Origin of the sequence: Micromonospora sp. NPDC050276 (assembly GCF_044459545.1) — a bacterium.
Lineage (GTDB): Bacteria > Actinomycetota > Actinomycetes > Mycobacteriales > Micromonosporaceae > Micromonospora.
Window position 1 is genome coordinate 115,344 of the sequence record NZ_JBITJA010000013.1, and the last position, 48,868, is coordinate 164,211.

Consider the following 48,868-nt stretch of genomic DNA (forward strand, 5'->3'; position numbering starts at 1 on the left):
GTCAGCTCGCGCCGATCTTGCAGTTTCGGTTGTCGACATGGGCGGAATTGCCCCTTGCGCCGGGACAGAAAGTGCAAGATCGGCGCGACCGGGGGCGCGGGGCGCGGGGTGGGGCGTGTTCTGCGGGGGGCGGGCCGGCGTGGCAGGGTGGTCGCAGGTCGCGTCGTGAAGCGGGGGACGGGATGAACCGACGACTGGCCGCGCTGGCCAACGCGCACGGTGTTTCCACCTGGTACGAGGATTGGCGGCACCGCCGCGTCGAGGTCGCCCCGGAGACCGTGGTGGGCGTGCTCGGGCTGCTCGGCGTGGACGCCACCAGCCCCACAGCCATCGCCGACGCGTTGGCCGCCGCCCGCGCGGTCGACCGGAACGCCCTGCCGGAGACGGTCGTGCTCACCCACGGCGGCACCCGGGCGTTGCCCGGCCCGGGAGTGGTGACCCTGGAGGACGGTGGCCGTCGCGCGGTCGACCGCGAGCTGCCGGCGGACCTGCCGCTGGGTTGGCACCGGCTGGCCTGCGCCGACCGGGAGGTGACCCTGGTGGTGGTGCCGCCCCGGTTGCCGGTGGCACCCCGCGCCTGGGGATGGATGCTCCAGCTCTACGCGCTCACCTCGGAGCGCTCGTGGGGCATGGGCGATCTCGGCGACCTCGCCGACTTCACCGGGTGGGCCGGTGCCACCGGTGCCGGGCTGGTGCTGCTCAACCCGCTGCACGCGGTCGGGCCGGCGCACCCGGTCGCCACCTCACCGTATTCGCCCGCCAGTCGACGCTTCGTCAACCCGCTCTACCTGCGGGTCAGCGACACCGCCGCGTACCGTGCGGCGGACCCGGCGACCCGTGCGGTGGTCGACGCGTTGCGCCCCGACCGGGGCCCGCTGATCGACTACGACGAGGTGTGGGCCGCCAAGCGACACGCCCTGGAGTTGCTGCACCCGTACGCCGAGCCGGTGGATCTCGCCGCGGACCCGGCGCTGGCCAGTTTCGCCACCTGGTGTGCGCTGGCCGAGCGACACGGCAACGACTGGCGTGCCTGGCCGGCGGAGCTGCACCACCCCGATGCCCCGGCGGTCGCCGAGCAGCGTCGGCACCTCGCCGACCGGGTCGCCTTCCACGCCTGGCTGCAACGCCTGTGCGACGAGCAGCTCGACGCCGTCACGGCGGCGGCCCGGTCGGCGGGGATGCCGGTCGGCGTCGTACACGACCTGGCCGTCGGCATCGACCCGGGCGGCGCGGACGGTTGGCAGCTCGCCGACGTGCTGGCCCAGGGTGTGCGGGTCGGCGCACCGCCGGACGACTTTAACCAGCTCGGCCAGGACTGGGGGCTCGCCGCGTGGCGCCCGGACCGGCTCGCTGCCACCGGGTACGCGGCCTACCGGGACATGCTGCGCCGGGCCCTGCGGCACGCGGGCGGCCTGCGGGTCGACCACGTCGCCGGCCTGTGGCGACTGTGGTGGGTGCCGCCGGGCGGCGGGGCGGCTCAGGGCACCTACGTGCGCTACGACGCCGAGGCGATGCTCGGCATCCTCGCCCTGGAGGCGCACCGGGCCGGCGCGGTGGTGATCGGTGAGGATCTCGGTACGGTCCAGCCGGCGGTGACCCGAGGATTGCGCGCGCGCAACATGCTCGGCTCGACCGTGCTGTGGTTCGCCCGCGACGACGACGGCGACTTCGTCCCACCGGCCCGGTGGCCGCGCAACGCGCTGGCCACCATCTCCACCCACGACCTGCCGACCGCGCCCGGTTTCCTGACCGGCGAGCAGGTGCGGGTACGCGACGAGTTGAAGCTGCTCAGCACCGATACGGCGGTGGAGCGGGCCCGCGCCGCCGCCGATCGGGAGCGGCTGCTCGGCATGCTGCGCGCCGAGAACCTGCTGCCCGAGCCGACACTGCAGCTACCGACCGTGACTGTCGCCTCCGGGGGTGCAGAGCAAAGGACGGATGCCGGTGCGACAGCGGCGCCCGACGACGGCGAGGTGGTGGTGGCGATGCACGCCGCGCTCGCGGCGAGCCCGACCCGGCTGCTCGGCGTGTCCCTCTACGACGTGCTGGGCGAGGTACGACAGCCCAACATGCCCGGCACCGTGGACGAGTACCCGAACTGGAGGCTGCCGCTGCCGGCCACCGTGGCGCAGATCTGCGAGGACCCCCGGGTGACCCGGATCGTCGATCTGCTCAGCGCCGCCCGCCCACGGCCGGCCGACCCGACACCACCCAGCCGGTGACGCCGCAGAGTCAGGTCAACCACTCGAAGCGGGGCGGCAGCCCGAGGTAGTCGGCGTACCGCTCCAGGGCCTGCTCCACCCGGGCGCGCGCGGTGGCGCGCAGCGGTGTCAGCGGCTGGATCGTCACGGTGACCGCCGACCGGCCGATCCGGCGTTTCCACACCCCCACCACGCGGCCGGCGCGCACCACGGTGGCCTGGAAGATCCCGTTGTTGCCGGGGACGACCGCAGCCTGGTGGGCGGGGTCGAGCATCAGCGCGCGGTCTCGGTAGCCGAGCAGATATTCGTCGAAGCCGGGCAGCGCCAAGATCTCGTCGACCGGGGTGCGCGGCGCGTCGGTCAGCGCGGCGTCGACGTACATCGACTCACCGTCGACCCGTACCGTGCTCAGCGCGTCGCCGGCCGCGGCCAGGCCGTGCCGTGCGTCGGTCAGCGTGAGGCCGCTCCAGCTGGCGAACTCCCGGTCGGTGACCGGGCCGTGCCCGCGGACGTAGCGGTGGGCCAGCACGGCGAGCGCCTCGGCCCGATCCAGGCGGCGTGACGCCGGTGCCCACTCGTCGAGCAGGGCGAAGGTCTGGTCGGTGCCGACGTTCGGTGCCACGCAGGTCACCCCGCGAACACTCGCGTACCACAGCAGGTGGTAGCCGCGCTGGCCGTCGGTGCCCAGCCCGGCCTCCCGCAGGGTGGCCAGGCACTGCGCCCGGGTGAGCCGGCCGCCGCCGGCCAGGGCGGCACCGAGGACGTCCACCGCCCGGTCGGCGTCGACGTCGGAGAGCCCGAGCTGCGCCCGGCGGGTGGCCGCACCGGCCAGCGAGCGGACACCGGTCAGCTCCAGCATCCAACGGGCGTCGGCCGGTGGGACGAGGTGCACGGTGCCTCGCATCGGCCAGGTGCGCAGCGCCTCGCGCCGTTCCAAGGCCTCCTGCACGTCGGCCACGCTTCGCCCGGGCAGTCGGGCACCCAGCGACCACATGCCGCTGGCCAGGTCCTGTGCCTGCATCGCACCGAACCACTCGACCACCTCGGCGACCGTGTCGGGCCGGCCCCCCGGGTGTGGGCGTAACAGCAGGCTGGTCATCCGCAGCGCCAGCACTTCGGCCGCGCTGAGGTCGGAAGGCATCGCCACGCTCCTTTCCGGTGGCCGGGCCGCCAGCCTAGGGCCGTCCACCGACAAGATCGCGGCGTTGGCAGGCTTAACGCCGGTCGACGTGGGAAAACGCCCGCCGAAAGTACGCGCGCCGCGCGTGCGGAAGGGAGTCTCATGACTGCCGCAAGCGAGCCGGCCCGGGGTGCCGGCGTATCGGCCGGGTCCCGGACGCATCGGGGGGACGCCCGCGCGAAGACGAGCGCGGCCGCCACCTTCGCACTGGTCTTCGGCGTCGCCGGCCTGCTCAGCGTCCTGACCGCCATCCTGGCCTGGATCGGGCTGGTGCTGGGCATCATCGGGATCATCCTCGGCATCGTCGGCCTGAAGATGGCCGCGCGGCCCGGGGTGACCGGTCGGGGCGTGGCCATCGGCGGCCTGGTGTTGAGCATCCTGGCGGTGCTGATCGGTCTGGGCCTCGCCGCGGGCATCACCACCTTCGTCAACAACGAGAGCGCGGTGGACCGCCTCCAGCAGCAGGTCGACGACCTGCGGGACAGGCTCGACTGACCACGGCCCGGTGGGTGGGGGGCCACGGCGTGCCGCTGGCCCCCCACCGCAGGGACTACTTGGACTCGACCCGTCCGATCGCGTCGACTCCCGATTGCTGACGTGGAACCGGCACGGCTGGTGCCGGGCAGGAAGTCCCTGCTTCCGCTACAGTCGAAGCGGATCGCCGTTCCACTAATATACGGAACGCTGATCCGCTTTGCCAACCGTCTGCGCGAAGGAGAGCCCGGTGTCGGCGACGAGCCAGTCCCCGCAGGTACCGGCCCGGGGCAAACGGGCCGACGCGCTGCGCAACCAGCAGACGCTCGTCGCTGCCGCCGCCTCGGTGTTCGTCACCTCCGGCGTCGAAGCGCCGATCCGGGAGATCGCGGCCCGGGCCGGGGTCGGCATCGGAACGATCTACCGGCACTTCCCGACCCGGGCGGATCTCGTCGTCGCCGTCTACCGCCACCAGGTGGAAGCCTGCGCCGAGGCCGGCCCGGACCTGCTGGCCAGCGCCCACTCCCCGTTCACCGCGCTCCGCCAGTGGGTCGACCTCTTCACCGACTTCCTCGTGACCAAGCACGGGTTGGCCAACGCGCTGCAATCGGACACCGGCGGCTTCGACGCGCTGCACACCTACTTCCTCGACCACCTCGTGCCGGTCTGCGCGCAGCTGCTCGACGCCTCGGTCGACTCCGGCGAGATCACACCCGGCACGGGCCCCTACGAACTGATGCGCGGCATCGGCAACCTCTGCATCGGCCGCGACAATGACCCGGACTACGACCCTCGCCGCCTCGTCGACCTGCTGCTACGCGGTCTCCAGCGGTCACGGTGACCGGCTCTCGGAGATCACAGTAGGGTTGGCGGCGTGCTCCGCCAGGTCACCGCGATCCGCTACGTCACCCCGCTGCGCGAGGGTGGGTCGCTGCCGGGCGTGGTGGAGGCCGACGACCTGGGCACGTACGTGGCGAAGTTCCGGGGCGCCGGGCAGGGCCCCAAGGCGCTCGTCGCCGAGGTGATCTGCGGTGAGCTGGCCCGCCGCCTGGAGCTGCGCGTACCGCCGCTGGTCGTGCTCGACATCGACCCGGTGATCGGGCGGGCGGAGCCCGACCAGGAGGTGCAGGAGCTGCTCCGCAACAGCGGCGGCGCCAACCTGGGGATGGACTTTCTGCCCGGGGCGCTGGGCTTCGACCCGGTCGCACACCCCGTCAACCCGACGCTGGCGTCGCGGGTGCTGTGGTTCGACGCGTACGTGGAGAACGTCGACCGGAGCTGGCGCAACCCCAACCTGCTCGTATGGCACCGGGAGCTGTGGCTCATCGACCACGGCGCCTCGCTGTACTTCCACCACAACTGGCCGCGTTCCGAGGCCGCCGTGCACCGGGCCTACCGGGCCGACGACCACGTGCTCGCCCCGTACGCCGACCGGCTCGCCGAGGCCGACGCCGAGCTGGCCCCACGGGTCACCCCGGACCTGCTCGCCGAGGTGCTGGCGCTGGTGCCGGCGCAGTGGCTGACCGCCGCCGACTTCGACTCGGCGGACGAGGCGCGTGCCGCGTACGTGGCGCACCTGTCCCGCCGGGTCGCCCGGCCGGCGGACTGGCTGCCGACAGGGAGCATGGCGTGAGGCATCCCTTCGAGTACGCGACGATCCGGCTGGTGCCCCGCATCGAGCGCGGCGAGCAGATCAACGTCGGGGTGTTGCTCTACTGCCAGCAGCGCGACTTCCTGGCCGCGCGGACCCACCTGGACGCCGACCGGGTCCGCGCGCTCGCGGCCGACATCGACCTGCCGGCGGTGGCCGCGGTGCTCGACTCCTGGGACCGGACCTGCTCGGGTGACGGGCCAGCGACCCGGATGCGGCTCGGTGAGCGGTTCCACTGGCTGGCCGCGCCGCGCAGCACGATGATCCAGACAGGGCCGGTGCACACCGGTCTCACCGCCGACCCGGCGGCCGAACTGGACCGGCTGATGGCGACCCTGGTCCACTGAGCCAAGGCGGGGGCGCGGGAGCCGTGCTGCTCCCCTGATCGCGCTACGCCAGCGCCGTTGCCGGCGGAGCGCGATCCCCCGTTCAGGTGCCCGGTGCGGGGCGGCGGCGTGATCCCGCCGGCACCGATGGCATCAGGATCGCCGTCCGCGCGCGGCCCCGGGCCGGAACGACCGGGAAGTTGCGGAAAACTTGAGCCGGCGGGCCGATACGTGAGCGGCCGGGCGCCGCCGTTAGAGCCTGTCCGCAGCGGGTAGTCGCGGGAGCTGATCCGAGACGAGAAGGGGACACTCTGATGGCTGCCCAGACCAAGGTAGCGGTGATCTACTACAGCGCCACCGGCACCACCTACCAGATGGCGCAGGCCGTGTGTGAGGCCGCCGGGGACGCCGGTGCCGACGTGCGCCTGCGCAAGGTGCGCGAGCTGGCGCCGGACGAGGCGATCCGCTCCAACTCGGGTTGGCAGGCGCACCACCTGGAGACCCAGGATGTGCCCGAGGCGATGCTCGACGACCTCTCCTGGGCCGACGTGGTGATCCTCGGCGCGCCCACCCGGTACGGCATGATCGCCGCCCAGCTGAAGCAGTTCATCGACACCACCGGCCCGCTCTGGTCCCAGGGCGCCCTAGCCAACAAGGTCTACTCCGCCTTCACCTCGACGGGCACCGCACACGGGGGGCAGGAGACCACGCTGACCTCGCTCTTCAGCGTCTTCTATCACTGGGGCGGTGTGGTGGTCACCCCCGGTTACACCGACACCAGCCAGTTCATCGCCGGCAACCCGTACGGCGCCTCGCACACCAGCAACAACGGGGAGATCGCCCCGGACTCCGTGGCGCTCGGGGCCTGCGCGCTCACCGCCCGTCGCGCCGTGCTGCTGGGGACCGCGTTGAAGGCGGGACTGTCCGGCTGACCGGCGACGGCGACCGGTGGCGCGGGCGGGGGCTCTCGGCCCGTCCACGCCACCGGTCGATCCAGCCCTACCCCCGAGCCACGGCGACTATGCGCGTCCCGGCGTCGCGGACAACTCGTCCCGAAGCGGTGCCGGCAGCAGGTCGGTCAACAGCTCGGCCAGCACGGTGAGTCCGTCCGGGCTGAGCACCGACTCCGCGTGGAACTGCACCCCGGCGAAGCCGTGCCCCCGCAGGGCGTGCACGGCGCCGTCACCCGGGTCGCGGGCCAGCTCCACCGGCCCGTACCCGGTCGCCAGCCGATCGGCCTCGGCGCGGGCGGTGAACGTCGAGTAGAACCCGACCCGGCGGGTCCGGCCGAACAGCGACACCTCCCGCTGCAACCCCTGATAGGGCGCCTCCCGGCGGTGCAGCGCCAGCCCCAGCAGCCCGGCCAGCACCTGGTGGCCGAGGCAGACCGCGAGGGCGGGACGGCCGGTCGCCAGCAGCTCGGTCAGCAGTGTCCGCAACGCCACCATCTTCGGCTCGTCCGCCCGAGGGTCGCCCGGCCCGGGACCGGCCACCACCAGGTCGTAGGCGTCGACCGGGCCGTACCCGTGCCACGGCCGGGTGGTCACCGCGAGACCCAACGCGCCCAGTTGGTGAGCCAACATCCCGGTGAAGGTGTCCTCGGCGTCCACGATCAACACCCGCCGGCCGACCAGCCCGGGCAGTCCGGGCGCGTCCGGTGCCCGCTGATCCAGCCAGAACCGCGCCAGCGGTGCGTTCCGGGCGGCCAGCGCGTCGCGTACCGCCGGGTCGTCGGCCAGCCGCGCGACCGGCCCGCGGTCGCCGACGGGCGCCGCCGGCCCGAGACCGAGCGCGGCCAGCACACCGGCGGCCTTGGCGTGCGTCTCGGCGACCTCGCCGGCCGCCGTCGAGTGGCGGACCAGGGTCGCGCCGACCGGCACCCGCAGTCGGCCGGTGGGGGAGATCTCGGCGGTACGGATCAGGATCGGGGCGTCGAGCGTCTGCCGGCCGGCCTCGTCGTGGCCGAGCAGGGCCAGCACACCGGCGTAGTAGCCCCGGCCCCGGCGCTCGTGCCGGGCGATCACCCGGCAGGCGTTCTCCATCGGGCTGCCGGTGACAGTGGGGGCGAACATCGTCTCCAGCAGCACCTCCCGCACGTCCCGGGTGCCCCGCCCGGCGAGCAGGTACTCGGTGTGCGCCAGGTGCGACATCTCCTTCAGGTACGGGCCGATCACCTGCCCACCGCGCTCGGCGACGGTGGCCATCATCTTCAGCTCCTCGTCGAGCACCATGTACAGCTCCTCGACCTCCTTCGGGTCGGCGAGGAAGCGCAGCAGGGCCGCCCGGTCCGCGATGCCACCGGGGCACCGGAAGGTGCCACTAATCGGGTTCATCATCACCAGACCGTCGTCGACGCTGACGTGTCGCTCCGGGCTGGCTCCGACCAGCGTCCGGGTGCCGGTGTGCAGCACGAACGTCCAGTACGCGCCGCGTTCGGCGAGCAGCAGCCGGCGCAGCGCCGCCAGCGCGGCCCCCAGCGGCGAGCCCTGCACGGTGGCGTGCAGGGCGCGGTGGATGACGAAGTTCGCGCCCTCGCCGCGACCGATCTCCTCGGACAGCACCCGCTGCACGGTCCGCGCGTACTCCTCGTCGCTGACGTCGAAGCCGGCGTCGACGGTGCGCACCGGTTCGTCGGGCAGCGCGGCGAGCACGTCGACCAGCGCGAACCGCCGGTGCTCGCGGACCTGGAGGAACTCCAGCGGGGCGCCGTCGTCGACGCAGGCGAAACCGCGCTCGGTGATCTGCCGGTACGGCACCAGGGCCAGCGTCCGCGCCCCGGGCGGGCCGGGCGGCAGCGGAATGTCGGTGAGCCGTTCGGCGGTGTCGACCGGGCCGGTGAACAGGTCCAGTTCGTCGGCGCCCTCGCGGCGCAGCAGCGCGAAGGGGCCGGGGTCGACGCCGTGTGCGACGGCGGCGAGCAGGTCGGTCAGGTGGGTCATCGGGAGTCTCCGTCGGGCTGGGCGTCGCCGTCGTGGCGGCCCTCCGGCCGGGAGATCCGGCGACCGCCTCGATGGCGGCCGCGTGGATGGAGCTACGCGCGGGGGATGGCCGCCGGGTCGGCGGGCCACCAACTGGTCAGATGCGCGAGCATGCGATCCACCCTACGCGCCCGTCGCCCGGCTGACACCGGGTAACTTGACCGTCGATGAACATTCTCGCGCTCGACCTCGGCACCTCGTCGGTACGCGGGCTGGTGCTGGACGCGGACACCCAGCCGCTGCCCGGCGCCCTGGCCCGCCGCAAGGTCGACCTCGCCATCGGCGACGACGGCACCGGCACGCTGTCCGGTCGCGACTATCTCGCGTCCCTGGTCGAGTGCCTGGACGAGCTGGCCGGCGCGGGCCACCTGCACGACGTCGGCCTGGTGGCGGTCTCCGCCCAGTGGCATTCGGTGCTTCCGCTGGACCGCGACGGCGCCCCGATGGGCCCGGTGATCACCTGGCTGGACACCCGACCCGCGCCAGTCGGCGGCACCGCCGGGCCGGCCGACCCGGATGGCTTCCACCAACGCACCGGCTGTTGGTGGCACCGCTCGTACTGGTCGATGCGGTTGCCCTGGGTGCGCGAGCAGTGCGGCACCCCGATCGCCCGGTTCGTCGGCCTGCCCGAGTACGTGCTCGGCGAGCTGCTCGACACGGCACCCATGTCGATCTCCCAGGCCTCCGGGACCGGCCTACTGGACCTGCGCACCCTGCGCTGGGACGAGGAGGCGTTGGCGCTGGCCGGGGCACGACCACAGGATCTGCCGCCCCTCGGCGAGCTGGACTGGCACGGTCGGCTCCGGGTCGACCTGGCCCGTCGATGGCCGCAGTTGGCGCAGGCCCGGTGGACACCGCCGGTCGGCGACGGCGGGGCGTCGAACGTCGGCTCGGGCTGCGTCGACCCGAGCCGGGCCGCCGTCACCGTGGGCACCTCCGCGGCCGTACGGCTGATGCAGCGGATTCCGGCCGGTGAACCGATGCCCCGCCTCCCCGAACGGCTGTGGCGTTACCGGGTCGACCACGACCACGTGGTGACCGGGTCCGCGTACGCCAACGGGGGCAACCTCTTCGCCTGGGCGAACCGGGAGCTGCGGTTGCCCCAGGGCGCCGAGCTGGACGCGGCGCTGGCGCTGGTGCCGGCGGGCGGTGGCCGACCGGCGGATCCGCGTTTCGGTGGTGACCGGGCTCCTGGCCTGGCACCGGCGGGCAGCGGTCAGTTGAACGGCCTCAGCTTCAGCACCACCGCCGTCGACATTCTGGCGGGGCTGATGCAGGGGTTGTGTGAGCTGGTCGCCGAGGATCTCGGGGTGCTGGAGTCCACGATCGACAAACCGGTCGGTGTGGTGCTGGGCGGCGGCGCGGTGGCCGCCTCGGTGTGGTGGCGGCAGGCCTTCGCCACCGCGCTCGCACCGCGGCCGGTGTCGCACCAACGCAACCCGGAAATCGGCGCCACCGGTGCCGCGCTGGTGGCGCTGGGGCGGTTCGGTGACGCAATCGGGCTCGCCGACATCGGCCGGACGGACGAGCTGGTTTTGCCGACCACGGCAGGACGTTCCCACCCGCAGTATCCTTCCTGAACCTCGGCCTCGCCCGGGCCGTTGACAGCGGTACCGAGCCTGGTTGGATGGACTGCGCTCCCCGTACCGCGGTGGACGCGGTAGGACGGAGGAGGCAGGGTGGCGGCAGGTCCCGACCCGGCGAACGGCGCGGTGTCGAACCACCGCCGGCGCCGCTTCGACGTCCGAGTCGTTCCGCACCGGCGGCGGTCCCCGTTCCGGTTGCGCGACTGGCGGATGAGCACCAAGCTCGCCACCGTGCTGGTGGTCCCGTCGATGGCGTTCCTCCTGCTCGCCGGGGTGCAGACCAGCACGCTGGTGGGGCAGACGACGGCGTTGAACGACTTCTCCAGCCAGGTCGGCATCGGCCGGCAGATCACCGCCGCGGTGCACCAGCTCCAACAGGAGCGTGACCGCTCGGCGGGGGAGCTGGGTGAGCTGCGCAAGGGTGGCGACCGGCAGACCGCGGCGGCCGACCTGAAGCCGTTGCAGGCGGCCACCGACAAGGCCATCGTGGACCTCAGCCGGGCCGCCGAGCCGCTGGCGGACGCGGACGCGTCCTGGCGGGTCGCCTTCTCCGAGGCGCTGGAGGCGTACGACCAGGTGGTCGACATCCGCTCGGCGATTCCGCCGGCGGTGCTCAGCAGCGAGACCATCCTGGGCAACTACCACCGGGCCATCGGCGCGTTGCTCGACCTGCTCGCCGAGCCGAAGCCTGGTCAGAACCAACCGGCGTTGAACGACGCGGTGCTGCGCTACGTCCAGCTGGCCCGGGTGAAGGAACTCTCCTCCCGGGTGCGGGCCCAGCTCTACGCCGCCGCCCGCGCCGGTGGGTACGGCACCGAGGACCGGGTGATCCTCGCCGACCTGCGCGGCCAGCAGCTCACCGCGCTCGGCGCGTTCCGGGTGGCGGCCACCAGCGAGCAGATCCGCCGCTACGACGAGACCTCGGTGTCCCCGATGTTCCTGGTCGCCACCGGGCTGGAGGAGCGCAGCCTGTCGTCCGGCGGCGCGTCGCCGCAGGTGCTGCCGTCGGAGCAGTGGTGGTCGGCCAGCCAGCAGCGTCAGGAGCTGCTGCGCCAGCTGGAGGCGGGCGTGCTGGACGACGCCGTACGGCAGGCCGACGAGGCTAGCAGCGGCCAGCTGCGCACGACCCTGCTGGTCGTCGGCGGGGTCGTCACGGTCCTGCTGGTCGCCCTACTGATCTCGTTGCTCATCGGGCGGTCGGTCGCCCGGTCGATGCGGCTGCTGCGCAGCCAGGCGCTGCGGATCGCGCAGGTCGAGTTGCCGGACGCACTGGACCGCCTGAAGACCGTCACCGGCGGGGTGCCCCGCATCGACGTCGCGCCGGCGGTGGTCCGCTCGCTCGACGAGATCGGCGAGCTGGCCGAAGCGTTCGTGGCGGTGCACCGCAGCGCGGTCACCGTCGCCGTCGAGCAGGCGCTCATGCGGCGCAACGTCAACGCGATGTTCGTCAACCTGGCCCGGCGCAGCCAGGTGCTGGTGGAGCGCCAGCTGGAGCTGCTGGACGACCTGGAGCGCGAGGAGAGCGACCCGGACCAGCTGGAGAACCTGTTCAAGCTCGATCACCTGGCCGCTCGGATGCGTCGTAACGACGAGAGCCTGTTGGTGCTGGCCGGCACCGATTCCACCCGTCGGTGGAACCGGCCGGTCAGCCTGGGTGCGGTGCTGCTGGCCGCCGCCGCCGAGATCGAGCAGTACCAGCGGGTCCGGATCGAGTCGGTGGCCGACGTGCACGTGGTCGGGCACGCTGTCGGCGAGTTGGTGCACCTGCTGGCCGAGCTGCTGGAGAACGCCACGGCCTTCTCCCGCCCGGACACCGTCGTGGTGGTGACCGCCCGGGTCGAGGCGGGTGCCCTGCTGATCGAGATCGTCGACCGTGGCCTGGGGATGAGCCCGGCCGCGCTGGTCCAGGCGAACGAGGTCTTGGCCAGCCCGCCGGACGCGGACGTCGCGGCGGTGGAACGGATGGGGCTCTTCGTGGTCAGCCACCTCGCCGCTCGGCTGGGCGTGCGGGTACGGCTGGACGGCGGCGAGGATGGCCTGGTCGCCCGGCTCGCCCTGCCCGCGCTGTTGCTGGCCCCGGCGGGCGCGGTGGAGCTGGATGCGCCACCGCCGGCTCGGATGCTGGCGACGAGCGCGGCTCGGGGGGTGGTGGCCGCCCAGTCCGGCGCCGTCCGGGGGGCCCGTGCCCCGGGGCCGAGCGTCGCGGAGCGGGATCTGCCGGTGGCCGGCCGTCCTCCGGGCGTCGCGGTGCCGCGGCAGGGCCGTCCGGTGCCCGTGCGCGCCGAGGACGTGTTGACCCCGGCTGTTGCCCGGGGCGACGGTGGAGGCTGGTGGTCGCGGCAGGGCCCGTCGACGCCGGCTGTGCCCGCCCCGGCGGCGCCGCCGACCATTCCGGTGACCGCCGGTACGAATGAGCGGGGCTTGCCGGTGCGGGTGCCGATGGCGCAGTTGAGCGCGGTCACCCGTTCGGCACAACCGATGTCGGCACCGATCCGCACCGACCCGGACCCGGAGGCGGTCGGCGGCATGCTCTCGCGGCTCTACAGCGGAGTGCGGCGCGCCGAGGCCGAAGACACCACCGAGATACCCGTGCCACCGTCCGGGGGGCACAACGAAGGGGGACGACGACAGTGACGACGTTGAGCCAGGAGGCGCGTGACCTGAGCTGGCTGGTGAGCGCGTTCGCGGAGCGGGTGCCGGGGGTGGCACACGCGGTGGTGGTCTCCTCCGACGGGCTGCTGGTGGCGATCTCCGATCACCTGCCCCGCGACAACGCGGACAAGCTCGCCGCGGTGACGTCCGGGCTGATGAGCATCACCGCGGGCGCGGCCCAGATGTTCGACGGCGATATCGTCAAGCAGACGGTGGTCGAGATGGGCCGGGGCTACTTCCTGGTGATGCAGATCCGCGATGGTTCGATCCTGGCCACGCTGGCCGCCGGCGATGCGGACATCGGCGTGGTCGGTTACGAGATGGCCCGGTTGGCCAAGCAGGCGGGGGAGATGCTCACGCCGGCCCTGCGGGCCGAGTTGCAGCAGGCGTTGCCCCGCTGAGTGCGCCGGCCGAGGCCCGGACGGTCACCGGCTCACCGCAGCCGAGCCGTCCGGGCCCGGCCGTCCGGGTGGCGGCGCCTTCAGAAACCGCCGTCGGCGATGACGGAGCGGTACCAGGTGGCGCTGCTCTTGAGCACCCGCCGCTGGGTCGGGTAGTCCACGTAGACCAGGCCCCAGCGCTGCTCGTAGCCCTGGTCCCACTCGAAGTTGTCCAGCAGTGACCAGACGTGGAAGCTCTCCAGCGGCACCCCGTCGGCGATGGCCCGGTGCGCGGCGGTGAGGTGATCGCGTAGGAAGCTGATCCGGCCGCTGTCGTGGACGGTGTCGTCCGCGGCCAGGGTGTCCGGTGTGGGCAGCCCGTTCTCGGTGATGGTCAGCGGGATTGGGCCGTAGTCGCGGGTGATGCGGGTCAGCAGGTCGTACATCCCCTCGGGGTAGATCTGCTGCCACTCGGCCTCGGAGGTCGCCCAGCGATGCGCGGTGCCGCCGTCGGCGGTGACGTAGATCGGGGTGTAGTACTGCACGGCCAGCAGGTCGATCGGCGCGGCGATGATCTTGAGGTCGCCGTCGCGGATGCCCTGTACCATCCGGCTCTGCGGGCCCAGGTCGGCCAGTAGGTCTTCCGGGTAGCTGCCCTTGAGCAGGGAGTCGAGGTAGAGACGGTTCTCGTAGCCGTCGTAGAGGCGGGCGGCCGCGGCAGCCTGCGGGGAGTCGTCGGCGGGGTAGCAGGGGTGCAGGTTGAGCGCGGGGCCGATCCGGCTGTCGCTGCCGGTGGCCCGTAGCGCGCCGACGGCCAGCCCGTGTGCGAGTTGCAGGTGGTGGGCGACCAGGTAGGCGGCGTCCGGGTCTTGCCGGCCGGGGGCGTGGTGGCCGGTGAGGTAGCCGTTCTGCACCACGGTCTTGGGTTCGTTGATGGTGAGCCAGACCGGCACCCGGTCGCCGAGGGCGCGGAAGACCGCGTCGGCGTAGTCGGCGAAGCGGTAGGCGGTGTCGCGCGACTCCCAACCGTTGGCGTCCTGGAGTGCCTGCGGGAGGTCCCAGTGGAACAGGGTGGCCATCGGGGTGATCCCGCGTTCGTGCAGGCCGTCGATGAGGCGCCGGTAGAAGTCGAGCCCACGCTGGTTGGGCGCACCCGCACCGTCGGGCTGGATTCGGGGCCAGGAGATGGAGAAGCGGTAGCTGCGCAACCCGAGGTCGCGCATGAGGTCGAGGTCCTCGGCGTAGCGGTGGTAGTGGTCGGCGGCCACGTCGCCGGTGTCGCCGTTGCGGGTGCGCCCTGGCACGCGACTGAACGTGTCCCAGACCGACTCGCCGCGCCCGTCTTCCTTGGCGGCGCCCTCGATCTGGTACGCGGAGGTTGCCGCGCCCCAGCCGAAATTGTCCGGGAAGCGCAGCGGGCCGGCGGGCCCGATAGGTATCGACATGGATTCTCCTCATGGATACGGGGCCACCGCCGAAGATTCGGGAGCGCTCCCATGATAGGGCAGGCGCTGCCGGCCGGTCAGCCGGCCGTCGTGTCGGCCGGCGCTGGCGGATGGGAGGCGGATGTGGCCCCGAGCAGCGAACGAGGCCGTCCGGGCGGCGCGGCGCGCCTGTCCCGTCGGCCTCTTTTCCTATCGTGTACGGGGGTTTAGTGTGGGGACGGGGGAGGGCAACCCCCGTCCCCACCGTAACTGCACACACACGGGCGGAATTTGGGTCCTGCCGTGCGTGTCGCGCGGGAGCCGGGCCACGCGAGTGGCTGTGGTTCCACCTCCCTCCGTGTGGCGGGACGATGGCTGACGACGGCGTCCGGGCTGGCCCGTCGTCGGCCCTCGGTCTGGTTCCCCGGGCCCGTCAGAGACGACCCCGGCGATCTTCTTGTTGGAACCTTGTCGATGGAAGCGCTCCCATCGACCGATGTTGCGACTGTAACGCCCGTCACGCCTTTGTGAAAGCCCCAAAACGAGATCGAAACAAGGAGCTGCTTCGGCGCTCTGTGCGCTTGTTGTGGGAGCGCTTCCATGGCACACTGTCGATTCAACGCGACAGGAGCCACATCGCGTGAACGCGGGTCTACCGAGGGCAGCCGGCGGCATCACCACTTCCGGTCACGGTCACCCGATCAGCCGGCGGGATCCCCTCCCGTGCGGGCCGCACCGCCGACCCCGGCCGGGCCCGGGGGAGACCACCTTCCCGGCGCCTCGACATCCCCGCGGACCACCACCCTCGCGGGCAGGCGCCTCGCCGGGGACCGTCCCGGCCTGGTCCGAGGAGACACCGCGCACATGAGACAACTGGCACGACGCCGTCGAGTGGCGATCATCGCCGCCGCCGCGCTCGCTGTCGGCGGGGTGACCCTGCCCGCCGGCGCCGCACAGGCCGCACCCGCCTGCGACGTGGTCTACGCGACCAACGACTGGAACACCGGCTTCACCGCCAACGTCACCATCAAGAATCTGGGCGACCCGGTCAGCAGCTGGACGCTCAAGTGGACCTTCCCGAACAGCAGTCAGCGGGTGACGCAGGGCTGGTCGGCCAGGTTCAGCCAGTCCGGCAGCGAGGTCACCGCGACCAACGAGTCGTACAACGGCAACCTCGGCACCGGGGCCTCCACCACCATCGGCTTCAACGGCTCCCACTCGGGCAGCAACCCGAAGCCCACCGCGTTCACCCTCAACGGCACCCCCTGCAACGGCACCCCGGCCAACCAGCCGCCGACGGTCTCCCTCGGCCTGCCGGCCGGGCCGTTCACCGCGCCGGCCGACGTGCCGCTGACCGCCACCGCCAGCGACCCCGACGGGACGATCAGCAAGGTCGAGTTCTACCGCAACGGCCTGCTGATCAACACCGACACCTCCGCCCCGTACGCCTACACCCAGGAGGACCTGCCGGCCGGCAGCTACACCGTGCAGGCCAAGGCGTACGACAACGCCAACGGCATCGGGGTCGACGAGAAGGCGTTCACCGTCGGCGCCGCCAATGGCCCGACACTGGTCGCCACGCCGTCCGCGGTGAGCGTCCCCGAGGGTGGCACCAGCACCTTCAACCTCAAGCTCAGCGCCGCGCCGACGGCCAACGTGCCGGTCACCCTCACCCGCACCGGCGACACCGATGTCACGGTCTCGCCGACCACCGCCACGCTGACCCCGAGCAACTGGAACACCGGCGTCACCATCACGGTCGCCGCGGCGGAGGACACCGACACCGCCGGCGGTGCCGCCACCATCACCGCCTCCGCCACAGGTCTCGCTTCGCTGGCGGTCACCGCCACCGAGATCGACAACGACACCCCCGGCGGCGACAACACCTACATCGCCAAGTTCCTGGAGCAGTACGGCAAGATCAAGAACTCGGGTTACTTCAGCCCGGAGGGCGTGCCGTACCACTCGGTGGAGACGCTGATCGTCGAGGCGCCCGACCACGGTCACGAGACCACCTCGGAGGCGTTCAGCTTCTGGCTCTGGCTGGAGGCGAACTACGGGCGGGTCACCCAGAACTGGGCCCCGTTCAACAACGCCTGGACGGTGATGGAGAAGTACATCATCCCGACCCACGCCGACCAGCCGACCGCGGGCTCCGCGGGCACCCCGCAGTACGCCGCGGAGTACAACCTGCCCAGCCAGTACCCCTCGGCGCTGAACCCGAACGTCCCGGTCGGGCAGGACCCGCTCCGCTCGGAGTTGCAGTCCACCTACGGCACCGGCGACATCTACGGCATGCACTGGCTGCTGGACGTCGACAACACCTACGGCTTCGGCCGCTGCGGTGACGGCACCACCAAGCCGGCGTACATCAACACCTTCCAGCGGGGCACCCAGGAGTCGGTGTGGGAGACCGTTCCGCAGCCGTCCTGCGACACCTTCAAGCACGGCGGCCAGTACGGCTACCTCGACCTGTTCGTCAAGGACACCGGCGCCCCCGCCAAGCAGTGGAAGTACACCAACGCCCCGGACGCCGACGCCCGCGCCGTGCAGGCCGCGTACTGGGCGCTGACCTGGGCCAAGGCGCAGAACAAGCAGGCCGACGTCGCGGCCACCATCACCAAGGCCGCCAAGATGGGCGACTACCTGCGGTACGCGATGTTCGACAAGTACTTCAAGAAGATCGGCAACTGCGTCGGGGCCAGCACCTGCCCCGCCGGCACCGGCAGGGACTCGGCCCACTACCTGCTGTCCTGGTACTACGCCTGGGGCGGTGCGTACGACACCAGCCAGAACTGGTCGTGGCGGATCGGCTCCAGCCACAACCACTTCGGCTACCAGAACCCGTTCGCGGCCTGGGCGCTGACCAACACCCCGGAGCTCAAGCCGCAGTCGTCGACCGCGGTCAGCGACTGGACCAAGAGCTTCGAGCGGCAGCTGGAGTTCTACACCTGGCTGCAGTCCGCCGAGGGCGGCATCGCCGGTGGTGCCACCAACAGCTGGGACGGCAGCTACGCCCAGCCGCCGGCCGGCACCAGCACCTTCTACGGCATGTTCTACGACGTCGACCCGGTCTACAACGACCCGCCGTCCAACCAGTGGTTCGGCATGCAGGCCTGGTCGATGCAGCGGATCGCCGAGCTGTACCTGCAGACCGGCAACGCGAAGGCCAAGGCGCTGCTGGACAAGTGGGTGCCGTGGGCGATCGCCAACACCACCCTCGGCACCAACTGGTCGATCCCGTCGGACATGGCGTGGACCGGCCAGCCAACCACCTGGAACCCGTCCAACCCGCAGCCCAACACCGGCCTGCACGTCGAGGTCATCACCAAGGGCCAAGACGTCGGCGTCACCGCCGCCTACGCCCGGACCCTGATCGCGTACGCGGCCAAGTCGGGCAACGTGGCGGCGAAGGACACCGCCAAGGGGCTGCTGGACGCGCTCTCCGCGGCCAGTGACGCCAAGGGCGTCTCCACCACCGAGAAGCGTGGCGACTACCGGCGCTTCGACGACGTCTACAACGCGTCCACCGGGCAGGGCCTCTACGTCCCGTCGGGTTGGACCGGGAAGATGCCGAACGGCGACACCATCGCCGCCGGCAAGAGCTTCCTCGACATCCGGTCCTTCTACAAGAACGACCCGGACTGGCCCAAGGTGCAGGCATACCTGGACGGTGGCGCGGAGCCCAGCTTCAACTACCACCGGTTCTGGGCGCAGGCTGACGTCGCCATGGCGTACGCCGACTACGGCAGCCTGTTCCCGAACGGCTAAAACGACCCGGGGTGGGTGGCGTGGACCGCCCACCCCGGGGTCCGGCCCAGGTCCGGGGAACGACGGACCGGGGCTGGCGGACGGCCTGACACCCACGGTCAGGCCGGGGTGGGCCGGCCATCTGGCCGACGCAGCGGATCGGCCGGCTCACCCCACCGCCCGGACTGGAGCCAGCCGCGAAAAAGCCCAGAAATTCGGGCCGTCGCGGGATCACACCGAGGTCTGTGACGGAGTAACGTACGTCACCGGAGAGGCCGCTCCCCCCGTGGCGGCCTCTCCACTTTCTTGCCCGCATCCACCCGCGCCGTCAGGGTCGGCGGGGCGGTGCGACCGGGTGCCGCACACCCGGGTGCCCGGCCGGCAGCGACCGTCGCAGCACCACCCAGCTCAATGCCAGCGCCGCGGCGACCAGCGGCCAGGTCAGCGCCACCCGGGCCACCACCAGCGCGAGCACCTGCCCACCGAGGTACAGCGGCACGAACACGGCGAGCCGCAGCAGGTAGGTCGCCGTCCACACCCAACTGGCCCGGCCGTACGCGCGCAGCAGCGCCGGGTCGCGCCGCCACCGGGCGCGTTGGCCCAACGCCGCGCCGACCAGCACGCCGAGCAGCGGCCACCGCACGACGATGCTGACCGTCCACGCCAGAGCGCTCGCGGCGTTGGACAGCACCTGGATCAGAAAGAAGTTCTCGGCCCGGCCGGTGCGTACCGCGATCAACGCCGCGACGCAGACGGCCAGCAGCCCGATCAGCACCGAGCGGGGTCGGTCACCTCGCCGCAGTCGTACGCCGGCCACCACCGCGCCCACGGCCAGCGCCGCCCCGACTCCGCCCCACAGCGACTCGCCGCCCAGCAGCCAGCCCGCCGCGAACGCCAGTGGCGGCAGGGTGGCGTCGATGGCGCCGCGTCGCCCGCCCAGCAGATCCGTCAGTGACTCCGTGCGCGCCGGCTCGTCCGGGACGGCGTCGGCACCGGCGCGCGCCGGCCCGACCGGGCCCGCGTCGACGCCCGCCCGCTGGTCCGGGCCAGGCTCGGCCCGGCCGCTGTCGCGCCCCGGTGTTTCGCTCACCAACGCCTCCTCGTCTCCGGCTCAACCTAACCGGCGATTGCCGGCGGGCCACCGGTTGGACCGCCGACACCTGCCGCTACGGTGTGCGGATGCGCGCGACGGCACGGGGTTGGACTGCGGTCTGGTTGGTCGTACTGGCCCTCGTCCAGGCGGCCGCCTTCCTCGCCGTATGGCGGGTGGCGGTGCACCTTGAGGTCGGGCAGTGGGTGGACACTGTCGCGCTCACCGGTAACCGGATCGGGCAGGACACCATCGACGGTCCGGTCGACAAGATCCTCAACGCGATGTCGGTGGTCTCGCTGCTGGCCGCCACCGCGATGATCGGGTTCATCGCGCTGATCCGGGGGCGGATCGCCCTGGCGATCACCGCGACCCTGCTGATCGCCGGCGCGAACGTCACGACCCAACTGCTGAAGCACGGGCTGAACCGCCCCGACTACGGTCTCGACCCGGAACGCGCCGCGGTGGGCAACAGCCTGCCCAGCGGACACGCCACGGTGGCCGCCTCGGTGGCGGTCGCGCTGATGCTCGTGCTGCCGCCCAAGGTGCGGGCCGTCGGTGCCTTCATCGGCGCCAGCTACGCCGCCATCGCCGGGGTGGCCACCCTCTCCGCCGGCTGGCACCGGCCCAGCGACGCGGTCGCCGCGTACCTCGTGGTGGGCGTGTGGGCGGCGCTGGCCGGGCTGCTGCTGTTGGTCACCCAGCGGGAGCAGGCCGAGATCGCCCCCGGCGACGCGCACCGGGTCGCGGCGCTGGTGCTCGGGCTGGCCGGTGTGCTCGCCCTGGTCGCCTGCGGGCTCTCCCTGGCCTGGCTGCTCGACCTGCGCGACACCGGGCCGGACGAGTTGTCCCGCCGCCCACTGTTCGTCGGGTACGCGGGCAGCGCTGCCGGGATCGCCGGCACGATGGCGGTGGTGATGGCGCTGGCGCTGACCGTCGTGCACCGGCTGGTGCCCCGGGTCAAGGGCTGAGTCGGCGAATGGAGCTGATCCGCACGGCGTTCTCCGCCGAGTGCACGCGGCTCACCGAGATCCTGGCCGAGCTGGTCGACGGCGACCTCGACCTGCCCACCGACTGCCCTCCGTGGAGGGTTCGGGACCTGATCGCGCACATCCGCACCGGTGCCGGTCGGCTCACCGACATGCTCGCCGCGCCGGCCCCGCCCCACGCCGAGGTGGACGCCGCCGGCTATTTCGGCACCGCGAAGTTCACCGCGGAGGTGGACGCCGACCGGATCGCCGGCGGCCAGCGGGACGCCCTGCGGGTGGATAGGGCGGCGCTGGCGACCGAGTTCGACCGGGCCTGGCGGGCCACCGAGGCGGCAGTCCGCGCCGCGCCGCCGGATCGGGTGGTGCGCACCCGGCACGGCGACGCGATGCGCCTCGGCGAGTTCCTGCGGACCCGGGTCGTCGAGGTCGGGGTGCACGGGTTGGACCTGGCCGCCGCGTTGGGCCGGCCGCCGTGGCTCACCCCGCCGGCGGCCGTGGTCATCGCCGATCTGCTCACCGCCGGGCGACCGACACCGGCCGGGCTGAGCTGGGACCGGCTGACCCTGATCCGGAAGACCACCGGCCGGGCGGCGGTGACCGCCCCGGAACGGGCCACCATCGACGCCACCGGCTTCCGCTGGCTCGCCTTCGGCCGCTGACCCCGGATCTGCGGGGCCGCGGTCGCTCGCGCCGGTCGCTGCTGGCTCGTGCAGCGGGCGCTGACGGGTCAGCTCGCGGAGCGGGGCGCGGGGACGTGCGGGGCCACACCGCGCAGGTGCGTGAGCACCACCGGGTCGATCCGCCCCGGCACCAGCCGCTCCTCCAGGTTCTCCAGCCCGGCCCAGGAGATCAACGCCGCCTCCGTGCCGTCCTCCTGCACCGGATGGCCCAGTGCAGCGAGCAACGCCGCCACCTCGGCGGCGACCGCGCCGCTCAGGTCGAGCAGGGTGGCGGGGTCGGGCCGGCCGAACAGCATGGTGTGTATGGCGAGCAGGCGACTCAGCTCGGTGATCGGCTCCGGGTGGTCGTCCACCCGAAGGTCCACCACCACATCGCTGGTACCGCCGTACCCGCCGCCGCGCTCGACAACCAGCAGGCCGGCGCTCTGCCGGCCACGTCGGTCGCCGCCAGCCTCGTCGCCGGCCCGCAGCGCGGCCAGCAGCCGCTCCGCGAACGGCAGCGCCGATCCGGCCAGCCAGGCCGCGCCGAGGGCGTCGACGACCTCCGGACCGGTGAGCACGTTGCCCTGCGCGGCCCAGCCGTCGCCGGTGCGCCCGCCGGCCCACGGATGGCAGGCCGGGCCGGTCCAACTGGCGCCCGAGCCACTGGCCCCCACGACTCCGAGCTGGCGGTGGTCCCGTTCGGGGTCGGCGGCGATCAGCCCGGCCACCACGTCGGCGGCGGCCACCCCCGTCCGTAGCAGGGCGAGGCCCTGCGGGCGGTAGGCGAGGTTGACGTGCGCCTGGGTGGCCAGCGCACCCACCTCGGCGCCGGCGGCCGGCACCAGTGCCCCGGCGGCGAGGAACTTGCTGGCGACGGCCACGCCGTGCAGGCGGCCGTCGGCGGAGCGGGCGACGAGCGAGAAGGTCACCCGCCGAGACTAGCCGTCCGCGCGGGCCGGGCATCGTGGGCGCACGAGTGGTTCAGAACGGTGGCGCGTCGGCCGGCCTCCGGTGGGGCGCCGTGCGCCCGGCGGGCGTCGGCCACCGCGACCCCGGCCAACACCAGCACCCCGACCGCGGCCGCGACCACGCCGGGCAGGAACAGCAGCGGCACCGCCTGGAACCCATGGCCAGCGGCCGGCGCCGTCGGTCCGGTCCACCTCGAAGTGGTAGCACTTCCCGTCCGCCGGTACGGCCGGAGACCGGCGATTCTGCCCAACCCGGGGATCTTGCCCGGGCCCGCGTCAACGGGCACGATCGATCGGTGACGAATCGATGGGGCATGACGGTGCCGCTGGGCGGGATCGCGTTGGCGCACCACGACGCGGCCTACGCGGCCCTCGACCGGGCCGGGTTCACCGACGTGTGGTCGTCCGAGGTCGCCGGGACCGACGCGTTCACCCCGCTGGCGCTCGCCGCGGCCTGGCAGCCCGGGTTGCGGCTCGGCACCGCGATCACGCCGGTCTTCACCCGCGGCCCCGGGCTGCTGGCGATGAGCGCGGCGGCGCTGGCCGAGGCCGCGCCCGGCCGTTTCTCGCTCGGCATCGGCGCGTCCTCACCCGTGCTGGTACGGGACTGGAACTCGGTGCCGTTCGACGAGCCGTTCCGCCGCACCCGCGACGTCCTGCGCTTCCTGCGCGCCGCGTTGGGCGGCGAGACCGTCGACGAGGTCTACGACACCTTCGCCGTCCGCCGGTTCACGCTGGAACGACCGCCGGCGGTGCCGCCACCGATCCTGCTCGCCGCGCTGCGCCCGGGAATGCTCCGGCTGGCCGGGGCGGAAGCCGACGGAGTCATCCTCAACTGGCTCAGCGCCGACGACGTGCCCCGCGCCCTCGCCGAGCTGGGCGAGCGCCGCGCCGGGTTCGAGGTCGCCGCCCGGATCTTCGTCTGCCCCACCGAGGACGCCGGGTACGCCCGGGCGCTGGGCCGCCGACTCATCACCAGCTACCTGACCGTCCCGGCGTACGCCGAGTTCCACCGCTGGCTCGGCCGCGACGACACACTCGCGCCGATGTGGGCGGCCTGGGCCGCCGGTGACCGGCGCGGTGCCAGCGCGGCGGTGCCGGACGACGTGGTCGACTCGTTGGTGCTGCACGGCTCGCCGGAGCGGTGCCGCGCCGAGGTGCGCCGCTACGCCGACAACGGGGTGGACGTGCCGATCCTCGCGCTGCTGCCGACCCCCGAGGTCACCGCCGGCGACGCGACCGCGCTGCTCAGCCTCATCGCCCGGCTGGGCACTGCGGTGGAGGCATCCGCGTGAACCTCACCGACCGGATCGTGGTGGTCACCGGCGGGGCCGGCGGCATCGGCACGGCGCTGTCCCGTCGGTTCGCCGCCGAGGGCGCCGCCGCCGTGGTGGTCGCCGACCTGGACGCCGACGCGGCCCGCGCGGTGGCCGACGGCATCGGCCCGGTCGCGCACGCCCACGCCCTCGACGTCACCGACGAGGAGCAGGTCCGCGACCTGGTCGCCGACACCGAGCAGCGGTACGGCCGGATCGACCTGTTCTGCGCCAACGCGGGAGTGACCACCGGCGGGGGAGTGGAGGTCGACGACGCCGGCTGGGACCGCGCCTGGCGGGTCAACGTGCTCGCCCACGTCTACTCGGCCCGCGCGGTGCTGCCCGGCATGCTCGCCCGGGGCGGCGGGCACCTGCTGCACACCTGCTCGGCGGCGGGTGTGCTCACCGCGGTGGGCGACGCCGCGTACACCGCGACCAAGCACGCCTCGGTGGGATTCGCCGAGTGGCTCGCCATCACCTACCGGGACCGGGGCATCCGGGTCAGCGCGCTCTGCCCACAGGGGGTGGACACCCCGATGCTCACCGACGGGCTCGTCGAGGGCCATCTCGGCGCCCGGGTGGTCGCCGCGTCCGGTCCGGTGCTCACCCCGGACCAGGTCGCCGACGCGGCCATCGCCGGGCTGGCCGAGGAACGTTTCCTGATCCTGCCGCACCCCGAGGTCGCCGACTACGCCCGCCGCCGCGCCGAGGACCCGGACGGCTGGCAGGCCGGCATGCGCAAACTCATCCGCCGGCTGACCACCTGACGCGCTACCGCACGGGGACACCTGCCGCCGGTGATCAAGAAGTTTGCGTCAGGAATGGGTCCGCAGTCGACGGAAAGCTCTTGATCACCGCGGCGGCCGGCGGGCGCGGCGCAGGGGAGACGGGTGCACGGACCAGAGCAGGCGGCGCCACCAGGGGCGGGCGGAGCGCAGGGTGGCCACATAGGCGGTGGCCACCTCGGCGGCGCGAGCCGCCTGGTCGGGTGTCGCGGCGCCGGGGGCGAAGCCCATCTGATTGAGCAGGGCCGCCAGCTCCTCGACGGCCGGGCTGGACGCGTCTGCCGTCGCCGTGCCGCCGGTGGGCGCGACGGCGGTCGTGTCGTCGCCGGTCGTGCCGGCCCGGGCGTCGGTGAGGGTCTGGCGGGCGTACCCGGCGACCTCGGTGGCGGCCAGGTCGTCCCCGACCGGTTTCCCGGCCAACCGCAGCGCGTCGGTGACCTCCCGCCAGGCGCCGGCGATGCGCTGGCCGGGATCGCCCCGCACGAGCCGGTCGCGGGTGAGGGAGCGGCGCATCGCCAGCAGGGTGAGCAGGAGCGCCCCCACCACCAGCAGCAGCCCGCCGCTGCCGCCGGCGACCAGCACCGGCGTGGAGACCCCGTCCGGGCGGGGCGGGCCGTCGGCGGTGGCCGGCGGCTCCGGTGCGGCGCTCGGCTCCGCGGTGGGCGCCGGCGCCTCCGACGGCGGTGGGTCCTCCGGCGTCGGGCGGAAATCCTCCTCCACCGGTCGGGGTTCGTCGTTCGGGCGGGGCAGCGGGTCGAACGGCACCCAACCCAGTCCGTCGAACAGCACCTCCGGCCAGGCGTACGCGTCACCGGCCAGCACCGGCCCCTGCCCGCTGGTCCGGAAGCCCACCACGACCCGGGTCGGCAGCCCGGACAGCCGGCCGAGGACGGCGAACGCCGCGGCGAACTGCTCCGAGGTGCCCTCCTGCCCGCCGCCGTTGCGGGGTCCGAAAAGGAAGAAACCCAGATTCGGGTACGCGTGCCCGCTTGGCGCGTCCGCCGCCACCCGGTAGTGCTCGGCCAGGAACTGCTCGATCGCCGACGCCCGCGCGAACGGTGCGCCGTTCTCCTCGGCGAGTTGCGCCGCCAGCCGGCGCATCGGGTCGGGCACCCCGTCCGCGACCCGCAGCACCCGGGCCACCTCGTCGCCGGCCGGCACGTTCGCGGTGGCCAACAGGTTCGAATCCGGACGTTCCTCGACGGAGGTCACCGTGTACCGCAGCCCCGGCGTCAGCCCTTCCGGTCGGATCAGCGTTCCGCTCGCCGGGTCGTACGCCACCCGCGCGCCGCTGACCTCGCGGGGTGTCGCCACGGCGGGCAGCAGCCGACCGCTCAACTCGGCGACGCTGATCTGCTGCCGGACCGTCCGCACGGTGCTGTCCCGGGCCGGGACGACGGCCGGCAGGATCCGACCGGCGTTGCGGTACGTCGCGCCGACCCGCCAGGTCACCCCGTCGTAGTCGCTGAGCACCGCCAACCGGATCCGCACACCGCGAGCGGTGTCCGCCGCCGGGTCAGCCTCCGGCGTGGTGCTGGCGGGCGGTGCGTCGGGGCGTTCCGTGCTCACGTCGAGGAGCTTCTGCTCCGGGTGCAACGCCCACCCGGAGATCCGGATCAACGGGTTCTCGTCGAGCGTCTGCACCTGCGGCGGCTCCACGTACCGGCGCGGGTCCACCGGCCGACCGTCGACCTGCCCGGCGACGACCGGGCCGAGCAACGCGACCAACCCGACCACCAGGGCCACCCCGAGCGCCGCGCTGGCGGCCAGCCGCAGTCGCACCGCCGCGCGTACCCCGGGGGTCAGGTCGGCGGTGGGATCACCGCCGCTCGGTGCTGTCCTGGTGGGGGTCGCCAGGCCGACCGCCGCGACCGCGACGAACGCCAGCGTCGCTCCGACCGCCGGTTCGGCGTTCGGGCCGACCACGTAGAGGGAGGCGGCGTAGAGCCCCGCCGCCGGCAGGTACCCCAGCAGCACCCGGCCGGTGCGCAGCGCCACCTCCGCGCCGGCCAGCCCGGCCAGCCAGGCGGCGACAACCGGCACCAGCACCGTGTCCGGGGTGGGCTCCACCGGGATCATCGCGGTGAGCAGCCGGGGGATGCCGTTGCGGGCGGCGTCCGCGGTGACCTCCAACAGGCCGCCCGGCACCTCGGCGCGGGTGGCGGTCAGCCGCAACGACCACAGTGTCCAGCCGGCCATCGCGGCGACCGACACCGGCGCCACCAACCAGGACGGCAGCCGCCGGGCGGCCACGCTGACCAGCACCGAACCGGTCGCCGCGCCAGCGACCAGCCAGGTCAACAGGCTGCCCGCGTACACCCGGCCGAGCACCACCCCGGCGAGCGCCGTCAGCCCGATCAGCGCCAGCGGCAGCACCGCCGCCCGCAGCACCCGCACGGCGCCCGTCACCACCGCCGCACCCCGTCCCACTCGGCCGCGAACTGCGCGCCGTCCGCCGCGTCGACGACCACCAGGCCGGCGGCGCCCGGCGGCGTCGGCTCGGCCGCGCCGAACACCCCGACCACCACCGACGGGTACGCCCCGCGCAGCGCCCCGACGTGCCCCAACTCGTCCCGGCCACCCGGCCCGGTCAGGAAGATCAACGTGTCGCCGAGCCGGTCCTGCCGCAGCCGGGTGGTGGCCGCCCGCACCGCGTCGCCATCGCCGGACAACTCGGCGGCGGCGAGCCGGTCCAGCGGCCCGAGCGCGCCATCGGGCGTCGTGGTCTCCGCCGACTCCGCGGCGACGAACAGCAACAGCACTGGCAGGTCGGCGCGGTGCGCGGCGGTGACGATCGACGCCGCCGCCTCACAGGCCGACTCGAACGACTCCGCCACGCCGCCGACCCGGTGCGGGTGCGCGGCAGCGCGGTTGTCCAGCAGGACGACGAGACGCGGCAGGCTGGTGTCCACGTTCTCCCGCACCATCAGCTCACCCATCCGGGCGCTGGTCCGCCAGTGCACCCGGCGCAACTCGTCGCCGACCACGTACTCCCGTAGCGAGTCGAACGTGATCGACCCGTGTGGAACGCCGTCCACCCGGCCGTCGAGGCTGCGCCCCGCACCGCGCGGCACCGCCGTCAGCGGGTGGATCCGGGGGTGCACCCAGACCGGCACCGCCGCGCCGTACGGGCGGGCCAGCGCCACCAACCCCAGCGGGTCGCGTCGGGTCACCCGCAGCGGGCCGACCGGCACCACCCCCCGACGGTGGGTCGGCACGTCGTAGCGGACCTCGGTGTCCCGGCCGGGCCGCAGCCGCAACACCGGCACCGGCACGGTCCGCGCCCCGCACCGGTCCTCGGCCAACAGGTTCGCCGACCGTAACCGGCCGGTGTTGCGCACGGTCAACGTCATGCTCGCCGGCTCGCCACGGGCCACCCGGTCCGGGTCCGCCCGGCGGGTCACCGCCAGCCGGGGACGCCAGGCCGCGACCAGCGCGGCGTACCCGACGGCCGCGCCGGCCGCCGCGCCGAGCAACGTCAACTCGGGGTACGCGAACCGGAAACCCGCCCCCAGCAGCACCACAGCCGCGACGAGCAGCCCGACCCCGCGGGCGGTGATCCCCATCGCGCTACTGCCGGTCAGCCCTGCACCGGAGCGGGTTGCCCCGACGGCAGCGGCACCGGCACCGAGGCGACGGCCTGGCGCAGCACCTCCGCGGCGGTCATCCCGCGCACCTGGGCATCCGGGGTGAGCAGCAGCCGGTGCGCGAAGACCGCCTCGGCGAGCGCCTTCAGGTCCTCCGGCATGATCCAGCCCCGCCCGTCGATCAGCGCGTACGCGCACGCCGCCCGGGTCAACGCGATCACACCCCGGGGGCTGACCCCGACGCGCACCTGCGGGTGGGTACGGGTGGCCGCGGCCAGCCGGACCGCGTACGCGTACAGCGGCTCGGCGATGTGCACGCGGCGGGCCATCCGGACCATCTCCCCGACGGTGGCGGTGTCGGTGACCGGGGCCAGCGCCTCGGGGGAGCGCACGGTCGCGCCGCGCAGCACCTCGACCTCGACCGCCTCGTCCGGGTACCCCACGGACAGCTTCACCAGGAAACGGTCCAACTGCGCCTCGGGCAGCCGGTAGGTGCCGTCCATCTCCACCGGGTTCTGCGTCGCCACCACCAGGAACGGCGACGGCACCGGGTGCCGGACCCCGTCCACTGTGACCGTCCGCTCCTCCATCACCTCCAGCAGCGCCGACTGGGTCTTCGGCGACGCCCGGTTGATCTCGTCGGCGATGACGATGTTGGCGAAGACCGGCCCCGGATGGAACTCGAAGTCCCGGGTCGCCTGGTTGAAGATCGTCACGCCGGACACGTCTGAGGGGAGCAGGTCGGGCGTGAACTGGATGCGCCGCCACTCACCCTTCACCGTGGCCGCGATGGCCCGCGCCAGGGTCGTCTTACCGACCCCGGGCACGTCCTCCAGCAACACATGACCCTGGGCGAAGAGCGCGGTCAGCGCCAGCCGCACCACCTGCGGCTTGCCGAGCACGACCGCGTTGACGTTCTCGGCCAGCCGGGCGGCCAGGGCGGCGAAACCCTGCACCTCCGGCTGGGTGAGCGGCTCGTGGATGTTCACGGTCGGTGGTGCTCCTTGCCTGGTGGTTCAGCAGGTGGGCAGGACGTTGATGTTGTCGCCGCCCTCCAGGTTGAGCCAGGCCCAGGGGATGTAGTTCTTCCCCTCGAACTCGACCTGCACCCACCAGTTGCTCTGCTTCTGGTTGTTGTAGATCCACGAGTCGACGTTCTCGCCCGACTTCTTGCAGTACGCCTTCAGCCGGGTGCCGGGCTTCGCCCAGCCGGCCTGCTGGTCGTTGTCCTGCCGGGTGACCTTGAAGACCTCGTTGCCGTTGCGGCCGTCGACTTCCTTGTTGCAGTAGGTCCGCTGGTCACCGTCGGGCCCGTTGTTGCAGGTCGCGATCCCATACAGCGGCTGGGTGTCCTGCGCCTTCTGCGCAGTGCCCTTACCGGCGGCGTTGCTGGCTGTCACCGTGAACGTGTACTTCGTGCCCGGCGTCAGGCCCGTCATCGTGATGCTGGAACACGCCCCGGCCTTCGCCGGCTCGCCCGCCGTGCTCAGCGAGCAGGTGGCCTGACCGCCGCCGGCGTCCACGGTGAACGTCACCGTCACCCCGGTGGCCGTCGACGACGAGCCGGTCACCGTGACCCGAGGCTCGGCCACCGTCCGGGCGGTGGCGGTGGCCTCCGGGCCCGGCCCCGCCTCGTTGACCGCCTTCACCTTCACCGTGACGTTCTGGCCGTTGCCCAGCCCGGTCACGGTCGTGCGGGTGTCGGTCACCTCGCTGACCCGTCCACCGACGTCCACCAGGTACTTCGTCACCGGCCGACCGTTGGTCTCGGCCGGCGCCCACTGCACCGTCACCGCGCCCGGCTGATTGGCGACCGTGCCGGCCCGCAGGTCGAGCGGCCGACCGGGCGCCGCGAAGGGCACCACCGTGTTGCTGACCGGAGACGCCGCCGACCCGGCACCCTTGCTGTTGATCGCCACCACGGTGAACGCGTACTGGGTGCCGAACTCCAGCTCACCGGCGGGCACCACCAGCTCGGTCTTGGTCGACTCGCCGGCCGGCGCGTTCGTCCCCGCCGAACTGGCCGTCACCGCGTACCTCGCGATCGTGTTGCCCTGCCCGTTCGCGGCCGGCCACTTCACCGACACCGTGCCGTCCGGCCGCTCCTGGGCGGTGACGCTCGCTGGCGGGTCGGGCACCGCGGCGGTCGGCGTCACCGGGTTGCTGGTGCGCGGCGGGCCGTCGCCCTTGGCGTTGACGGCGTGCACGGCGAACCGGTACGTCTCGCCGTTGGTCAGGCCCTTGACCTCCACCGCACGCTGGTTGGCGCCCACCTCCAGGCGTTGGCCGGCGCCCTCCACCACGTACTTGATGATCTCGGCGCCGTTGGCGGCGGCCGGCCGCCAGCTCACCCGCGCCTGGGCGTTGCCGGCGGCGGCGGTGACGCTGCGCGGCGCGCTCGGCTTGCCCACCCGGGGCTTCTTCGGCGGAGGCGGCGGCGGGGGCACCGGCGGCGGGTCACCGCCGAGCACGTCGTTGGCGTACTTGTCGACCTCGCGCACCTGGTGCTTGTCGTCCACCACCCGAGCGGTCGCCGAGTCGGGGGAGTTGATGAACAGGTGATTCTCCCGAACCTCCAGCTCGAGCGGCCCGTTGGCCCGCCCGCGGATGGTCTCGACCAGCTTTCCCGCCACGTCGAAGGAGTAGATGATGCCGGTGGCCTCGTCGGCACAGTAGAACCGGTCCGCCCAGGCCACCGCCGGGCTGAGCCGATCCCCCTCACCCGGGACGGTGAACGCGCTCTCCTGACCACCGGCACCCACCAGCAGCACCCGCCGCTCGGCGGTGACGGTGACCGGAACCCGGGGCCCGCTGGTGCGTGCGGGCAGCGCCGCCGGGCCGGACAGCGTCAGCGGCGTCGGGTGGACCTCACCGCGCTGCACCCGCACCAGCTTCCCGGCCGTCCGGTCGAGCACCGCCACCCCGTCGTCCAGGGTGGAGACCACCAGCTCGTGGCTGGCGTCGGCGACGTCGTACGACTCGACCTGCTGTGGGCTGAGCCCGGCACCCGCCGGCGCCGCCGTCACCGGTGCGGACGGCAGCTTGGCAGCGGTGATTGCCGAGACGGTGCCTTGGCTGGGCACGGCGATCCAGAGCCGACCCTCGCCGTCGAACGTGCCACCGGTGATGCCCGGCGGAAAGCGCACCGGCTCACCGACCGGGGTCAGCGATCGCGGGTCCAACTGCCGCACGATGCCCTGCACCGCGTCGACGACGAACGCCGCGTCCTCGTGCAGGGCCACGCTCACACCCAGACCGGGGGTGGTCCGGGTGGTGGCGCTGAGCTGGAGGGTGGCCAGGTCCAGGGAGCTGACCTGCCCGGTCTGCAGGTCGCGCAGGAGCAGCAGCCGGTCGGTCTGGGTGACCTGCATCGGGTGTTGCCGGGCACCGGGGATCTCGGTGCGAGTGTCCACCCGGGCGGTGACCCCGTTGACCCGGGCCAGCTCGCTGCGCGCCGCGCTCCACAACCAGGAACTCGCGTCGTAGTTGGCCACCGCGTTGTCCGCCGCGCCCAACCCGAGGACGGTCAGCCCCATGGCGGCCAGCAGCGCGGTCACCGTGCCGACGGTCACCAGCCCGCCGCGCAGCCGGGACCGGGAGCGGGGGGCCTCGGTCGGTACGGCGTCGTCGATGCTGGCCACAGCCGGCTGCCTCCCCTGAGTCGTGGCAGGTGGCGCGCCTCGCGGCAACCCCTCCCCTGAGCCGGGTGCCATCATATGGCGCTGCTGGTGGCGGGGGAACCCGCACGGTCACCCCTGTGGATACCGAGCGTGTGCGTTGTGGACGGCCAGTTCAGCCCGGTTCGGTTGGGCTCAGCGCGGCGACGGTGGGCCCGAGGGCGCTCCGCTCGACGGGTTGGTGCGCTCCCGCGCGGTGCAGACCTGTCCCGAAGTCGCGAAGCTGTCAGTCGAGTAGACCGCCAACACGGTGAAACAGTGATCCACCCGGGAGTTCAATCCGTTGACCGTGTAGCTGGTCCGGCCCGGGTCCACGGTGGCGATCACGCCCAGCGCCTGCCCGGCTCGACCGGCGGCGACCATGAACGGCACCGCACCGCCGGACGGGTCCGTCCAGGTCAGTGTGATCGTGGTCGAATCGTCCCGCAGCCTCAGGTCACCCGGCGCCGCCCCGGCCGTCGTCGGTGCCGGCGCTGCCGTTGGTGCGGCCCCGGTCGGCGGCGGGTCGTCGCGGGTCAGCACCACCGCGCCCAGGCCTGCCACCGCCATGACGGCCACCCCGGCCGCCACGACCGCGCCGATCAGCGCCGTCCGGTTGCGGCCCGTCGATCCACCCTCCTCGGCGTACGCCGGCCGGTACGGCTCCGGCGCCGGGTGGTACTGCTGACCGGGGTACGGCATCGGGTGCTGCGCGTGCGGCGGTTGCTGGTCCTGGTGGTAGTGCCCAACCGTTGGCGGCGCGGTTGGCGATGGCATGGACGGATCGGTGCCCACGCCCGGCGACCAGTTCGGCGGCGCCGATCCGGCCGACCCCACGCCAAGGCCGGCCTGCGCGGCGACGGGGTGTGCCTGAGCGGTGCTCGGGCTTGCCGGGGCGGTGCTGGGGTTCGGCTGCGCGGCCACCGGGGCGGGCTGGGCGGCGACGGGCCGGGCCGGACGGGCCGCAACCTCCGCCGGGCCCTGCGGCGCAACGGCCGGGATCACCTCGGTCTGGTCGGACGGCGCGATCCGGGCCTGCCGGGCCGGCGCCACCGGTGCGTCCAGGATGCCCAGCCCAGAGTCACCGTCCGCGCCGACGGCGACCACGCCCGTCGTGGTGTGCCCAGCCGTCGTGGTGTGCTCGGCGGAGTCGGCGCTGGGAGTGGGTAGCGGTTGCGGTGGGGCGCTGCTGCTCCAGGGCGGTGCGGTCAACCCCCACGGCGGCACGGGTGGAGCACTAACCGGGGGCGCGGAAACAGGTTGTCCGTAGGGCGGCCCGGAGACGGGCGGCCCGAACCCGGGTGGTGCGGACACCGGGTAGGTGTGCCCGGGTGGACCGGACACGGGTTGGCCGTAGCCGGGTGGACCGGAGACGGGGTATGGCTGCGCCGGCGGTCCGGAGACCGGACTCGGCTGGCTGGGGGGCACCGAGATCGGCTGCGGGGTCGGGGGTGGTGCGCCGAAGGGCTGGGCTGGTGGTCCGCTCATCGGGTACGCCGACCCTGGATGGTCACCGTTCGGGGCGGGCCTGCCCGGTGCTGCCGACTCGGTGCCGGACACCTTGTGCGATTCGCTCGGCGCGGCTGGTCGGGCTTCGACTCGGGCAGTCTCCTCGGCCAGTAGCGGCTCGATCTGCCGTACCCGGATCGTGGGGTTGTCCCAACGGGGTGCCGGCACCGCCGGTGGTGCCGGCGGCGCGGCGGACGCGGGCGCGGTTGGGGTCGACGGTGGGGGCGGCACATCGGCCACCGGTGGGGTGGCCCGTTCGCCCACCCGCTGACGGGGCGCCACGGCTGGTCCGGACGGCGGTCGCTGTGCTGGCCGCGGCTCGGACGGCGTCGTCGGTGGGCCGTCGACCCTCGGCCGGGGCAACGGCCCACCGGCCGGTCGTGCCGGCCCAACCGGCTGCTCCGTGCCACGCTGCTGGAGCGGCAGGTGAACGGGCGTCCCCCGGGGGGCTGAAACCGGCGATGCGGTGCCGCCGCCGGGTGGCGTAGGTGTGGCGGGTGCGCGTACCGCTGGAGGGTTCGGCTGGGGCGTGGCCGGCGGTTGGGGCGGTGCCCAGGGCGAGACGGCGGCGGCCGGCGGGCCACCAGCGGGCGGCCGCATCGCGGCCAGGGTCGCCAGCGACAGGGTCGGGCCGGACAGCGCCGACCGGGCCCCGGGTTCGGTCACCGGGGCCGCCGTGGGCGTCGGCGGTGCAGGCTGCTGCCCGCCTGGCGTCGGTGCGGGTGCACCGAGGTAGCCGCGAGCCGCGCGTACCGCAGGGTGGTTCTCCCCGAGCGCGGCGGGCCCGGCGGTGGCGACGCGGGTGTAGTTGCGGCGGGCCTCGTGCCGGTTGCCCAGCTCCTCCGCCACCTCGGCGAGCTCGAAGGCGAGCGCGAGCATCAGCGGATCAGAGTGCTCCCAGCGCCGCTCGCCCGCCGCGAACGCCTCCTCCAACACCCGGCGAGCGGCGAGCGGGTCGTCGCCCTCCCGGTGCAGCCGTGCCAGCACATGCGCGGTGTGCAGCATCTCGGGGTGGCCGTCTCCGTACGGCGGGGGAGCGGATTCGACGGCCTCCGCCAGCAGTTGCCGGGCGGCGCTGAGATCGCCCGAGGCGCGCAGGGCGAGGGCTCGGTGCTGGGCGGCTGCCAGGGGGGAGGGATGGGACACGTGGCAATGCTGCCGCCAGAGGGCCGCCGGACGCTACCCGGACACGCTCCGACGGTGTGTCGCCGCAGCCGTTTCGAGGTGGCTTGAGCAGCGGTGGAAGCGCCGGGGGAGAGGCACCGGAAGGCGATGTGCATGATCCACGAGTGGCGTGTACAGTAACTCCCCGTGCGGCCCGCCGTGCCGACCATCGGATGGAAAGATCATCTGGTCGGCGAGGTAGGCTGAACGGGTAGGTCCGGGTGGCGGAATGGCAGACGCGCTAGCTTGAGGTGCTAGTGCCCGTATAGGGCGTGGGGGTTCAAGTCCCCCCTCGGACACAGATTTGAAGCATCCCTGCTGTACTTGACGTACTGGTGGTCAAGCTCGCTTGACCACGCGGATTGCATCTCCGCGATAGCCTCGACGGATGCGCCGCTTGGCGGCGGTGATCGGCGTGGCTGATGTGACCGTGGCTTCTCTCATCCCGCCGTCGATGCCTCCCGAGCAGGGCCAGAGGATGGACCGGCGGCTAGGCGCGGCGCTGCGGCGTCCCCCATTGCCCCTACCCGACCTTCCTACCCCCCGAGCAGGCTCGTCGGTCTACGGCCTGGCTGCCATCGATGTCAGTGGCCGGATCGCTGATCGTATGATCGTCCGCGCTCTCGGATGGGGCTGCGGTACCCGTCTTCATATTCACGAGAGCGCCGGCCTCATTGTTGTCCGTCTGGACCCGCAGGGCGTCTTTACCCTGACGGGTCAAGGTCATCTACATCTGCCGGCAGCCGTCCGAAAATGGTGCGGCCTCAAGCCGGGCGACCGGTTGCTGCTGGCGGCGGACCCCGATGGTGGCGTGCTTGTCGTGCATCCACCCGCAGCATTGGACGCGGTGGTCGCTCAGATGCACGCTGCTGCTCTCGGCGGTGAACAGCATGAGTGACACGGCGAGCCAGGCCGAACTGGATGCCGCTCGGTTGTTGCTCGCGAGGATGGGCATCTCGCCCGCTGACCTCATTGAGGCGGCGACGAAGCGCCCGCAGGCGCCGACGTTCGCAGATTACGTACCAATCGTGTCGGCGGCGGTCAGCGATGGAACCCGGCGTGCCTACGGATCGTATTGGAAGCGGGTCTTGGAACGGTGGGGGCAGAGGCGACTCAATGAACCCACTCCGTCGGAGATCGAGCAGCTGGCGGAGTACGTGAAGACGCACGTGGTCGCTCGGCGTAACGCACGAGGTGGCCGAAGTGCGGCAGAGCACCTGATCGCCGCGCTGCGGTGCCTGTACCGGCGGGCGGTGGCTGACGGACACATCGCTGCGGCGGATAACCCCGCTCTCAAGGTAGCCAAGCCGCGGCGCCTGCCCAGCACGAGGCGCGCCGTGGCCGACACACGGTTGGCAGAGATCAATTCCGTCGCCGCGAGTACAGGTGATGATCCGGCATTGGACAGCCTCCTGCTCCGGCTACACACCGAGACGGCATGTCGCCGGGGTGGCGCATTGGCACTTCGACCGGTCGACCTGGACCCGGAACAGTGCCTCATCCTCCTGCGGGAAAAGGGCGACACGGTGCGGTGGCAGCCGGTGTCTCCAACCCTCATGAGGCACTTGCAGTCGCATGCCGAGGAGCGGCATGCGACGGGAGCAGGTCAGTTGCTGCGGTACCGCAACGGGCAGCCCATTACGTACCGCCGCTACGACCACCTGTGGGTGCGGATCGGCGAGCATCTTCAGTGGGTGTATGTGCAGCAGATCAGTACGCACTGGCTGCGACACACGACCCTGACGTGGGTTGAGCGGAACTTTGGCTACGCCGTCGCCCGCGAGTACGCAGGGCATTCCGGCGGCGGCAGCGACGCCGGCACCACAACGACGTACGTTCGAGCGAGCCTGCACGAGGTTGCCATCGCCTTGGCGGCTCTCACCGGCGAGCCCCATCCTCTAGCCTGACGCAAGCGGGCGGGTGCGCCCGGCCGATCGTGCCGGGCGTACCCGCGCTAAGCCCGGAGCCGATACAGCAGATGCCAGGCTGCGAGTGGACCGGTGGAGCCGGACATGTTCGTTGAGAACTCGACAAAGTGAAGTGGCCACCTGATCTAGGAACCTCCGGTGGGCGATGAAGGAGCGTGGGGTTCCGAGGCGGCATAACGGGCACCTAGGTTGATATTAACCAATGATCGTTCTACCTGTGTCTCGTCGTGCTGGCATTTGCCCAGCTCATCAAGGGCTGTGCCGGCCGTACGCGGCCGGTCTCCATTGCGACCGAAAGTCAAACTTGTCGATATCGTATGTGCTTGCCGTGCTGTACCGGCCGTACGCGGCCGGTCTCCATTGCGACTGGTCCATGTCGTAAACGATGACCACGCGCAGACTGGCTGTACCGGCCGTACGCGGCCGGTCTCCATTGCGACGGCTATGACGCCATCGGAGACGCCAAGAACCAGCAGGACGCTGTACCGGCCGTACGCGGCCGGTCTCCATTGCGACAGGTCGTCAGCGGCGCCGTTCAGCGCGTACTCACCGGGCTGTACCGGCCGTACGCGGCCGGTCTCCATTGCGACACCGGCTCAGGGATGCGCAACGCAAACGCGTAGTCCCGGCTGTACCGGCCGTACGCAGCCGGTCTCCATTGCGACCCGTCGTGGTCGGTGATGGTCGCCGAGGCCCGGCAGGGCTGTACCGGCCGTACGCGGCCGGTCTCCATTGCGACACTGGCGGCACCGAGACCACCGCCCTGACCATGACTTGGTGCACCAGCCGTACGCAGCCGGTCTCCATTGCGACGACGACACCCGCGTGACCAAGGTGGCCGCGAACCGAGCTGCACCGGCCCTACGCGGCCGGTCTCCATTGCGATAAGCGCGCCGGCATCGTGTTGCACGAAGTCGCGCACAGCTGCACCGGCTGTATGCGGCCGGTCTCCATTGCGACTACGGGGCCGAGCCGAAGCCAGACGGCAGCGGCGTGCTGCACCGGCCGTGAACGGCCGGTCTCCATTGCGACGGGAAGATCGACGGGGGTGGGTGGAAGGCACCCTTGTACCGGCCGTACGCGGCCGGCTTCCATTGCGACGGGCTGCAGCTCTACCGCGACGGCGTCGCCAACGTCGCGCTGCACCGGCCGTATGTGGCCGGTCTCCCTTGCGGCGGTGACTGCCGTTTGCTCAGGGCTGACTAGGTACGTGACCCGACCGGAAGTGGCAGGCTCTCCAACTGGGATGACGCCTGGAACGCCGGTATGGCACAAGTTTCGAGAGGCCTGCTTCGGCGGTTTTCGGCACGGCGGGAGGGTGCTGCGAAATTCATTCAGCTTTCGGCTTCTTGGTGGTGGATGTTCTTGTCGTAGGGCTCTGTTACTTGTCTCTCAGTGCTTTAGGTCGGGCAACGAGAGGGAGCAGTATGGCGAGTTTTGTTGATCGTTTGTTGTTGGCGGTGGCGGATGATCGTGAGGATGCGGGGGTTGCTTTTCGGGCTGTGTATCAGCCGGTGGGTGGGCCTGGGGGTCGGGTCGCTCCGCCCACGTTTCCGGTCGCTGAGGTAGAGGTGCGGGCTGCGCAGCGGGAGGGACGGTTGCCGCGGCCGTACGTGTTCGAGCGGCGGTTGGTCGACGGTGTCGAGACCGACACGGTGGTGATGGATCAGGTTCCGTCGCAGGCGAATCGGGTGGAGCAGGCGTTGCTTCAGGCGCGGGATGCCGGTCGGGTTGATCTGCCGCTGTTCGAGTTGGTGATGAAGCAGGAGGGGGTGCGTCTGACGTCGTTGGACTTTCCGCATCGGTACGCGGATGCGTATCTGCGGGACAGCGAGGTGGGTGGGGTGCGCTTCGATTCCAGTGATGTGGGGCGGGAGTTGCGGGCGGCGTCGGCGGGGGATGTGCGGCCGTTGTACCGGCGGGAGCCGTACTCGTTGCTGTATGGGGCGTGGGACTCGCATCGGAAGGGGCGGTGGCCGAAGTTCGCGCGGCTGTATGCCTCGGAGATGTTCGGGGTGCAGTGGTGGGAGGGAGACCGGCGTGCTGGCCGGTATGACCCGACGAACTTGACCGGCGCGATTGATGACAAGACCAAGGCCGAGGGTGAGTGGCGGTTCCTGCCGGAGGGGGTGAAGGCGAAGGGCGGCAAGCTCAGCGAGATCGGGCATGGGCACATCGCTCCGAATCCGGCTCCTGGTGGGGTGACGGTGCGGGAGGTGCGCCGGCAAGCGTGGATCTCGTTGGCGGGGTTGGAGCGGCTGCGATTCGGTGACGCTTCGGCGCAGGCGGCGGGGTTGGCCAGGGCGACGCTGGTGGCGTTGGCGTTGGCTGGTGATCGGTTGGCGTTCGGGCGGCCGTCGTTGTGGTTGCGCTCGGGTTGTGACCTGACGCGGGTGAGCGAGACGGTGGCGTTCGAGCGTGATGGCGGCGAGTGGGAGCCGTTGGAGGTGTCTGCCGCGCAGGCGGTGGAGGCGTTTGTGGAGTTGCGGGATCGGGCTGCCGCTGCGGGTGTCGTGATGGACGCGGATGTGGTGCCGGTGTCTCCGACGCCGCAGTTGGCGCAGGCGATCCGGTTCGCCCTGACGTCGGCTGTTGTCGGCGAGGGGGAGTAGTCGGTGGCGTTGACTATCACGATGCGGCTGCGGGAGGGCCGGTACGACGCGGCGTCTGCGGCGGATCAGGTGGAGTGGCCCCCGCATCCAGCGCGGTTGTTCTGCGCCTTGGTGGCCTCGGCGGAACACGAGACCGGGGCGCCGAGCTTTCAGGCTGATGACGCGGCGTTGCGGTGGCTGGAGGCGGCGGGGCCGCCTCTGGTGTTGGCCTCCCCGGTTGAGCGGGTGGTGGCGTCGCGGCGGACGGGTTTCGTGGTGACGAACGCGACCAGCAGGAAGCCGGGGAGCATGGTGTGGCCGGGTCGGACGGCTCGGGAGTCCAGCCGCGCGGGTGGGTTGCCGCCAGATGATCGGGTGGCGTTCGTGTGGCCGCAAGCGACCGCCGAGGATGGGGTGTTGTGGCGGTTGAGCCGGTTGGCGCGGCGGGTGCCCTACGTGGGGCGGTCGACGTCGTCGGCGCAGGTCGAGGTCAGCGACGAAGAGGTGGTGTGCCGGGGGTCGTGGATGACGCACCGGCCGGTCCCGATCGGTACGCGGGGTTCGGTGGCGTTGCGGGTGCCGTATCCGGGCTATTTGCAGGATCTGCGGGAGGCGTATGAGCGGGGGCAGCGGGCGTGGGAGATGTCCCGCGCGGTCGCATATGCCGCTGACGACGTATTGGTCGAGGAGCCGCCGGTGCCGTCGGTGGCTGGCCCATACGGGGAGTTGGTGGTGTGGCCGGTGGCCCGTGGTGGTGTGCCGATCGGCGGGGATCGGCTGCTGAGCGTGGCCGAGGTGGCGCGTCGGGCGGTGATCTCCCGGATCGCGGACCCGGTCCCGGCGCAGGCCAGCGGACACGGCGCCGACGGCCGCGCCCATCTGGCGTTTCTGCCATTGCTGGACGTCGGTCACCGACACGCGGACGGGCACCTGCTGGGCGTGGCGGTGGCAATCCCTGGCGACCTGGATCGGAAGGATCGGCTGGCGGTGCTGCGGGGTCTGCTCGGCGCGGATGGAGAGGACCCGATCCGCGAGTTGCGGGGCCACGGGTCCGTCGGGATCCGCTTGGAAGATCCGGCGCAACCGCCGACGGGGTGGGGAGTGCGCCCGGACCGGTGGACGGGCGGACCCGCCGGGCTGCGGCGGTGGGTGACGGCGACGCCAGTGATGTTGGACCGGTACCCGGGACGGCGCGGTAAGGCGGATGAGCTGTTGGCGGCGGCGTTCGTCACGGCGGGGTTCCCGGAGCCCGAGTCGGTGACGGTGTTGGAAGGGCCCGTGGTGCGTGGGGCGGTGACGGCGCCTCGGCGGGGCACGATCCCGGCGGGGCGGGACCGGCGGCCGATGCTGCATTGTCGGGTGCGGTTCCCGGTGCCGGTGCGGGGACCGGTGATCGCTGGCGCGTTGCGGTATCTGGGTTGTGGCGTGCTCGTTCCGGAGGTGTCTCGTGCTGAGCGCTGACGATTTCGCGGCCTTTGTTGCCGACGTGCACGACGGGGCATCCCCCTCCCTGGGCGCGGAGGGGACGTCTGCTGTCAGGCGGACGCCGTTTCCGTGGCAGCGGGCACTGCTGGATCGGATCCTGCGGGATGACCGGTGGCCGGATGTCATTGATGTGCCGACCGGGTTGGGGAAGACGTCGGTGCTGGATGTGGCGGTGTTCGTCGCGGCGCTGCGTCCGGATTTGGCCCGCCGGCGGATGTTCTTCGTCGTCGACCGGCGCTTGGTCGTCGACGAGGCCCACGAACACGCCATGAAGCTGCGTTCCGCGTTGGCCGCCGCCACGGGCGGGGTGCTCGGGCAGGTGGCGCAGGTGCTCCGCGCGCCTGGTGACGATGAGGGCGAGGTGTTGACGGTCACGCGGATGCGTGGCGGCGTCACGTGGGACCGGATCTGGTTGGAACGGCCTGACCGGTTCGCGATCGTGACGGGGACTGTGGACCAAGTCGGTAGTCGGCTGTTGTTCCGTGGCTACGGTGTGAGTGAGCATGGCCGCAGCATCGATGCGGCGTTGGTCGGCACCGACAGCCTCATCATCGTTGACGAGGCGCACCTCGCCGACGCGTTCCACACCACCGTCACCGACGCCCTGGCCCTCGACACGTGGTCAACGGTCCGTCGGCCCGCGCTGGTCACCATGTCCGCCACCACCGACGGCGGTCCTGGTGGTGTTGTTCATGGCATCAGTGCGGCCGACGAGACGCACCCGGTCGCCGGGCGGCGGTTGCGAGCCCGGAAACGACTCCGCCTCGTCAACGTGGCACCAGGGCGCCGCAAGGGTGCCGTTGACCCGGGCGAGGTGATGGCTGACCTTGCCCTCCGCCTCACCCGAGGTGGGGGTGTAGTCGGGGTGGTGACGAACACCGTCGGGCAGGCCCGCTCCGTCTTTGACCGCATCGACGGGCAGGTGGAGGCGATTCTGCTGACCGGCCGGATCCGCCCCATCGACCGGGACATCCTCCTGGACCGGCACTACGAGCGGATCCGCGCCGGCCGGGACCCCGCCGACTGGCGGCCTTTCGTCATCGTGGCCACGCAGACCATTGAGGTCGGCGCGAACATTGACCTCGACGCCCTGGTCACCGAGTCCGCGTCGCTGCCAGCGCTGATCCAGCGCCTGGGCAGGCTCAACCGGCTCGGCCGACACGAAGTCCCTGCCCCCGCCTACGTCGTGCACGACAGCACCGTCACCGCCGATGACCCGGTCTACGGTCCAGCCCGGCTGGCCACCTGGCAGTGGCTCACCACCCACACCGACGCCGTCACCCCCGCCGATCTCGACGACGCAGGTCCCGGCATCAACGCCTCCCCGGCGGCCCTGCGGGAGCTGGCCGCCGCCGCGCCCGCCGACACCACCGCCGGGCAACGGCCCTATGTGCCGGTATTGAACGAAGCCACCCTCGACGCGTGGACCCGCACCTCACCCACGCCCCACCCTGACCCGCCCATCGCACCGTTCCTGCACGGCATCGCCGACAACCCCGCACCCGTCACCGTCATCTGGCGCACCGGATTCGCCCCTGGCGCCTCCGACCAATGGCCCACCGTCATCGACTTCGTCCCGCCTGTCGCCGACGAGGCCATCGACATCCCGCTGCGCGAACTACGCCGATGGTTGACCAACAACCCCGCCGATGAACCCACCGCGGTCGCGGACATCGACATCGCCGAACCACCGCCGGCCAGCCCACGTCGAGGCATCGTCACCCAGCGGCGCGGCGAGGCACGTCTGGCCCCGCGGTACCACCGGCGCGGGGACACCGCACTCGTCACCCCTGATCAGATCCGCCCCGGTGACACCATCGTCGTGCCGGCCGACTACGGCGGCTGCGACCAGTACGGCTGGAACCCCAGCAGCACCCAACCGGTCGTCGACGTGGCCGACCTCGCGTCCCGTCGCGGGAAGCCCGTCCTGCGGATCGGGGCGCACCTGCACCAGCTAACCGCCTACGCCAGGAGGAGCACCGTCACAACGGACGCCGAGCACACCGAACCGCTGCTCAGCGAACGTCGCGGCCGTCTCGACAACGTGCTCACGGTGGCCGCAGACCAACCCACCCCACTGCGGGCCGACACCTATCGAGATGCGTTGCGCTACCTCGCCGAAGCGATCCCGGACGCAGAACCCCTGCACCACATCATCACCCGGCTGCTGACCAGCACCATCACCGTGACTCCGACCCGGCAACTCAACCCGGGCACCGGCACCGCCTGGACGCCGCCGTTCCCCGTCCTGCTGTCCGCATCCACCACCAGCGGCGCCGACGACGACTCCGAAACCGGCAGCTCGAGCACCGCCTACCCCGGCAGACGCATCGGCCTCGACCCACATCAGCGCGCCGTCGCCGCCCGCGCCGCGCAGATCGCCACCAACCTCGGCCTACCCGACCATGTGGTGGCGAGCGTGTGGGCCGCCGGCCGCTGGCACGACGACGGCAAACGCGACCCCCGCTTCCAAACCATGCTGTTCGCCGGACGCCGCGCCGCCGCAGAACTCGCTATCCAACCGCTCGCCAAATCCGGCATCGACCCCGCGAACCGGGCCGAAGCCCGACGCGCCCGGGCCGCAGCCGCCTACCCACCCGGCATGCGCCACGAAGCCCTGTCCGCCCGCATCGCCGCGCACCGCCTCACCGACCACCCACAACCGGTGGACACTGCGCTCGTCGTGCACCTCATCGCCAGCCACCACGGCCGCAGCCGACCCCTCCTACCACCCATCACCGACCCGCAACCAGTCAAGATCGACGTGCCTGGCCTACCGACCCTCGACAGCGCCGACACCCTCGACTGGGAATCCCCAGCCCGATTCGCCCACCTCAATACCACCTACGGGCGGTGGGGACTCGCGCTGCTCGAATCCATTCTCCGACTCGCCGACATCTGGTGCTCCACCCGAGACGAGGAACAACCCGAATGACAAGAACGCTGCATCTGCCCGCCCTAGACGGCCGTGACCCCCTCGGCTTCCTCACCGCCCTCGGCGTCCTGCGCCTCTTGACCGACAGCGCGCGCCTCAATCCGCGCCTGTCATTCGACGAGACCACCGCCACCGCCACTCTGCACAGCGAGCTGGACACCATCGACGAGGTCGTCAACCAACTCGCCAGTGCGGTCGCGTCCATCCCCGACGACGGCGTCATCCCCGATACGCCGGCGGCGTTCCCCAAGGGCAAAGACGGGCGTGGGAAAGACCCGGCGCGACCGCCACGAGGCCAATATCGTGCTGTCACTTCGGCCCTCGGCGATGGCGATCGACGTTCGCCATCTCACCGCTGGGCCTCCGTCCTCACCACCGACCTCGCCGTGGACTCGGACGGCAGAGTCGGACTCACCCCCTACAACGCCCCCGTCGGCCAGCAGAGCCTGCGAGGCATGTTCACCAAACCACTCGACCACGTTCGTACCGACCCTCACCGCCACCTCCGGGAAGCCCTCAGCGGCTGGCGACGCGTTGACGGCTATACCGGCGAATCCCTCGACCACCGCGCCCTGCGCAGCGCCGCCGACCACCCCACCGGACTCTCCACCCCAGCAGGAGTTCCGGGAGCCACGTGGCTCGCCATCATGGCCCTGCCGCTGCTTCGTCTCACCGGAACCGGCACCACCGTTCAAGCCACCTGCTGGCACCACCTAGCGGGCACCAAGCAAGCCATCATGGCTTGGCCTCTCTGGTGCCTACCCCTCGACACCCACGCCATCGCGGCGCTCCTCGAACACCCCGACCTCCGCCCGATTTCTAACTCGACCCAGGCCGCAGCACCTCGCGGCGCATGGCCAGCACTCGGCGTCTTCACCATGGCCGCCGCCACCCGCATCCCAACCCCCAAGTCCGCAGGCACTCTGACACCCGCACCCCTGAACACCTGAACCGATGCCGAACCCAGCGGCACCAAGAACAGCGCCCTTACAGGCATGCAGCTCGTCACGACGAGCCAAGGCTCCTTCCCGCTTCCGACGGTCACTTGTCAACCGAACAACGGCCCAAGCCCACCGACCCAAGTTCGGGACCCCAGGTGAACCAACCCCGAGCGTCAGGATCCCAAGCGCGAACTACTTCGGATCCACCCAAACCCTCTGCCAGGCCAGTTCAATCGCCTCTACCCGAGGGTTTCAGCTGGCCGTGAACTCCAGCGCCAGCCATTCGCGGCCGGCCCTCCATTGCGGCGGTGCCGCCTCGGGCTCAGTTTCGAAGATGCGCAAATCTAGCGCCAACCGCTCGCCGGCTGGCCCCCATTGCGGCAACGGCACCGGCCGTCCAAAGCCAGTGCTCACCGATACCCAGCGTCAGCTGATCGCGGCTGGCCTCCATTACGACATGAGCTGTTATGCCGAGGAGCAGCATCCGACGGGGGCAGGTCAGTTGCTGCGGTACCGCAACGGGCAGCCCATCACGTACCGGCGCTACGACCATCCGCGCGAGTGCGCCCGGCCGGTCGAGTCGGGCCCACCCGCGCTCAGGCCCGAACCGATGGGGCAGATGCCAGACTACGAGTGGTCGGCGGAGCCGGTCATGTTCCTTGAGAACTCGACACAGTGACTTTTCCACTTGATCTAGGAAGCTTCGGTGGGCGATGAAGGAGCGTAGGTTTCCGAGGCGATAAAACGGGCGTATAGGTCGATAGTGGCTAGTGGTTGCTCTGTCTGCCTCTTGTCGTGCTGGCAGATGCCCAGCTCATTAGGGCTGCACCGGCCGTACGTGGCCGGTCTCCATTGCGACCCCCACACCCGGTGGGGTCAGTTCGGGCGTACCCACCGCTGCACCGGCCGTACGTGGCCGGTCTCCATTGCGACGCGCGGTTCATCTTCGGCCTGAAGGACGAGTTTCGGGCTGCACCGGCCGTAGACGGCCGGTCTCCATTGCGACACTGGTGGCGCCGAGACCACAGCCCCGACTATGACTTGCTGCACTGGCCGTACGCGGCCTGGTCGCGTCTGCAACCGTCTGTCGGTCACCTGCCCGCCGAGGGCGTCGAGGATCACCGACTGTACGCGGCCGGGTGCCACCGCCATTCTGGGCCTGCCGACGAGCGCCGCACTGGCAGTCAAAGGAACACGTGACAAGGAGGCACTTCCGACCCTCGAACATCCCGGAAGGTACGAACGGTTCCCGGCGGTGGCGGGAGCGCCGGCGCGCAAAGTTGCCCACCTTCACGCGCAGATCGTCGAGATCCTGTCGGGTCGTGAATCCGAAGTGCTCACATTGCAGCAGGGGGTACAGGATTGCGTAAACTTTCAAGACGACCATCGCCCCGTCTAGGTGAACCCGCTGGCTGGCATCGCACGCTCGACACCTGACGTCGAGGCGAATGGTCGGCACGTCGAACAGCGTACGTGGCTGCTCACTGAACAGGCGGAGTTCCTTCACGGGGGTTACCTTCGATGGACATGATCGTCAGGGATGGTTGCCGCCCACCCCCTGGCGAAAGGCTGCCATTCATGGCGAGCTCATCCTCTGTGCCTCCGGCTCACATGTCATGCATCGCGCCGCCGCCCTCGCGGGGACTAGCCTGGCCGCTGTGGGTACGCGGCCGGCCCTGGCCACGCCTCCCCGGGGTTCCGTCGAAGGCGACAGTACAGTCGCAGCTCAACGCTCTGACCGTGGCCGCCCAAAGCTCGACCAGCGGCTACTCCCGGGACCTCATTCCGCACTGGATCACGATCAGTGGTAGCTGCAACACCCGTGAGCAGGTTCTCAAGCGCGATGGCACCTCTGTCGTGGTCGACAGCTCCTGCGCGGCGACATCCCGCCGGTGACGGACAACGTCAACCAGTCCAAGGGTGACCAGGACCGATCGACCTGGCAAACTTCCTTGTCGTCGTACCGGTGCACCTACAGCAAAGTGTGGATCACCGTGAAGTACAGCTGGGGTCTGACCCTGCAGTCGTCGGAGAAGTCGGCCTTACAAACAATGCTCAACACCTGCGCCTCCTGACCGGCGAGCGATAACCCGCTCGGCAGCCATGCGGCGAACAGGTCGGCTGGGTCGTTCGCCAACAGACCTGACCCGGGTCCGTCTGCAAGATCATCCGGGCAGACCCTAGTGGGGTTGCGTGAGGTCGATGGGTTGCGGCAGGCTGGCGTACCACGGAGAGTGATTGGCCTATCGCCTTGTGCGGATTGCCGGTCATCGGTTGGAACGGGGGACCAATTGGAGTCATCTGCGCTCCCTAGTAAGGGCGGTAGGAGTCGCACGGGTTTCCTGCTCTGGTCTCTCGGGCCGGTGTTCGAACTTCCGGTTGTCGCGCTAGCGGTCTCCTCCTTTCCTGATGTGGCCTCCGAAGCGGCATTCGGCGTGGCGGGCTCGCAGGCGGTGGTGATCTTCGCCTTGGTGTTTGTGCTGACGGCAGTTGCGCTGAGAAGGGTTGGGGCTACGGCTGCTCTTTGTCGAATCGTAGCGGTGCTGTTAGGCATCGCCTCGGGACTCCTTGCCGTGCTGGCGCTCGGCTTCGGCATGAGTGGCACTTGGGTTGTCTTCGCGGTACTTCTCGCGCACTCCGCCGTCGCGACGGCGGTCATTGGATGGCTGCTCATGCGCGGGCCGAGTCCTGTTCGGGCGTCGCGGTTGAGGCGGTGATGGTCGCATGAGCGAGGAGTTCCTTGCCCGCCTTCAGCAAATCCAAGCGCACGCCCTGAGCCTGCAAGTGGCGATGCAGTCCCAGCCTCAGCCTAGCGAAGGGCGCGGGACCGATCCGCGTGGCTGCGTCGCTGTTGTGATCGACCCGGACGGCCTACCGTCACGCATCGAGGTCTGGACCGGTTGGCAGCGGCACGTTGCACCCGAGGAACTGGGTTCCTTGATACTTCGCCTATTCCGTGAGGTAGCTGCTCAGACGATGCGGGCGTGGTCGGAGTCCTTCGACTTTGACACCTGGCGGTCTCGAGCTGAAGCGACGCGAGTGGAGGAGCTGGAGCGCGCAGGACTGCCTGCGTTGGAGCAGGCTCGACCGTTCGGTAGTCCACGCGACCCGTTGACGCTGACCGAGGAAGCGCTCAGAGCGCTCAAGGCGACGCGGGAGCAGGCCGCTGCGCCGCCCGTGACGGCGACGGGTTGGGACGGTGAACGCGCTGTCTCGATCACCCTGGCCCCTGGCGGATTACAGGGTTGCACCATCGATTCGCGGTGGGCGCTGAGACACGGCGCTTCGGCTGTTAACGCGGCTCTCAGGGAAGCGTTGAAAGAGGCGCGTGCGGCGCTCGAGGAGCACGCTGCGCGACGCAGAGCGCAGGCCCAGCGGCTCGATGACTTGGCGCGCGAGGCCTTGGCCACGCTCGCCGGACTCCAGAACGTGCACAACCCACCCGAGGAGGGCTGAGATGCCGCCCCCGAGCCGTCAACAGGTATCGGCCGGGACCAGCAGACGGCGGCACGTTGCGTGGAACGCATGACCGACCCAGCAGCACGAACCGGACACCTGGTCCGGCTCGTGCTGCTGGCTTGCACCCTCATCGGGCTGGCCGCCATGCACAGCCTCGGCCACGCCCCTGTGTCGATGCGACCCGACAGCGGCCACAGCGGCCACACCATCGCCGTGCTGGCCACGCCGGCCGACCGCGACGGATGCGCCAACTACACCTGCGACGCTTGCGCCGCAGGTGGTGCGTGATGTCTTCCAGCATGCGACGAACGCAACAAAGCCCTCGGCGTCTGGTACGCACTCGGTGGCGGCGCGGCACTGGGTGTCCTGCTCGGCGGCCTGATCACCAACTGCCCGGCTGGCCCTGGATCTTTTTCTTGGGGAGATTTCGTCGGTGAGGGCGACGCCGGTGCGGCGGCGTTTGCGTAGCCGGCCGGTGTCGCGGACGGGTTGGTGAGGATCGCGCCGTGGCGTAGAGCAGCCGCTGGTAAGAGAGCCCGCAGGCCCTCAGCAGCTGACCCCAGTCGCCGCTTCGTACCGGGTGAGCGGCTGATGCAGTTGGCGATACGGGGCTACCGTCGGGTCGAGACGGGTCAGTCGCACGTCGAACCAGGGGATCTGGATGGTCGGCATTGAGTACGTGATCGTGTTCAGGGCCTCGGCCGGTCCGCACAAGGCACCGGCCCCGACCGTCGGCGCTCGAAGGGTCGATGTCCGGTGAGCGCGGTCGAGGTTCTGGTGGTCGGGGCGGGGCCGACCGGACTCGCCATGGCCGGGCAGTTGGCCGCCTTGGGTGTGCAGGTGCGGGTGGTGGATCGGGCTCTCGACCGGGTTCACGAGTCCCGGGCCCTGGCGATTCAGCCCCGCACCCTGGAGGTCCTCGCCAGTCTCGGGGTGACTGACGAGATGGTGGCCGTCGGGAACCGCGCGGTGCGGCTGTGTCTGCACGCACGGGGGCGGGGCGCGGGCAGTGCCGCTGTTCGACTTGGGTCTGTCCGGCACCGCGTACCCGTACCTGCTGTTCCTGTCGCAGGCAGAGACCGAGCGAATCCTGGGTGAGCACCTCGCTGCGGCGGTGGATACGCGAACACCGCCGCCCCGAGAACGAGCGCCCCGGCGAGCAACCACGCACCTATCCGGAGCAGCGCGTGCCCCCGGGCCC

Annotated in this window: 36 protein-coding genes, 1 tRNA gene and 1 pseudogene; 27 read left to right on the top strand and 11 right to left on the bottom strand. The window is 71.7% G+C overall.

The annotated features are described in order from the left end of the window. The first annotated feature begins 182 nt into the window (after nucleotides 1-182). Complete coding sequence (malQ, locus tag ACIBF8_RS25490; RefSeq protein ID WP_396786178.1) at nucleotides 183-2,222, top strand: 4-alpha-glucanotransferase; 2,040 nt, start codon at nucleotides 183-185, stop codon at nucleotides 2,220-2,222. 10 nt (nucleotides 2,223-2,232) lie between these two features. Here malQ and ACIBF8_RS25495 read toward each other — a convergent pair whose 3' ends face one another. Further along, nucleotides 2,233-3,342 (bottom strand): winged helix DNA-binding domain-containing protein, encoded by a 1,110-nt coding sequence (locus ACIBF8_RS25495; RefSeq protein WP_396786179.1) that lies wholly within the window; start codon nucleotides 3,340-3,342, stop codon nucleotides 2,233-2,235. A gap of 141 nt (nucleotides 3,343-3,483) precedes the next feature. Between ACIBF8_RS25495 and ACIBF8_RS25500 the strand changes: the two genes are divergently transcribed. From ACIBF8_RS25500 to wrbA, 5 genes are all read left to right on the top strand, one after another. Beyond that, nucleotides 3,484-3,876: a hypothetical protein gene (locus ACIBF8_RS25500; RefSeq protein ID WP_396786180.1), complete on the top strand. Its 393-nt coding sequence runs from the start codon at nucleotides 3,484-3,486 to the stop codon at nucleotides 3,874-3,876. Nucleotides 3,877-4,105: 229 nt separating this feature from the next. After that, on the top strand, nucleotides 4,106-4,696 hold the full coding sequence (locus tag ACIBF8_RS25505) for a TetR/AcrR family transcriptional regulator (RefSeq protein WP_396786181.1): 591 nt from the start codon (nucleotides 4,106-4,108) through the stop codon (nucleotides 4,694-4,696). 33 nt (nucleotides 4,697-4,729) lie between these two features. Further along, nucleotides 4,730-5,488, top strand: coding sequence for a HipA family kinase (locus ACIBF8_RS25510; RefSeq protein WP_396786182.1), 759 nt, complete (start codon nucleotides 4,730-4,732; stop codon nucleotides 5,486-5,488). Then, nucleotides 5,485-5,853, top strand: coding sequence for a DUF3037 domain-containing protein (locus ACIBF8_RS25515; RefSeq protein WP_396786183.1), 369 nt, complete (start codon nucleotides 5,485-5,487; stop codon nucleotides 5,851-5,853). Before ACIBF8_RS25510 ends, ACIBF8_RS25515 begins: the two co-directional genes overlap by 4 nt. Nucleotides 5,854-6,146: 293 nt before the next feature. After that, on the top strand, nucleotides 6,147-6,764 hold the full coding sequence (gene wrbA / locus ACIBF8_RS25520; RefSeq protein ID WP_396786184.1) for an NAD(P)H:quinone oxidoreductase: 618 nt from the start codon (nucleotides 6,147-6,149) through the stop codon (nucleotides 6,762-6,764). A gap of 87 nt (nucleotides 6,765-6,851) precedes the next feature. Here wrbA and ACIBF8_RS25525 read toward each other — a convergent pair whose 3' ends face one another. Next, nucleotides 6,852-8,771 (bottom strand): anthranilate synthase family protein, encoded by a 1,920-nt coding sequence (locus ACIBF8_RS25525; RefSeq protein WP_396786185.1) that lies wholly within the window; start codon nucleotides 8,769-8,771, stop codon nucleotides 6,852-6,854. Between the two features lie 206 nt (nucleotides 8,772-8,977). On the opposite strand from ACIBF8_RS25525, the gene ACIBF8_RS25530 reads away from it, so the two are divergent. From ACIBF8_RS25530 to ACIBF8_RS25540, 3 genes are all read left to right on the top strand, one after another. Beyond that, a complete protein-coding gene (locus ACIBF8_RS25530; protein ID WP_396786187.1) occupies nucleotides 8,978-10,390 on the top strand; it encodes an FGGY family carbohydrate kinase in 1,413 nt (470 codons plus the stop codon). 99 nt (nucleotides 10,391-10,489) lie between these two features. Further along, entirely contained in the window at nucleotides 10,490-13,030 is a 2,541-nt protein-coding gene (locus ACIBF8_RS25535) for a nitrate- and nitrite sensing domain-containing protein (protein WP_396786188.1), read from the top strand. A gap of 5 nt (nucleotides 13,031-13,035) precedes the next feature. After that, a complete protein-coding gene (locus ACIBF8_RS25540; protein WP_334505462.1) occupies nucleotides 13,036-13,449 on the top strand; it encodes a roadblock/LC7 domain-containing protein in 414 nt (137 codons plus the stop codon). Nucleotides 13,450-13,529: 80 nt separating this feature from the next. Here the strand turns inward: ACIBF8_RS25540 and ACIBF8_RS25545 are convergent, their stop codons facing one another. Further along, nucleotides 13,530-14,873: a GH1 family beta-glucosidase gene (locus ACIBF8_RS25545; RefSeq protein ID WP_396786190.1), complete on the bottom strand. Its 1,344-nt coding sequence runs from the start codon at nucleotides 14,871-14,873 to the stop codon at nucleotides 13,530-13,532. Nucleotides 14,874-15,716: 843 nt separating this feature from the next. Here ACIBF8_RS25545 and ACIBF8_RS25550 point away from each other — a divergent pair. Next, nucleotides 15,717-18,623: a glycoside hydrolase family 48 protein gene (locus ACIBF8_RS25550; RefSeq protein WP_396786192.1), complete on the top strand. Its 2,907-nt coding sequence runs from the start codon at nucleotides 15,717-15,719 to the stop codon at nucleotides 18,621-18,623. Between the two features lie 307 nt (nucleotides 18,624-18,930). Here the strand turns inward: ACIBF8_RS25550 and ACIBF8_RS25555 are convergent, their stop codons facing one another. Further along, nucleotides 18,931-19,545: a DUF3159 domain-containing protein gene (locus ACIBF8_RS25555; protein WP_396786248.1), complete on the bottom strand. Its 615-nt coding sequence runs from the start codon at nucleotides 19,543-19,545 to the stop codon at nucleotides 18,931-18,933. A 230-nt stretch (nucleotides 19,546-19,775) separates the two neighbouring features. On the opposite strand from ACIBF8_RS25555, the gene ACIBF8_RS25560 reads away from it, so the two are divergent. Then, nucleotides 19,776-20,663 (top strand): phosphatase PAP2 family protein, encoded by an 888-nt coding sequence (locus ACIBF8_RS25560; protein ID WP_396786195.1) that lies wholly within the window; start codon nucleotides 19,776-19,778, stop codon nucleotides 20,661-20,663. 8 nt (nucleotides 20,664-20,671) lie between these two features. Beyond that, nucleotides 20,672-21,340 (top strand): maleylpyruvate isomerase N-terminal domain-containing protein, encoded by a 669-nt coding sequence (locus ACIBF8_RS25565; RefSeq protein ID WP_396786197.1) that lies wholly within the window; start codon nucleotides 20,672-20,674, stop codon nucleotides 21,338-21,340. Nucleotides 21,341-21,408: 68 nt separating this feature from the next. Here the strand turns inward: ACIBF8_RS25565 and ACIBF8_RS25570 are convergent, their stop codons facing one another. Both ACIBF8_RS25570 and ACIBF8_RS25575 read right to left on the bottom strand, forming a co-directional pair. Next, nucleotides 21,409-22,272 carry a DUF1028 domain-containing protein gene (locus ACIBF8_RS25570; RefSeq protein WP_396786199.1) on the bottom strand — a complete coding sequence of 288 codons (864 nt, stop codon included), beginning with the start codon at nucleotides 22,270-22,272 and terminating at the stop codon, nucleotides 21,409-21,411. After that, entirely contained in the window at nucleotides 22,269-22,457 is a 189-nt protein-coding gene (locus ACIBF8_RS25575; protein WP_396786201.1) for a hypothetical protein, read from the bottom strand. Before ACIBF8_RS25575 ends, ACIBF8_RS25570 begins: the two co-directional genes overlap by 4 nt. 168 nt (nucleotides 22,458-22,625) lie before the next feature. Between ACIBF8_RS25575 and ACIBF8_RS25580 the strand changes: the two genes are divergently transcribed. Together ACIBF8_RS25580 and ACIBF8_RS25585 are read left to right on the top strand one after the other, a co-directional pair. Next, complete coding sequence (locus ACIBF8_RS25580; protein ID WP_396786250.1) at nucleotides 22,626-23,606, top strand: LLM class F420-dependent oxidoreductase; 981 nt, start codon at nucleotides 22,626-22,628, stop codon at nucleotides 23,604-23,606. Continuing rightward, complete coding sequence (locus ACIBF8_RS25585; protein WP_396786203.1) at nucleotides 23,603-24,394, top strand: SDR family oxidoreductase; 792 nt, start codon at nucleotides 23,603-23,605, stop codon at nucleotides 24,392-24,394. Before ACIBF8_RS25580 ends, ACIBF8_RS25585 begins: the two co-directional genes overlap by 4 nt. Nucleotides 24,395-24,478: 84 nt before the next feature. Here the strand turns inward: ACIBF8_RS25585 and ACIBF8_RS25590 are convergent, their stop codons facing one another. The 5 genes from ACIBF8_RS25590 to ACIBF8_RS25610 all read right to left on the bottom strand — a co-directional run bounded on the left by ACIBF8_RS25590 (nucleotide 24,479) and on the right by ACIBF8_RS25610 (nucleotide 34,310). After that, nucleotides 24,479-26,824 carry a DUF3488 and transglutaminase-like domain-containing protein gene (locus tag ACIBF8_RS25590; protein ID WP_396786205.1) on the bottom strand — a complete coding sequence of 782 codons (2,346 nt, stop codon included), beginning with the start codon at nucleotides 26,822-26,824 and terminating at the stop codon, nucleotides 24,479-24,481. Continuing rightward, nucleotides 26,818-27,978: a DUF58 domain-containing protein gene (locus ACIBF8_RS25595; RefSeq protein WP_396786206.1), complete on the bottom strand. Its 1,161-nt coding sequence runs from the start codon at nucleotides 27,976-27,978 to the stop codon at nucleotides 26,818-26,820. Before ACIBF8_RS25595 ends, ACIBF8_RS25590 begins: the two co-directional genes overlap by 7 nt. A gap of 14 nt (nucleotides 27,979-27,992) precedes the next feature. Further along, the gene (locus ACIBF8_RS25600; protein ID WP_396786208.1) at nucleotides 27,993-28,988 is read right to left on the bottom strand and encodes an AAA family ATPase; all 996 of its coding nucleotides are present in this window, start codon (nucleotides 28,986-28,988) and stop codon (nucleotides 27,993-27,995) included. A 27-nt stretch (nucleotides 28,989-29,015) separates the two neighbouring features. Next, nucleotides 29,016-31,640: a fibronectin type III domain-containing protein gene (locus ACIBF8_RS25605; RefSeq protein ID WP_396786210.1), complete on the bottom strand. Its 2,625-nt coding sequence runs from the start codon at nucleotides 31,638-31,640 to the stop codon at nucleotides 29,016-29,018. Between the two features lie 171 nt (nucleotides 31,641-31,811). After that, complete coding sequence (locus ACIBF8_RS25610) at nucleotides 31,812-34,310, bottom strand: tetratricopeptide repeat protein (protein WP_396786212.1); 2,499 nt, start codon at nucleotides 34,308-34,310, stop codon at nucleotides 31,812-31,814. 233 nt (nucleotides 34,311-34,543) lie between these two features. Between ACIBF8_RS25610 and ACIBF8_RS25615 the strand changes: the two genes are divergently transcribed. The 13 genes and pseudogenes from ACIBF8_RS25615 to ACIBF8_RS25675 all read left to right on the top strand — a co-directional run bounded on the left by ACIBF8_RS25615 (nucleotide 34,544) and on the right by ACIBF8_RS25675 (nucleotide 48,765). Further along, nucleotides 34,544-34,627: transfer RNA gene (locus tag ACIBF8_RS25615), tRNA-Leu, on the top strand. Nucleotides 34,628-34,716: 89 nt separating this feature from the next. Beyond that, on the top strand, nucleotides 34,717-35,226 hold the full coding sequence (locus tag ACIBF8_RS25620; RefSeq protein WP_396786214.1) for an AbrB/MazE/SpoVT family DNA-binding domain-containing protein: 510 nt from the start codon (nucleotides 34,717-34,719) through the stop codon (nucleotides 35,224-35,226). Further along, the gene (locus ACIBF8_RS25625) at nucleotides 35,219-36,235 is read left to right on the top strand and encodes a tyrosine-type recombinase/integrase (protein ID WP_396786216.1); all 1,017 of its coding nucleotides are present in this window, start codon (nucleotides 35,219-35,221) and stop codon (nucleotides 36,233-36,235) included. Before ACIBF8_RS25620 ends, ACIBF8_RS25625 begins: the two co-directional genes overlap by 8 nt. Nucleotides 36,236-37,683: 1,448 nt before the next feature. Further along, nucleotides 37,684-38,868 (top strand): type I-U CRISPR-associated RAMP protein Csb1/Cas7u, encoded by a 1,185-nt coding sequence (cas7u, locus tag ACIBF8_RS25630; RefSeq protein ID WP_396786252.1) that lies wholly within the window; start codon nucleotides 37,684-37,686, stop codon nucleotides 38,866-38,868. 3 nt (nucleotides 38,869-38,871) lie between these two features. Beyond that, the gene (gene csb2, locus ACIBF8_RS25635; protein ID WP_396786218.1) at nucleotides 38,872-40,308 is read left to right on the top strand and encodes a type I-U CRISPR-associated protein Csb2; all 1,437 of its coding nucleotides are present in this window, start codon (nucleotides 38,872-38,874) and stop codon (nucleotides 40,306-40,308) included. Then, a complete protein-coding gene (cas3u, locus tag ACIBF8_RS25640; RefSeq protein ID WP_396786220.1) occupies nucleotides 40,295-43,267 on the top strand; it encodes a type I-U CRISPR-associated helicase/endonuclease Cas3 in 2,973 nt (990 codons plus the stop codon). The genes csb2 and cas3u overlap by 14 nt, the downstream gene beginning before the upstream one ends. After that, nucleotides 43,264-44,217, top strand: a complete 954-nt coding sequence (locus tag ACIBF8_RS25645; RefSeq protein ID WP_396786222.1) for a hypothetical protein — start codon at nucleotides 43,264-43,266, stop codon at nucleotides 44,215-44,217. The genes cas3u and ACIBF8_RS25645 overlap by 4 nt, the downstream gene beginning before the upstream one ends. A 253-nt stretch (nucleotides 44,218-44,470) precedes the next feature. Further along, nucleotides 44,471-44,887, top strand: coding sequence for a hypothetical protein (locus ACIBF8_RS25650; RefSeq protein ID WP_396786224.1), 417 nt, complete (start codon nucleotides 44,471-44,473; stop codon nucleotides 44,885-44,887). Nucleotides 44,888-45,824: 937 nt separating this feature from the next. Then, a pseudogene (locus ACIBF8_RS25655) lies at nucleotides 45,825-46,283 on the top strand (hypothetical protein). A gap of 288 nt (nucleotides 46,284-46,571) precedes the next feature. Continuing rightward, nucleotides 46,572-46,925 (top strand): hypothetical protein, encoded by a 354-nt coding sequence (locus ACIBF8_RS25660; RefSeq protein ID WP_396786226.1) that lies wholly within the window; start codon nucleotides 46,572-46,574, stop codon nucleotides 46,923-46,925. Between the two features lie 7 nt (nucleotides 46,926-46,932). Beyond that, complete coding sequence (locus tag ACIBF8_RS25665) at nucleotides 46,933-47,664, top strand: hypothetical protein (protein WP_396786228.1); 732 nt, start codon at nucleotides 46,933-46,935, stop codon at nucleotides 47,662-47,664. A 69-nt stretch (nucleotides 47,665-47,733) separates the two neighbouring features. Continuing rightward, a complete protein-coding gene (locus ACIBF8_RS25670) occupies nucleotides 47,734-47,955 on the top strand; it encodes a hypothetical protein (protein WP_396786230.1) in 222 nt (73 codons plus the stop codon). A gap of 489 nt (nucleotides 47,956-48,444) precedes the next feature. Continuing rightward, nucleotides 48,445-48,765 carry an FAD-dependent monooxygenase gene (locus ACIBF8_RS25675; RefSeq protein WP_396786254.1) on the top strand — a complete coding sequence of 107 codons (321 nt, stop codon included), beginning with the start codon at nucleotides 48,445-48,447 and terminating at the stop codon, nucleotides 48,763-48,765. The last annotated feature ends 103 nt before the right edge of the window (nucleotides 48,766-48,868 follow it).

Excerpts from the sequence above, each read along its gene's own strand:
- malQ (WP_396786178.1), top strand. The coding sequence starts at position 183 with ATGAACCGACGACTGGCCGCGCTGGCCAACGCGCACGGTGTTTCCACC.
- ACIBF8_RS25580 (WP_396786250.1), top strand. The coding sequence starts at position 22,626 with ATGACGGTGCCGCTGGGCGGGATCGCGTTGGCGCACCACGACGCGGCC.
- cas7u (WP_396786252.1), top strand. The coding sequence starts at position 37,684 with ATGGCGAGTTTTGTTGATCGTTTGTTGTTGGCGGTGGCGGATGATCGT.
- ACIBF8_RS25625 (WP_396786216.1), top strand. The coding sequence starts at position 35,219 with ATGAGTGACACGGCGAGCCAGGCCGAACTGGATGCCGCTCGGTTGTTG.
- ACIBF8_RS25500 (WP_396786180.1), top strand. The coding sequence starts at position 3,484 with ATGACTGCCGCAAGCGAGCCGGCCCGGGGTGCCGGCGTATCGGCCGGG.
- ACIBF8_RS25550 (WP_396786192.1), top strand. The coding sequence starts at position 15,717 with ATGAGACAACTGGCACGACGCCGTCGAGTGGCGATCATCGCCGCCGCC.
- ACIBF8_RS25545 (WP_396786190.1), bottom strand. The coding sequence starts at position 14,873 with ATGTCGATACCTATCGGGCCCGCCGGCCCGCTGCGCTTCCCGGACAAT.
- wrbA (WP_396786184.1), top strand. The coding sequence starts at position 6,147 with ATGGCTGCCCAGACCAAGGTAGCGGTGATCTACTACAGCGCCACCGGC.
- ACIBF8_RS25645 (WP_396786222.1), top strand. The coding sequence starts at position 43,264 with ATGACAAGAACGCTGCATCTGCCCGCCCTAGACGGCCGTGACCCCCTC.
- ACIBF8_RS25530 (WP_396786187.1), top strand. The coding sequence starts at position 8,978 with ATGAACATTCTCGCGCTCGACCTCGGCACCTCGTCGGTACGCGGGCTG.
- ACIBF8_RS25620 (WP_396786214.1), top strand. The coding sequence starts at position 34,717 with ATGCGCCGCTTGGCGGCGGTGATCGGCGTGGCTGATGTGACCGTGGCT.
- ACIBF8_RS25665 (WP_396786228.1), top strand. The coding sequence starts at position 46,933 with ATGAGCGAGGAGTTCCTTGCCCGCCTTCAGCAAATCCAAGCGCACGCC.
- ACIBF8_RS25525 (WP_396786185.1), bottom strand. The coding sequence starts at position 8,771 with ATGACCCACCTGACCGACCTGCTCGCCGCCGTCGCACACGGCGTCGAC.
- ACIBF8_RS25565 (WP_396786197.1), top strand. The coding sequence starts at position 20,672 with ATGGAGCTGATCCGCACGGCGTTCTCCGCCGAGTGCACGCGGCTCACC.
- ACIBF8_RS25495 (WP_396786179.1), bottom strand. The coding sequence starts at position 3,342 with ATGCCTTCCGACCTCAGCGCGGCCGAAGTGCTGGCGCTGCGGATGACC.
- ACIBF8_RS25670 (WP_396786230.1), top strand. The coding sequence starts at position 47,734 with ATGACCGACCCAGCAGCACGAACCGGACACCTGGTCCGGCTCGTGCTG.
- ACIBF8_RS25595 (WP_396786206.1), bottom strand. The coding sequence starts at position 27,978 with ATGGGGATCACCGCCCGCGGGGTCGGGCTGCTCGTCGCGGCTGTGGTG.